50 protein-coding genes and 1 pseudogene (2 of these 51 only partly in view) are annotated in these 57,671 nt (G+C 60.6%); 24 read left to right on the forward strand and 27 right to left on the reverse strand.

The genetic code is table 11. The annotated features are described in order from the left end of the window. Window positions 1–1,756: the 5' portion of an FAD-binding monooxygenase gene (locus tag V1T76_RS18055; RefSeq protein ID WP_330562042.1), read on the reverse strand. 176 nt of this gene lie to the left of the window's left edge; 1,756 of the gene's 1,932 nt are visible here — the first part of the coding sequence; its start codon is at window positions 1,754–1,756; its stop codon lies off the left edge, out of view. A 265-nt stretch (window positions 1,757–2,021) separates the two neighbouring features. Here V1T76_RS18055 and V1T76_RS18060 point away from each other — a divergent pair, with 265 nt between their 5' ends. Continuing rightward, window positions 2,022–2,501, forward strand: a complete 480-nt coding sequence (locus tag V1T76_RS18060; protein WP_330562043.1) for a MarR family winged helix-turn-helix transcriptional regulator — start codon at window positions 2,022–2,024, stop codon at window positions 2,499–2,501. A 43-nt stretch (window positions 2,502–2,544) separates the two neighbouring features. Here the strand turns inward: V1T76_RS18060 and V1T76_RS18065 are convergent, their stop codons facing one another. Then, complete coding sequence (locus V1T76_RS18065; protein WP_330562044.1) at window positions 2,545–3,039, reverse strand: nucleoside deaminase; 495 nt, start codon at window positions 3,037–3,039, stop codon at window positions 2,545–2,547. Between the two features lie 232 nt (window positions 3,040–3,271). Then, entirely contained in the window at window positions 3,272–3,469 is a 198-nt protein-coding gene (locus V1T76_RS18070) for a hypothetical protein (protein ID WP_330562045.1), read from the reverse strand. Here V1T76_RS18070 and V1T76_RS18075 point away from each other — a divergent pair. The 10 genes from V1T76_RS18075 to V1T76_RS18120 all read left to right on the forward strand — a co-directional run bounded on the left by V1T76_RS18075 (window position 3,468) and on the right by V1T76_RS18120 (window position 12,317). Then, window positions 3,468–4,430, forward strand: coding sequence for an ABC transporter substrate-binding protein (locus tag V1T76_RS18075; protein ID WP_330562046.1), 963 nt, complete (start codon window positions 3,468–3,470; stop codon window positions 4,428–4,430). The two genes, V1T76_RS18070 and V1T76_RS18075, sit on opposite strands and share 2 nt — an antisense overlap. A gap of 7 nt (window positions 4,431–4,437) precedes the next feature. Further along, entirely contained in the window at window positions 4,438–5,217 is a 780-nt protein-coding gene (locus tag V1T76_RS18080; RefSeq protein WP_006940274.1) for an ABC transporter ATP-binding protein, read from the forward strand. Continuing rightward, window positions 5,217–6,068, forward strand: coding sequence for an ABC transporter permease (locus tag V1T76_RS18085; protein WP_330562047.1), 852 nt, complete (start codon window positions 5,217–5,219; stop codon window positions 6,066–6,068). Before V1T76_RS18080 ends, V1T76_RS18085 begins: the two co-directional genes overlap by 1 nt. Further along, on the forward strand, window positions 6,065–7,468 hold the full coding sequence (locus V1T76_RS18090; protein WP_330562048.1) for an amidohydrolase family protein: 1,404 nt from the start codon (window positions 6,065–6,067) through the stop codon (window positions 7,466–7,468). The genes V1T76_RS18085 and V1T76_RS18090 overlap by 4 nt, the downstream gene beginning before the upstream one ends. A 110-nt stretch (window positions 7,469–7,578) precedes the next feature. Then, the gene (locus tag V1T76_RS18095; RefSeq protein WP_330562049.1) at window positions 7,579–8,577 is read left to right on the forward strand and encodes an isopenicillin N synthase family dioxygenase; all 999 of its coding nucleotides are present in this window, start codon (window positions 7,579–7,581) and stop codon (window positions 8,575–8,577) included. 235 nt (window positions 8,578–8,812) lie between these two features. Further along, window positions 8,813–9,241: an FKBP-type peptidyl-prolyl cis-trans isomerase gene (locus V1T76_RS18100; protein WP_330562050.1), complete on the forward strand. Its 429-nt coding sequence runs from the start codon at window positions 8,813–8,815 to the stop codon at window positions 9,239–9,241. 420 nt (window positions 9,242–9,661) lie between these two features. After that, on the forward strand, window positions 9,662–10,648 hold the full coding sequence (gene sppA / locus V1T76_RS18105; protein WP_330562051.1) for a signal peptide peptidase SppA: 987 nt from the start codon (window positions 9,662–9,664) through the stop codon (window positions 10,646–10,648). A 15-nt stretch (window positions 10,649–10,663) separates the two neighbouring features. Next, window positions 10,664–10,963 carry an integration host factor subunit beta gene (ihfB, locus tag V1T76_RS18110; protein WP_006940254.1) on the forward strand — a complete coding sequence of 100 codons (300 nt, stop codon included), beginning with the start codon at window positions 10,664–10,666 and terminating at the stop codon, window positions 10,961–10,963. Window positions 10,964–11,027: 64 nt separating this feature from the next. Beyond that, window positions 11,028–11,393, forward strand: a complete 366-nt coding sequence (locus V1T76_RS18115) for a lipopolysaccharide assembly protein LapA domain-containing protein (protein ID WP_330562052.1) — start codon at window positions 11,028–11,030, stop codon at window positions 11,391–11,393. Window positions 11,394–11,408: 15 nt separating this feature from the next. Further along, window positions 11,409–12,317: an ornithine cyclodeaminase gene (locus tag V1T76_RS18120; RefSeq protein ID WP_330562053.1), complete on the forward strand. Its 909-nt coding sequence runs from the start codon at window positions 11,409–11,411 to the stop codon at window positions 12,315–12,317. Between the two features lie 503 nt (window positions 12,318–12,820). Here the strand turns inward: V1T76_RS18120 and V1T76_RS18125 are convergent. The 15 genes from V1T76_RS18125 to V1T76_RS18195 form a co-directional block, all read right to left on the reverse strand. Next, window positions 12,821–13,441, reverse strand: coding sequence for a trimeric intracellular cation channel family protein (locus tag V1T76_RS18125; protein ID WP_330562054.1), 621 nt, complete (start codon window positions 13,439–13,441; stop codon window positions 12,821–12,823). Window positions 13,442–13,686: 245 nt separating this feature from the next. Then, a complete protein-coding gene (gene grpE, locus V1T76_RS18130; RefSeq protein WP_330562056.1) occupies window positions 13,687–14,310 on the reverse strand; it encodes a nucleotide exchange factor GrpE in 624 nt (207 codons plus the stop codon). 145 nt (window positions 14,311–14,455) lie between these two features. Beyond that, the gene (gene trxA / locus V1T76_RS18135; protein WP_330562057.1) at window positions 14,456–14,776 is read right to left on the reverse strand and encodes a thioredoxin; all 321 of its coding nucleotides are present in this window, start codon (window positions 14,774–14,776) and stop codon (window positions 14,456–14,458) included. An 85-nt stretch (window positions 14,777–14,861) separates the two neighbouring features. Further along, window positions 14,862–18,395 carry a double-strand break repair helicase AddA gene (gene addA, locus V1T76_RS18140; protein ID WP_442970143.1) on the reverse strand — a complete coding sequence of 1,178 codons (3,534 nt, stop codon included), beginning with the start codon at window positions 18,393–18,395 and terminating at the stop codon, window positions 14,862–14,864. Beyond that, window positions 18,365–21,511 carry a double-strand break repair protein AddB gene (gene addB, locus V1T76_RS18145; protein WP_330562059.1) on the reverse strand — a complete coding sequence of 1,049 codons (3,147 nt, stop codon included), beginning with the start codon at window positions 21,509–21,511 and terminating at the stop codon, window positions 18,365–18,367. The genes addA and addB overlap by 31 nt, the downstream gene beginning before the upstream one ends. Before the next feature lie 2 nt (window positions 21,512–21,513). Beyond that, the gene (locus V1T76_RS18150; RefSeq protein WP_330562060.1) at window positions 21,514–22,248 is read right to left on the reverse strand and encodes a nucleotidyltransferase family protein; all 735 of its coding nucleotides are present in this window, start codon (window positions 22,246–22,248) and stop codon (window positions 21,514–21,516) included. Window positions 22,249–22,287: 39 nt separating this feature from the next. Continuing rightward, window positions 22,288–23,814, reverse strand: coding sequence for a tRNA (adenosine(37)-N6)-threonylcarbamoyltransferase complex ATPase subunit type 1 TsaE (gene tsaE / locus V1T76_RS18155; RefSeq protein WP_330562061.1), 1,527 nt, complete (start codon window positions 23,812–23,814; stop codon window positions 22,288–22,290). Window positions 23,815–23,822: 8 nt separating this feature from the next. Next, on the reverse strand, window positions 23,823–26,333 hold the full coding sequence (locus V1T76_RS18160; protein ID WP_330562063.1) for a PAS domain-containing sensor histidine kinase: 2,511 nt from the start codon (window positions 26,331–26,333) through the stop codon (window positions 23,823–23,825). 246 nt (window positions 26,334–26,579) lie between these two features. After that, on the reverse strand, window positions 26,580–27,968 hold the full coding sequence (ahcY, locus tag V1T76_RS18165; protein ID WP_006935537.1) for an adenosylhomocysteinase: 1,389 nt from the start codon (window positions 27,966–27,968) through the stop codon (window positions 26,580–26,582). Window positions 27,969–28,175: 207 nt separating this feature from the next. Further along, entirely contained in the window at window positions 28,176–29,483 is a 1,308-nt protein-coding gene (locus tag V1T76_RS18170) for a cyclopropane-fatty-acyl-phospholipid synthase family protein (protein ID WP_330562066.1), read from the reverse strand. Window positions 29,484–29,587: 104 nt separating this feature from the next. Then, window positions 29,588–29,872: an HPr family phosphocarrier protein gene (locus V1T76_RS18175; RefSeq protein ID WP_330562067.1), complete on the reverse strand. Its 285-nt coding sequence runs from the start codon at window positions 29,870–29,872 to the stop codon at window positions 29,588–29,590. 8 nt (window positions 29,873–29,880) lie between these two features. Further along, window positions 29,881–30,285, reverse strand: a complete 405-nt coding sequence (locus tag V1T76_RS18180; protein WP_330562068.1) for a PTS sugar transporter subunit IIA — start codon at window positions 30,283–30,285, stop codon at window positions 29,881–29,883. A gap of 136 nt (window positions 30,286–30,421) precedes the next feature. After that, window positions 30,422–30,889, reverse strand: coding sequence for an HPr kinase/phosphorylase (locus tag V1T76_RS18185; protein WP_330562069.1), 468 nt, complete (start codon window positions 30,887–30,889; stop codon window positions 30,422–30,424). Continuing rightward, window positions 30,886–32,703 (reverse strand): sensor histidine kinase, encoded by a 1,818-nt coding sequence (locus V1T76_RS18190; protein WP_330562070.1) that lies wholly within the window; start codon window positions 32,701–32,703, stop codon window positions 30,886–30,888. Before V1T76_RS18190 ends, V1T76_RS18185 begins: the two co-directional genes overlap by 4 nt. Window positions 32,704–32,806: 103 nt before the next feature. Beyond that, on the reverse strand, window positions 32,807–33,505 hold the full coding sequence (locus V1T76_RS18195; protein ID WP_031268674.1) for a response regulator transcription factor: 699 nt from the start codon (window positions 33,503–33,505) through the stop codon (window positions 32,807–32,809). 501 nt (window positions 33,506–34,006) lie between these two features. On the opposite strand from V1T76_RS18195, the gene V1T76_RS18200 reads away from it, so the two are divergent. From V1T76_RS18200 to V1T76_RS18230, 7 genes are all read left to right on the forward strand, one after another. After that, complete coding sequence (locus tag V1T76_RS18200; RefSeq protein ID WP_330562072.1) at window positions 34,007–35,617, forward strand: phosphoenolpyruvate carboxykinase; 1,611 nt, start codon at window positions 34,007–34,009, stop codon at window positions 35,615–35,617. Between the two features lie 210 nt (window positions 35,618–35,827). Continuing rightward, window positions 35,828–36,163, forward strand: coding sequence for an XdhC family protein (locus V1T76_RS18205; RefSeq protein ID WP_006935528.1), 336 nt, complete (start codon window positions 35,828–35,830; stop codon window positions 36,161–36,163). 16 nt (window positions 36,164–36,179) lie between these two features. Continuing rightward, a complete protein-coding gene (locus V1T76_RS18210) occupies window positions 36,180–36,806 on the forward strand; it encodes a LysE family translocator (protein ID WP_330562073.1) in 627 nt (208 codons plus the stop codon). Between the two features lie 3 nt (window positions 36,807–36,809). Next, window positions 36,810–37,505 carry an XdhC family protein gene (locus V1T76_RS18215; protein WP_330562074.1) on the forward strand — a complete coding sequence of 232 codons (696 nt, stop codon included), beginning with the start codon at window positions 36,810–36,812 and terminating at the stop codon, window positions 37,503–37,505. Continuing rightward, on the forward strand, window positions 37,502–39,124 hold the full coding sequence (locus V1T76_RS18220) for a molybdopterin-binding/glycosyltransferase family 2 protein (RefSeq protein WP_330562075.1): 1,623 nt from the start codon (window positions 37,502–37,504) through the stop codon (window positions 39,122–39,124). Before V1T76_RS18215 ends, V1T76_RS18220 begins: the two co-directional genes overlap by 4 nt. Window positions 39,125–39,415: 291 nt before the next feature. Further along, a complete protein-coding gene (locus tag V1T76_RS18225; RefSeq protein ID WP_006935524.1) occupies window positions 39,416–39,622 on the forward strand; it encodes a hypothetical protein in 207 nt (68 codons plus the stop codon). A gap of 372 nt (window positions 39,623–39,994) precedes the next feature. Next, complete coding sequence (locus tag V1T76_RS18230; protein ID WP_330562337.1) at window positions 39,995–43,369, forward strand: PAS-domain containing protein; 3,375 nt, start codon at window positions 39,995–39,997, stop codon at window positions 43,367–43,369. Window positions 43,370–43,526: 157 nt separating this feature from the next. Here the strand turns inward: V1T76_RS18230 and V1T76_RS18235 are convergent, their stop codons facing one another. From V1T76_RS18235 to V1T76_RS18260, 6 genes are all read right to left on the reverse strand, one after another. Then, the gene (locus tag V1T76_RS18235; RefSeq protein WP_006935522.1) at window positions 43,527–43,934 is read right to left on the reverse strand and encodes a F0F1 ATP synthase subunit epsilon; all 408 of its coding nucleotides are present in this window, start codon (window positions 43,932–43,934) and stop codon (window positions 43,527–43,529) included. Window positions 43,935–44,026: 92 nt separating this feature from the next. Next, window positions 44,027–45,451, reverse strand: coding sequence for a F0F1 ATP synthase subunit beta (atpD, locus tag V1T76_RS18240; RefSeq protein WP_442970144.1), 1,425 nt, complete (start codon window positions 45,449–45,451; stop codon window positions 44,027–44,029). A gap of 25 nt (window positions 45,452–45,476) precedes the next feature. Beyond that, window positions 45,477–46,361, reverse strand: a complete 885-nt coding sequence (locus V1T76_RS18245) for a F0F1 ATP synthase subunit gamma (RefSeq protein WP_330562076.1) — start codon at window positions 46,359–46,361, stop codon at window positions 45,477–45,479. 31 nt (window positions 46,362–46,392) lie between these two features. Continuing rightward, a complete protein-coding gene (gene atpA / locus V1T76_RS18250; protein ID WP_330562077.1) occupies window positions 46,393–47,922 on the reverse strand; it encodes a F0F1 ATP synthase subunit alpha in 1,530 nt (509 codons plus the stop codon). Beyond that, window positions 47,922–48,482 (reverse strand): F0F1 ATP synthase subunit delta, encoded by a 561-nt coding sequence (locus tag V1T76_RS18255; protein ID WP_330562078.1) that lies wholly within the window; start codon window positions 48,480–48,482, stop codon window positions 47,922–47,924. The genes atpA and V1T76_RS18255 overlap by 1 nt, the downstream gene beginning before the upstream one ends. A 464-nt stretch (window positions 48,483–48,946) precedes the next feature. Further along, window positions 48,947–51,142, reverse strand: a complete 2,196-nt coding sequence (locus tag V1T76_RS18260) for a primosomal protein N' (RefSeq protein ID WP_330562079.1) — start codon at window positions 51,140–51,142, stop codon at window positions 48,947–48,949. Window positions 51,143–51,419: 277 nt separating this feature from the next. On the opposite strand from V1T76_RS18260, the gene fsa reads away from it, so the two are divergent. Continuing rightward, window positions 51,420–52,073 (forward strand): fructose-6-phosphate aldolase, encoded by a 654-nt coding sequence (fsa, locus tag V1T76_RS18265; protein ID WP_006935515.1) that lies wholly within the window; start codon window positions 51,420–51,422, stop codon window positions 52,071–52,073. Between the two features lie 294 nt (window positions 52,074–52,367). Beyond that, the gene (locus V1T76_RS18270; protein ID WP_330562080.1) at window positions 52,368–53,327 is read left to right on the forward strand and encodes a tyrosine recombinase XerC; all 960 of its coding nucleotides are present in this window, start codon (window positions 52,368–52,370) and stop codon (window positions 53,325–53,327) included. A 2-nt stretch (window positions 53,328–53,329) separates the two neighbouring features. Here the strand turns inward: V1T76_RS18270 and V1T76_RS18275 are convergent. Further along, window positions 53,330–53,791 (reverse strand): annotated as a pseudogene (locus tag V1T76_RS18275) (GNAT family N-acetyltransferase); the annotation flags it as partial. Between the two features lie 184 nt (window positions 53,792–53,975). Between V1T76_RS18275 and V1T76_RS18280 the strand changes: the two are divergent. The 3 genes from V1T76_RS18280 to V1T76_RS18290 all read left to right on the forward strand — a co-directional run bounded on the left by V1T76_RS18280 (window position 53,976) and on the right by V1T76_RS18290 (window position 55,860). Beyond that, on the forward strand, window positions 53,976–54,380 hold the full coding sequence (locus tag V1T76_RS18280) for a serine/threonine protein kinase (protein WP_330562081.1): 405 nt from the start codon (window positions 53,976–53,978) through the stop codon (window positions 54,378–54,380). A 119-nt stretch (window positions 54,381–54,499) separates the two neighbouring features. After that, window positions 54,500–54,733, forward strand: a complete 234-nt coding sequence (locus tag V1T76_RS18285) for a hypothetical protein (protein WP_330562082.1) — start codon at window positions 54,500–54,502, stop codon at window positions 54,731–54,733. Window positions 54,734–54,906: 173 nt separating this feature from the next. Next, window positions 54,907–55,860 carry a metallophosphoesterase gene (locus V1T76_RS18290; protein ID WP_330562083.1) on the forward strand — a complete coding sequence of 318 codons (954 nt, stop codon included), beginning with the start codon at window positions 54,907–54,909 and terminating at the stop codon, window positions 55,858–55,860. A gap of 23 nt (window positions 55,861–55,883) precedes the next feature. Here V1T76_RS18290 and V1T76_RS18295 read toward each other — a convergent pair whose 3' ends face one another. Continuing rightward, a complete protein-coding gene (locus V1T76_RS18295) occupies window positions 55,884–56,480 on the reverse strand; it encodes a cation transporter (RefSeq protein ID WP_442970145.1) in 597 nt (198 codons plus the stop codon). Between the two features lie 126 nt (window positions 56,481–56,606). On the opposite strand from V1T76_RS18295, the gene V1T76_RS18300 reads away from it, so the two are divergent. Continuing rightward, window positions 56,607–57,026: a MerR family transcriptional regulator gene (locus V1T76_RS18300; RefSeq protein WP_330562085.1), complete on the forward strand. Its 420-nt coding sequence runs from the start codon at window positions 56,607–56,609 to the stop codon at window positions 57,024–57,026. 98 nt (window positions 57,027–57,124) lie between these two features. On the opposite strand, the gene V1T76_RS18305 is transcribed toward V1T76_RS18300, so the two are convergent. Next, window positions 57,125–57,671, reverse strand: partial view of a hypothetical protein gene (locus tag V1T76_RS18305; protein ID WP_330562086.1) — the end only. The gene runs 992 nt beyond the window's last position; 547 of the gene's 1,539 nt are visible here — the last part of the coding sequence; its start codon lies off the right edge, out of view; it ends in the stop codon at window positions 57,125–57,127.

Raw genomic sequence — 57,671 nt, forward strand, 5'->3', positions numbered from 1 at the left:
GTTTCTCGTAATCCCGCAACCCATAACGCCCTTTTGGGGGCTGAAGCAGGGAGGGCATGCCCGCGAGGGCCAGATCGCGGTGGCCTTGCTGGAAGACCACACGAAGATCGATGACCGCATCGATATCCTCGCCTTCCGCCGTGTGGCGCAGCACAGGCGAGGACGCATCCTTTTCAAGAAAATCGCACAAAAGGCGGATGGCTGACGTTCCCGCCACCGGGTCGTCTCTACCGGCAAAGGCGAAGAGCCGCCAGCGGCCGTCGGCCTTGATCACATGACCCAGTTGCAACGGCTTGGCATCAGCTAGACGGACGACCGGGGCTGAATGGAACCGCATGCCGATCTGAAATCCTTCGGCGAGGTGCTGATGCTCACCGCCGCCGGTCAGGACGGATGGCAGGTAACGTGAGGCTGTTCCGGCCGTGTAGCGACCATGCTGCACGAAGTACTTCTGAACTTCAGCCGGATCGACGCCATCCGGATTGCTGTCCGACTTTACCGGTGCGCTGACGAGCTTTGCCCATTCCCGGTCAAAATCGATCAGGTTCTGTGCAATGGCCTGGCGTTCGGCCGAGTAGCTGGCAAGCAGGTCCGGTTTGCTCAGCCCTTTCAGCACATGAGCAAGTTTCCAGCCGAGATTGAATGTATCCTGCATGGAGACATTCATGCCCTGCCCGGCTTTCGGGCTGTGCGTGTGGCAGGCATCCCCCGCAATGAAGACACGGGGCAAGCGGCTCGATGCGTCCTCTGTGGGAACATCGTCGAACTTGTCGCAAAGGCGCTGGCCGATCTCATAGACCGACCACCAGGCGACCTCTTTCACGTCGATGGAATATGGATGAAGAATGCGCCCGGCTGCGGCAATCAGATGTTCGACGGTGATGTTCCGGTTCGCGACCCGCTCGTCCGGCCGCAGCTTGTCGAGTTCGACGTAGATGCGGACCAGATATCCACCTTCCCGTGGAATGATCAGGATGCTGCCTTCCCGTGCCGACTGCACCAATGACTTGAAGCGGATGTCGGGAAAGTCCGTGACCGCCAGAACATCCATGACACCCCACGCCTGATTGGCGCTGTCGCCCTTCAACTCGCGGCCGAGGGCCTTGCGTACCACACTGCGGGCACCGTCGCAGCCAACCACATATTTGGCCCGCACTGTTTCCGTTTCGCCTTCGTGGCCGGGGTCCGTCCGTTCCAGGTGGACCGTCACCGGCCGTTCATGGCCGGGATCATAGTCCACTTCAAGATTGACGAGCCTGCGGGAATAGTTCGGCTCCAACCGATTGGGAGAATTGCGCATGATCTCCAGATAAAAGTCATGAACCCGCGCCTGGTTCAGAATGACATGCGGAAACTCGGACAGCCCGTCCTCGACGTCCTGGACCCTGCCACTGCGGGCGATCTTGTCCGGCGACGCCGGATCCGGTTTCCAGAAGGTCGTCTCGTTGACCCAGTAAGCTTCCTTTTCCAGCCGCTCGGCGAAGCCGAAAGCCTCGAACATTTCCATTGTCCGACAGGCGACCCCGTCTGCCTGGCCAAGCTGCAACGGACCGGCTTTCTGTTCGACGATCCGGGTCCGGATTTCCGGGAAAGCTGCCAGTTGTGCGGCCAGGGTCAGCCCCGCGGGGCCGCAGCCGACAATCAGTACGTCAACGTCTTCCGGCAGACTGTCGGTGTCGGCCAGGAAAGCAGCGTCGGGGTTCGGTTCCTGAACAACCGGGTCACCGGTTTTGAACCCGTTCAGATGAAATTGCATGGGACCGTCTCCTCCGCCCTGTCATGTCTGTTGGGCTACCAGCCCTCCGCCATTGGCAGAACCTTTGCCCGCCTCAATGACGCCACGCGAAAGCTGCCGATGGTCAATCGCGGGTCTGTTGCCGCTTTTGGGGCTTTCGCATTTGACAATCCGGCCGCGATGTCCAAACAAACATCGACAGCGAATTTATAAAGAAGCATACTGATAATCAGTATGCTGTCAAATATAATCAGCATACTCCCTTTTTGTATTTCCGGAGGCAGCCATGCAAGACCTTGAACAGATGCCAGGCCACCTGATCCGGCGGTTGCAGCAGATCGCTGTGGCCGTGTTTCACACCGAGGTGGAAGCCATCGGCTTTGACATCACGCCGGTGCAATTCGCTGCCCTGGTTCGGGTGTCGGAAAACCCGGGCATCGACCAGATAACGCTGGCTGGCCTCATCGCCTATGACCGGACCACCATTGCCGGCGTGGTTGACCGGCTGGTCCAGAAAGGGTTCCTGTCCCGCGCCGTGAGCGATAAGGACAGGCGGGCGAAGGTGCTGCATATGACGGAGGCGGGAACCGAGGCTCTGTCACGGCTCGGCCCTGCCGTTGAAAAAGCGCAACAGGTGATGTTGAGCGGTCTGGACAGCCAGGAAGCTGAAGATTTCATGCGGTTGCTGCACAAGGCGACAGAGGCAGTCAACGGCCTCAGCCGAGCGCCGCTGCGTCCCGTGGCCAGGACCACGGGAAAGGACTGAACCGGCCGTCGTCGGTCATGCGTTACACCGTATCTGACGGCGCCTATTTCTCTGCCCAGAAATCCGCCTGCAGACTGGCGGCCTCATCTTCCAGAAGCGGGCCGACAACCTCAACCTGACGCTGGCCTGCGGCAAACACCGTCCGGCAAGGCAGATCAAGCGTCGGGTTTTCGTCGTGATCGCCGGTCTGTTCCTTGAGGGATTTTTCGGTCTGGCCGAAGACGACCCTGCCAATGCCCGCCCAATAGACAGCACCCGAGCACATGGCACAGGGCTCCGCCGAGGTGTACAGGGTGCAGCCAGCCAGAAAGTCCGGCCGCCAGCGCTTGCTGGCCCGGGTTGCAAGCAGCCTTTCGGCGTGCGCTGTCATGTCCTGCCCTTCGGCCGAATAGCCGTTTCCCTGTTCCATCAGAATGTCGCCGTCAGGCCCCGCCAGCAGGCATCCGAAGGGATGATCGCCCGTTTCTCGCGCCTGACGCGCGATTTCGAAGGCCCGGCGCAACAACGCGATATCTTTGTCGTTTTTAGTATCGGTCACGCACGGCTCCTTTGATTTCTTCCAGCCGATGGGAGCATGAACCCGTTCACACTGCAAGACCCTGAAAGCAGTCAATCGGACTGAACAGAAAACGATCAAAAGACTGGCGATTTAAAAGGCAATTGCTGAAATATTGTACTGGCCGGCACGTTTCTTGTCGTTTCATCTTGGAGCTTTCTTGACAAAAATCGCGCGCGGGTTTCCCGTAAGTGTCGAGTAGAAGCGGTGGAGCTCAGCGGCTCCGACATTGCTCATCTTTCAGGTTTTCGACGATGCTCAGGGCAAAGGCGCCCTGCATCCAGAAGCAGGAGATGACGATGCCGGCCAGAGACAACAAAACGCTCCCGCCACTCAAAAACCTTCCAGAGAAAAAACAGCGAAAGGGTGTGCCGATGCGCATGTTTGACGGTAAGTCGTTGGTTGTTGCCATGGCGGCAATCGTTGGGTCGTTTCCGGCGGCTGCCGCCGATCTCGTGACCTATCAGCTCGACTGGTTGCCCGGCGGTGACAAGGCACCGATCTATGTCTGCATTCAGGAAGGCTTCTGCGAAGAAGCCGGGCTTGAGATCAAGATCGAACCGGGGCGCGGTTCTTCCGAGGCCATCACGAAGATCGCCACGGGCGCATCGGACATCGGCTCCGCCGGCATGGGCGCCCTGATGGCGGCCAAGGCCACCGAGGGTGTGCCGGTGACCGCCGTCATGAGCATCTTCAACATGGGGCCACATGCCTTCTACACGACCAAGGACAGCGGGATCACGTCGATCAAGGATGTCAAAGGCAAGAAGATCGCGACCTCGCCCTTCACTTCCTCCAACGTATTCCTGCCGCTGGTTCTGGCTGACAACGGATTGTCTGAAGACGATATCACCCTGACCAAATCCGACCCTGGCGCCCTGGGGCCATTGCTGATGACCGGCCAGTCGGACGCGATCATCGCCTGGCTGACCGACGTTTCGCGCTATTCCGGACAGGCGGCTGACGCCGGCAAGGAACTGGTCGTGCTGCCGTGGGCTGACGCAGGCCTTGAGCTATATTCCGCATCGCTTGTGGCAGGCGACAAGTTCCTTGAAGAGCGCCCGGACGTTGCCAAGCGTTTCGTTGCGGCCTTCAAGAAGTCCCTCGAATTTGCCTATGCAAACCCGGACAAGGCAGCCGCCGCCGTTTCCGCCCAGGTGCCGGAGCTTTCGGCGGAAGACGTCAAGGGATCCTGGCTGGATGCGTCCAAACTCGCCTTCAACGAGGTCACGGAGAAATTCCCGCTCGGCACCATCGATGCCGACCGGCTGGCGGCGACATGGGCCCGCGTTGCCGCAGCCCAGGATCTGGACCCGGCCTCCCTCAAGCCTGAAGACGCCGTCAACCGCTCGTTCCTGCCGGCTGCGGAGTAACCTTCCAGTGGCGCTCACCAACAACGCGATCAGCTTTTCCTCAGTCGGTCAGACGTTTCTGACCGGCTCGGGGTCCGTCACCGCCCTGGACGGGGTCACCGTTACCATCGCACAGCATGAGTTTGTTGCGGTGCTCGGTCCTTCCGGCTGCGGAAAATCGACCTTGCTGAGACTGACCGCCGGACTGATGAAACCTTCGAAGGGAACGGTGAGCGTCTTCGGCAAGGAGGTGACGATGCCGAGGGACGATGTCGGCATCGTGTTCCAGAAGCCGACATTGCTGCCATGGGCCAACATCGAGGACAACGTCGTCTTCCCGGTGCGCCACAAATACGGCCGGGTGACGGCCGACGACCGCGCCCAGGCGCGGACCATCATCGAGACCGTCGGCCTGAAAGGGTTTGAAAAGCGGCTGCCGTCGGAACTTTCCGGCGGCATGCAGCAGCGGGTCGGCATTGCCCGGGCGCTGTTTCTCAATCCGGACATCCTTCTGATGGACGAGCCGTTTTCGGCGCTTGATGCCCTGACCCGCGATGCCATGGGTTTTGAGCTTCTGCGGCTGTGGCAGGCGAGCCCGAAGACCGTCCTTTTCATCACCCACTCGATCCCGGAAGCCGCTTTGCTGGCAGACAGGATCCTGGTGCTGAGCGAGCGTCCAGGGCGGATCATTGCGGACCTTCAGGTTCCAACCGCCCGCCCACGAGACGAAAGCGCGCTGAGAACGCCCGAGATGCAAGACTTCTCGGCGGAACTCCGCTCGCTGCTGATCCGGAAGGAAGCTGCCTGATGACAGTCAGCGAGACGCAAGGCACCGCCGCGGTCAAGACCGCTTCAACGCAGGACCGTCAGGAGCGACGTTTGCCGATCTCCGAAAAACTGCTCCGCATGCCGATCGTGCTTCCCCTGATCACCTTTGTCCTGATCCTGATTGTCTGGGAGGCCGGGACACGGCTGTTTGCCGTTCCCTCGTTTGTATTGCCGGCCCCGTCCCGCATCCTCGGCGGATTTGAGAGCGTGACGGCGGGGCGCTGGTTCGAGCATATCTGGGCAACACTTCGGGTCGCCCTCGTCGGCTATGCGGTTTCCTTTGTCATTTCGCTGCCGATTGCCGTCGGCCTTGCAAAATCACGGCTGCTCTCCGGGGCGTTCTACCCGTTGCTGGTGGTCATCCAGTCCGTTCCGGTGGTTGCCGTTGCCCCGATCATCATCGTGGTGCTGGGCACCGGTGATGCGCCACGTGTGGTGATCACCTTCATGATCTCCTTCTTTCCGCTGGTCGTTTCCATGACGACGGGTCTGGCCGCCACGCCGCCGGAACTGATCGAACTGTCCAGATCGCTGCGCGCGCCGTCCTTCCGGGAGATCACCCAGATCCGCCTGCCCTATGCGACGCCCTACATCTTCTCCGGCATGAAGATTTCGATCACGCTCTCGGTCATCGGCGCTGTCGTGTCGGAGTTCGTGGCGGCCGAAAAGGGGATCGGCTACTTCATCCAGTTCTCCACGTCGATGTTCAAACTGCCCCAGGCCTGGGCCGGGCTGGTCATCCTCGTGATCATGTCGCTGGTCCTGTTCCAGCTTGTCAGCCTCCTTCAGCGGGTCTTCTTCCCCTGGTCGCTGCCGAAAGGACAGAAATGACCAGCTTCCTGATCACCAACATTGATTATGGCCTGACCGGCAACCAAGAGGGCGACCGCCTCAGCGGCGCAATCCGGGTTCAAGACGGCCGGATAAAGGCCGTCGGCAACCTTCAGCCTCAGGAAGGCGAACGGCTCGTCGACACAAGCGGATGCGTGGTCACGCCGGGTCTGGTGAACACTCATCACCACCTGTTCCAGTCTGTCCTGAAGGCCGTGCCGGAAGGCATGAATGCGCCACTCGACGACTGGCTCATGACCGTTCCCTACAGCTACTGGCCGCTGATCGACGAGGAAACCCTTCGCATATCGGCCCGGATCGGGCTGGCGGAACTGCTTCTGACAGGTACGACGGCAGTCTGCGATCATCACTACGTCTTTTCAGACCGTTACGACTACGACCCGGCGAACGTGCTTTTTGAAGAAGCCGAAGCCCTCGGCATCCGGTTCGTGCTGGCGCGCGGCGGCGGCACCAAGGGCCGGTCCTTTCCCGACCCAAGCCTGCCGCCCTCCCCCAGCGAGACGCTGGATGCGTTTCTGGCAGGCATCGAGAGAACGGCAAACCGTTGGCATGATCCCTCTCCGGTTTCCGTTCGGCGTGTTGCCGTCGCACCGACCACACCGACATTCAACGTCGATGCCGGTGAGCTTGCCGACATCGCCCGCTTCGCCCGCGGCAAGGGCCTGCGGCTGCATTCGCATCTTTCGGAAAACCGGACTTACGTCGACTTTACCCTGGCGAAATACGGCAAGCGGCCGGTCGACTGGCTTGCCGGGCTTGAGTGGCTCGGACCGGACGTCTGGTTCGCCCATCTGGTGGAATGCGACCCGGACGAAGTGCGCCTTCTTGCGGAAACCGGCACCGGCATGGCGCATTGCCCGCAGGCAAATGCGCGGCTCGGATCGGGTATCGCCCCGGCTGACAGCCTTAGTCAGGCAGGCGGCCATGTATCCCTCGCCGTTGATGGCGCAGGCGCGAATGAGGCAGCCGACATGGGCGCTGCGCTTTACAGTGCCTTTTCCCTGCACCGCGCCACCAAGGGTGTGCAAGCGGTGCGCGCCGAAACCCTGCTGAACTGGGCAACCGAAGGCGGCGCAAAGGTGCTCGGCTTTGAGGAGGCCGGTGTGCTTCGCCCCGGCATGATCGCCGACATTGCCATTTTCGACATTTCGTCCCCCCGCAACATGGGCCTTCACGATCCGGCCCTTGCTCCGGTGCTGACAGGCGCCGCAAGCCTGCGCCACAGCTTCGTCGGCGGTCGGCAGATCGTCCGGGACGGTTCCATCCCCGGGCTGGATCTGGCCGGGCTTGGCGCTGGCGCAAGGCGCGTCACCCGGCAACTCATGGAACGCAGAAAGGACATGCTGGCGCCAAACCGGGCCCGCGCCGCCCTGGCCTGATGGCACATCGCCTGCCCTTGGCAGGCGCATTCAAATGTGGAGTAGAAGCTGTCAGTGCCATTCGGCACAGGTCATTGCTCCCGGACCTCTTTCTCAAGGAGAACGGAAATATGAGCACCTCTGCATCCTATGGGCTTGTGGAACTGGAAAAGGAAAAAGGCTTTGGCGGCGTCGGCGAGACAGTCGACCGTGCCATTCCACAGATTGACATGTCGGACTTCTTTTCCCGCAAGGCCGAGATAACCGAGGATCTGTGGGCCGCGGCAACGGAGATCGGCTTTTTTCAGCTCAGCAACCACGGCATTCCGCAGGAACTGGTCGACGAAGCCTTCCGGCTGTCCGCCGGCTTTTTCGATTTGCCTGCAGAAACAAAGGAAAAATACCCCCTTCGGCCCGGCACAAACGCCGGCTGGGAGTTCAAGGCGCAAGTTCGCCCCTCCACCGGCACGGCCGACCAGAAGGAAAGCTACCAGATCACGCTGCCGCGCATGAATGGCCTCTGGCCGACCGGCGAAGAGCTTTCCGGCTTCAAGGCGACCATGCTGGCATTCGAGCGGCACAACTGGGCGCTGGCGATGAAGGTGCTGTCCTGCTTTGCAGACAAGCTGAAGTTTCCGCCGGATTTCTTCACGGAAGGGCACGATCCGCTGACACCGGAATACCAGTCGACCCTGCGGCTGATCCACTATCTGGGCATGGCAGATGCCAAGCCCGAGGATTTCAAGTTCTGGCGGGCCGGTGCCCATACCGATTTCGACTGCCTGACCTTGCTGCACCAGAAGGCGGGACAGGGCGGGCTTCAGCTCTGCCCGGGCAAGGACAGCCAGGGCCGGGCGATTGCCTGGACCGACGTGCCGCCGCTGGAAGGCGTGATCACCTGCAACATCGGCGACATGCTGATGCGCTGGTCGGACGACAAGCTTCTGTCCAACCTGCATCGGGTGCGCATGCCCAAGCCGGACGAATATCTCGGCCCCCGCTATTCGATAGCCTATTTCGCCCAGGCCAACATGGATACTGTGCTTGCCGGCCCGGAAGGCAAATATGATCCGATGACCGCACACGACTACATTCAGATGCGGCTCGGCGCGAATTTCGGCAAGAAATAAGCGCGGCTTCGACCTTTGGCGAAGTAGAACCACGGCACCGGGCCCCTCGTTTAACGCGGCCGGTGCCGTGGTCACATCAATTCCGGCATGATTTGTACGCAAGACTATCCAGAAGCGAACGAACCGTTAGACTTTACTTTTGCCGCCCGTCCTTTAGGCTTGGGACCACGACGAGCACCCGCCAAAGCAACGCGGCCTCAAAACTCACCCAATAGACAGAATTGCGATAAGCATCATGACCGAAGCCAAAAGCGGCGACACGGTTCGTCTTCACTATAAAGGCACATTGGACGACGGCTCCGTCTTCGACAGCTCCGAAGGGCGCGACCCGCTGGAATTCACCGTTGGGTCCGGCCAGATCATCCCCGGTCTCGACGAGGCGATCCCGGGCATGAAGGTTGGCGACGAGAAGACGGTCCGCATCGAACCGGACAACGCCTATGGCGCCCACAATCCGGGGGCACGCCAGGCGGTTCCGCGGACCAACATTCCGGCCAACATCCCACTGGAAGTCGGCCTGCAGCTTCAGGCGCAGACAGAGAACGGCCAGATGATGACCGTGACGGTCGTGGAGATTTCCGAAAACGAGGTCGTTCTGGATGCCAACCACCCGCTGGCCGGCCAGGCACTGACGTTCGAAATCCAGTTGACGGCGATCAACTGAGACCCTGCGGGGTGCAGGACGTCACGTTCCGTTCCAGCACCTGCACCGTAAACCGAATAAAAGCCCCGCGGTTTGCCGTGGGGCTTTCTTGTTTGTGCGGCTGCGGCCGGCGGTAATGGGGGTGGTGCGCACAAGAATCTGGCAGAGAGCGGCACCATCAGCGTTCGGTAGACAAACGCTCCAAGAGGGCGAAGACCAGCCAAACCTGCGCCGGATCCACTCCTCGCTGACTGCGTTTCATAGCCGCACCGGTCCTCAACCACTGGGCGATTGAGGGTCAAGAACACGTGAAACTGCGCCGGCTTGCCAGAATCTGCCGCATTCTGCTGCCAAACTGAGAGAAGCCGATTGCATTTCCTACAACGGTCACCCTATGTATGTTATTGGTTTTCATAAGCTCTTGTCGGGGACATCGTATTCATGTCGGTAGATGTTGACGCGCTGGTGGACAGACGGCGCCTCAGACGCAAAGTGACCTTCTGGCGGATCGCGACCTTTGTCGTCATCGCCGCCGCCCTGATCGGGGGGCTGCTTTATGTCTCCGGTGGCTCGGAACTGTCCAAGCGGACGGCACATATCGCGCGCATTCCGATCGAAGGCGTCATCCTCGAAAGCCGCAAAACCCTGCAGATGATCGACAAGATCGGCAAGTCCGACGCGGTCAAGGGTGTGGTCATCTCGATCAATTCCCCCGGCGGCAGCACGACTGGCGGAGAGGCGCTCTATGAAGCATTGCGCAAGCTTTCCGAGAAGAAACCGGTTGTTGCCGAGATCCGTACGATCGGCACCTCTGCGGGCTACATGATTGCCCTGGCGTCCGATCACATCGTCGCAAGATACAATTCCATCACCGGTTCCATCGGTGTTCTGTTCCAGTTCGGCAACATCAGCAAACTCATGGAAACCGTCGGCGTGGAGATGGATGCGGTCAAGAGCGCCCCGTTGAAGGCGGAGCCTGACTTCTATTCACAGACGAGCCCCGAGGCACGGGCCATGCTGCAAAAGCTGGTCAACGATTCCTATGACTGGTTCGTTTCCCTGGTTGCCGAGCGGCGGTCCCTGGCCCCGCCCAGAGCCAAGGAACTCGCCGATGGCCGTATTCTGACGGGGCATGATGCCCTTACGGAAAAGCTGGTCGATGCCATTGGCGGCGAAGATGTCGCAATCGACTGGCTGGTAAGTGAAAAGGGTGTTGCGAAGGATCTTCCGGTCGTCACCTGGAGCACCAACGATAATCTGGAAGAACTGCCGTTTTCCTCCCGCGTGTCGCGAGAGTTCGGAAAAGGCATCGGCTCGGCTCTTCTGGAGCCGGTTAGTGAAGCTAAGGGGCTGATTCCACGAGGGCTTACGCTTGACGGGCTCGTATCCGTTTGGCAGGCTTCTGGCGCGGCAGACAATAATCCGTAAACGAGGGGGCACTTCATGATCAAATCTGAGCTGGTTCAGCATATCGCCGAACAAAATCCGCATCTCTATCAGCGGGACGTTGAGAACATAGTCAACGCCATCTTGGATGAGGTCACAGAAGCGCTCATGCGTGGCGACCGCGTGGAATTGCGCGGCTTCGGCGCGTTTTCCGTCAAGAACCGCCCCGCCCGCGTCGGCCGCAATCCGCGCACCGGCCAGAAGGTGGAAGTGGATGAAAAGTTCGTACCCTTCTTCAAAACCGGCAAGGAAATGCGTATACGGTTGAATGATGGTGTGGACCACGGCGACGACTGATTGCGCTCGCCACGACACGCCATTTAATATCGACGTCTGATCTGGCCAAAACCGGGAGAACCCAGTGACCCGTTTCCTCAAGAACGTGATCTTGTTCGCAATCGCGGTGGTCCTGATCCCATTGTCAGTGGCAAACCGCCACACGGTTTCTCTGTCGCTCAATCCCCTCGACCCGCAGGATCCACGCCTGACGATCACGGACATTCCGCTGTTCTGGATCATCTTCGCAAGTCTGGGTGTCGGCATTATCATCGGCGGACTTGGCGCATGGGCCAAACAGGGCCGGTGGCGCAAGGAAGCCCGTGTGAAGCGGCGTGAGGCCGCGAAGTGGTATAAGGAAGCCGACCAGTTACGGGAAATGAACACCGTAACCCAGCCGGCAACCGGTATCAAAGGGCTGGCGGGACCGGGCAATCGCAACGCCGCCTGACCGGCCAACACTCTCATGCGTATTATCTCCAGCGACGAGATCGATGCCTGCCTGGAAGACAGGGCCGTTCTTGAAACGCTGCGCCGGGCCTATCGCTCCAGCACCGTCGCGCCTCAGGCCTCTCCCCTGCCAATCGACCGGCTGAACCGGCAGCAAGGTGCGCTCACCGTCCAACCGGCCTGGACCGACTTCGCCGCTCAGGGCGACGTCAAGCGCGGTTACATCGGCTGCTCTCTGGCACTGGATCTTCCCGAACAAGCCGGGCTTTCTTCCAGTCTCTATCTGCTGTTTTCCGGCTCCGGCGGACAACCGATCGCCCTTCTGGACGGAATGCGCCTCACCGTCTGGCGAACCTCCGGTCTCCATGCCCTCGGTGCAAGCTATCTCTCCCGGGAAGACACCTCCCGGCTGCTGGTCATTGGCGACGACCCGAGGCTGCCCCGGCTGCTGAGCAGCTACGCCGCCGTTCGTAATCTGACGTCGATCCTTCTTGCAGGCGTTTCGCCGGAGATCCAGAAGCGCGTGGCTTCCCTGCCTGCCCTGAAGGGGGTTAATGTCGGCGTCACCAGTGAAATCTACGCCGCGCAGGAAGGCGCAGACATGATCTGCATCGCTGGCCCGGAAAAGGATACGGGCACTTATCACGCCCTCACCTATCTGGATCCGCCCGCCGGCTGTCATATCGATGTGCTCGACCCGGAAGCGCAATTGCCGACGGAACTGTTACAGGAAGCCCGGCTGTTCACCACTGACCTGAGCGAACCGCCGCGGCCGGATCTGGAATGGGCTGCCGATCTGAAGGACCTCACACAGGGCAGCAAGGCTGGTCGGCGTTACTATGGACAGCGCACGCTGTTTCTGCCGGCGCGGCGCACAGGCCTCGCCGACTATGCTCTGGCTGCACACGTTTTTTTGAGAACGTGATCACTGGAAGTTGTGTCCTTAGCCACCATATCCACGATCAGCGGTGGGAAACCACCAAAGAGTGTGCCCTTGAGGGTTGCCCAGACAGTGGGCCACCCCCTAAGAGGTCGCTTCCGAATTTGAATTTAAAGGAGCTTAACATGCTGACGACGCTTGCCTATTCGGCGAGCCTTCCGGCAATCGCACTTGGGCTGATCTACTATGTGTCAGCCTGCTCAGGGCTTGTCTATTAAGGCGTGCCGCGTTTAACGGGAAATGGCTTTTTTCGCTTTTGCGATGAAATCTCTGATTTCAGACGGTGAAAAGCGTTTCCGATAAACTGCGACATGCTCAAAGGCCTTGAAGCCATGCTGGCGGCTTGCCCCGGCAGGAAAGTACGGCCCGCTGGAAAGCGGCTGGCATGTTCTTTTGACCGTGCCAAAACAAAAATCAGAAAAACGTAAAGCCGGTTCCTTATGGACCGGCTTTTGTCGTTTCAGCGCACTCGAGTCCCTTCAGGCAGCTTACCGGTCGGCCGAGCCTGTGTCCGCGCGATGTCCGGGCAAGGTCCAGCCACGCTGGATCGCACCTCCACGCAGGATCAGAGCACAGCTCGCAGCAAGGATCGCGGCAAGAAGTTGCGGTGCGCCCAGTTGCACCAGCACAACAAAACCGCCCGCGCCCGCAAAGGCCGCACCGACATAAATCTCCGGCTTCACGATGGAAGAGGGTTCACCGGCAATGGTATCTCGCAGAATGCCGCCGAAGGTTGCCGTCGAGACACCCATGAGGATTGCCACCAGGATCGTATCCCCAACCGTCAAGGCCTTGGCGGCCCCCATGACAGAATAGGCCGCAATGCCGACAGCATCGGCCCACCTCAAAGGCTTGGACAGCTTTTCGATCCACTCGGCGAAGTACCAGACCAGCGCGCTGACAACGAAGCACACCAGCAGGTAGGCTTCGTTCTCCACCCAGAAAACCGGCAGGCCCAGCAGAAGGTCCCGCAAGGTTCCGCCGCCGATGCCCGTCAGTGTGGCAAAGAACAGCAGAGCCACGATATCCAGTTGCTTGCGCGAAGCGACGATACCGCCGGTAATGGCGAAGACTGCCACTCCGAGATAATCCAGCATTTGCAGCAGCATTCCGTCCCCCCGCCCTTCGCGTTCTTGTCGAAGGCATTACCTTAGGTCCGGGTCATTGTCATCCCGTGGGCTGTCGCACCGTTGACCGGCCTGCCTTCAGAAGACCGTCAAGTCTCGCTGAAGACATCCCGGAATTCTGACCGAATCGGTTTTTGAAAACCGTTTGATCTGTCATGGCCCAAAGAAAAAGGGCTGCTCCGCGCCAGGCGGAAGCAGCCCTTTCAAAGCTATAACGCGAGTTGACCTCAGGCGTTCTTGTCGACCGTCTGCCCGGCTTCCGCCGTTGCGGCAACATCCTTCGGACCACCCTTGGAAACGCCAACCATGGCCGGACGCAGAACGCGGTCCCCAATGACATAGCCTGCCTGCATCACCTGCACGACCGTGTTGTTCGGCACTTCGGTGTTCGGGACTTCGAACATGGCCTGGTGGAAGTTCGGATCGAACTTCTGGCCTTCCGGGTCCAGCTTCCTGACGCCGTTCTTTTCAAGCTGGTTGAGCAGATCGCGTTCGATCATCTCAACGCCTTCGATCAGCGAAGCAACACCCGCATCGGCGTTCTTCCGGTCATCTTCCGGCAAGGCCTCAAGCGCGCGGCGCAGATTGTCGGAGACCGTCAGCATGTCGCGGGCAAAGCCGGACACCGCATACTGGCGGGCGTCCTTGATTTCCTTTTCCGTGCGGCGGCGCAGGTTTTCCATTTCCGCCATGACACGAAGCGCGCGATCTTTCAGATCCGCGTTTTCGGCTTTCAGAACTTCGATCGGATCGACACCGGCCGCCTCGACAGCTTCCGGCTGTTCCGCTGCTGCAGTTTCCGGCGTTGCTTCTGCCGACTGCTCTTCCGGTTTTTTGTTTTCGTCGCTCATGAATGATCCGTTTGCTCAGACTGTTTGCGGGTGCTTATACGACCGGTTGCGGTTTTTTCAAAGAGCATCGGCGGATAGGCTTTCGCTTACCCGCCGGATGCGCTCGTATGAACCGCAGCCGGTCAGCCGCAGACTCTTGTCGCGATTAAAGGGCGCTCTTGATCCAATCGGAGAGCTTGCCCTTCGGTGCGGCACCGATCTGGGTTGCCATCGGCTCGCCGTCCTTGAACAGGATCAGCATCGGGATGGACCGGACGCCGTATTTCATGGCCATGTCCTGGTTCTCGTCGATGTTGAGCTTGGTGATCTTCACCTGGCCGTCCATCTCCTCGGAGATTTCTTCAAGAGCCGGGGCGATCATCTTACATGGACCGCACCATTCGGCCCAGAAATCGACCACGACCGGGCCGTCGGATTTCAGAACTTCGGCTTCAAACGAAGAGTCGGTAACTTGTGTGGTAGCCATAACTAGATCTCGTAGGTCTCAGGAGCGCGCCTACCCGATGTAAGCGCGTCAGTTGGCAAGAACGTAGGAAGCCGAGGGCCTGCCGTCAAGCCGATGTGCCGTCAGGACGCAGTCCGGCGAAGGTTTCTTCCAGTACCTTTTCAGGGATTTCCATCAGGCTCGGCACGGCCGTCCACAGAAGCTGGGCGGAAATCTCCCTGTCCGGATAAATCTGCTTCAGCATTTCCCTGTAAACACAAAGCTGTGCGCGGTACTCGAGCGGGATTTCGGCAACTGACGCCGGTGGATTAAAATTGGTTTTGTAATCCACAATCACCACGCGGTCCTCCTCAACCACCAGGCGGTCGATCTGGCCGGAAATCTCGACTTCGGTGCCGTCGCCTGCCCGAATCGTCCCGACCAGCGGAACTTCGGCGCGGGCGTGACCGCAAAACAGGGTCTCGAATTCCGGCATGTCCAGAATCGCCGCTACCTCGCGCAGAAGATGGGGACTTCGGTCGGCGAATTCCGGTTTGAGAGCCTGTCTGAGATAGGCCTCCGATGCTGCCAGGCGCTCGCCTTCGGCAACGTCCGGCAACAGTTCCAGAAGCCGGTGGATCAAACTGCCGCGCTCAAGCGGCCAGGAAGCAAGGTCCCTGCCGGCCTGAAGACGGGAGACCGCGGGCACCGGATCGATGCCTTCCTTTTCCTCCATCGCCTCGAATGCCTTTGAAGGCTGAAGGCGCTTCTTCTTGGGAAGTGGTCGAACAGGGGTGGAGAGCCAGTCCGGCAACGGCGGTTCCTCACTGCGCGGCTCCGCAGACACGTGCGCGGCACCACCTGCCTCCTGCTCGGCAGCGGTTCCTTCCTTCTGCCAGCGCCAGGCAAAAACGGACCCGTCGCCAGCGGTCAGTTCACGTGCCTCGGGCTTCAATGCCCGCGAAACCATGGAATACCAGCAGTTCTCGTGGGCACCGCGTTTCGGTTCCCAGCCACAGACGATCAGCCGGTCCTCGGCACGGGTCAGGGCGACATAGAGCAGGCGCCGGTATTCCTCCTCCTGCGCATCCCGCAGGTCTTCCACAGCAGCGTCGTGCCAGGGTGTCCGGTCTGCCTTGGGCGGCAGCCAGACCAGGGCCGGCGGCAGCAGATCGTTTTCCAGGCGCCTGCGCGGCAGGAAAGCCGGGTCGTGGATGGCGCTAACGGGCGCCGCGCCCGGATCCACCAGGATGACGATACGCGCTTCCAGCCCCTTGGAACCATGCACGGTCATGATGCGGACCATGCCCTTGGTATTGGTCAGCTCGCGCTTGATCTCGGTCGGTGCCGCCGCCATCCAGGCAAGAAAGCCTTCCAGGCCCGGCGTGCCGGATTGCTCATAGGCGATGGTCAGGGCCAGGAACTCGTCCAGAACGTCATCGACTTCCACGCCGAGGCGAGCGCGAAAAGCTTTCCGGCCGCCATCGGCCCCCAGAAGGCGGGCATAGAATTCGTAAGGCGGCACGAAGTCGGCACGTGCGCGCCAGTCTTCCAGCTTTGCGCGGACAGCCTTCCACTTGTCAGACGTGTCGGACCGCTTCACCAGCATCTGCCACAGCGTTCCGGGCCGCACCTTTTCCGGCGTTTCCCGGGCAACCTCCAGCAAGTCGTCGTCCGTCAGGTCGAACAGCGGGCTCTTCAACACGCAGGCAAGCGACAGGTCGTCTTCCGGCAGCAGCAGAAAGCGGCCGAGGGCGGCGAGATCCTGAACCGCGATATGGTCCGTCAGCACAAGGCGGTCGCTGCCGGCCGCCGGGATGTCCAGCTCCTTCAGTTCGCGGTTGAGCGCTTCGACAAAAGGCCCTCGCTTGCGCACGAGGATCATCACGTCGCCGGGATCGGCCGTGCCGTCGCGCATCCACTGCGCGATCTCTGCCGCTATGCGCCTTGCTACCTTCAGCATCGGGCTGCCCGAGCCGACATGATCAATCGGCTGGCGCCAGTCGTCCGGCTCCTCGATCTCTGCTTCGGCCTCCAGAGGCCACAGATCGACGATCCCCGGGTCCCGCCGGATGGCTTCATGAACCGGCGCCTTCACGTCCTGCGACAGGCCCTTGTGGGCGCTTTCGTCGTGAAACACCTTGTCGACCGCCCCCAGCACATCCGGCGTGGAGCGGAAGGAGAGTTGCAGATTGACCGAATGGAACTCCAGCTCGGCCGCCTCAGCCTTGCCGGAGAAGGCCCGGCGCATGGCGTCGAAATAGGCCGGGACGGCCCCCTGGAATGAGTAGATCGACTGTTTTTCGTCGCCCACCGCAAACAACGTGCGCACCCTGTCTCTCGCACCGGTTCCGGCGAAGAATTCCGAGGCCAGCGAGGTCACCACTTCCCATTGGCGCGGGCTGGTGTCCTGGGCTTCGTCGACGAGGATATGATCGAGCCCCTGGTCAAGTTTGTATTGCACCCAGAGCGCTGCGTCCGACTTCTGCAACAGCGTTGCCGTCTTGACGACCAGATCCTCGAAGTCGAGATAGCCACGGGCAATCTTGGCACGTTCGTAGTGACCGATCACGGCATCGGCCAGTCGCAGCAGCGAGGAGGTCCCCTCATAGGTTGCCACCTTGCGGCGCTGGTCCAGCAGCTCCATCAGGCGCTGTTGTTCGGCTTCCAGCGCTTCAAGCATCTGGGGGAACGCCTCGGCGACCTTCTTGGTGGCGAGCGACTTGCGCGGCTCAAGCTTGGCGGTCAGAAAGATCGCCTGCCAGGCTTCTCGAAAAGCGGCACTGCCGGTGAGCTTGGCCGCAGCAACGAGATCGTCCGCGCGCGCCTGATCGGTCTTGGTGCCTGTGCGCAGGGCCTCGGCATAGGCAAGACAGGTATTCAGATCGAGCGGACAAGCGCTTCGGAACTGTTCGTCAAAGTCCGCCAGCCGCAGGTCAGGATCGGTTTCCAGAAGCTCGGCCAGCTCGGCAAGCGCGGTTTCCAGATCGCCGGCATCGACCGTCCAGCGGCGGAAGGCATCGCGGCTCTGGATCAATTCGTCCAGCGCCTTCTGGGCTCCGCCATCGCTCATCAGATCGATGACGGATGCCAGCGCCCTGCCGAAAGTGCTTTCCGGTTCGGTTTCGGCGACATGCAGTACGGTGGCGCGCGAGGCCGCCATGAGTTCGGCCGCCACGCGGTCATCAAGCACGGCAAAATGGCCGGCGACATTCGCTTCCAGCGGAAACTGGTGCAGCAGGGATTCGCAGAAGCCGTGGATGGTCTGGATTTTCAGTCCTCCCGGCGTTTCCAGCGCGTGGGCAAACAGGCGGCGCGCCATAGCCAGGCGCGCCACATCGGGCTTGCGGCCTTCGATGTCCTGCAATTCGGCCGCGAGTGCTTCATCATCCTTGGTGACCCATTCGCCGAGGATCTTGAAGACGCGGGTCGCCATTTCGGCGGCCGCCGCCTTGGTGAAGGTCAGGGCCAGAATGCGGGAAGGATCGGTGCCATCCAGAAGCAACCGCACCACACGACGGGACAGCACGAAGGTCTTGCCTGATCCGGCATTGGCGCTCACCCATGCAGAGGCCCGCGGGCGGGAGGCAAGATCCTGCCGCTGTCTGGTGACTTCAGGGATCTGAAAGCTCATGACGGCTCCTCCGATCCAAGTGCCCATTCCTGCGTTCTGGCAAGATGATCATAGTCACCCCCCATCTGCCGTTCGCGCATCACGCGGGCACGGGAGAGGTAGCCGATGTCTTCCCTGACATAGTGGGCGATCAACTGTTCCAGCCGTTTCCAGGCATCTTCCACCAGATCTTCCAGCGCCGTGTCCTTCGGGTTCCGCGGCGCTTCGATCACCGGTTCGCTACCGCCCTTCAGCTGCAGATACAAAAGCTCGGAAATCGGGGCATCAGCCGGCACATCCTTGAAGCCGAACCGACGGATCATCGCCGCTTCCAGGGGCAATTGCGGCGACAGCAATGCGTCGACCTGCTTTTGCGAAGGCACCTGCCCTGTCTTGTAATCGACCACCGAAAGCCCACCACCCGTCAGTAAGTCGATCCGGTCCGCCCGGCCGCGCAGGCGGAAATCGAAGCCCGGCAGCTTCATCTCCACACCGCCACCGATTTCCAGGAACCGCTGACTGACGTGCTGCGAACGTCTTGCTTCATAGGCAACGAAGCCCGCCGCAATCTTCTGGAAGCGCGGCCACCAGAGGGCCCGGATCGCCGGAAAGGCATCGAGCGGCTCGAACAGCTCTTCACCGATTTCCGTCAGGGCCTTAACGGCGCTGTCGTCAAAAGGGCCGGTCCAGGTCAGCAGGAAGTCGGCGAGCGCGTCGTGAACGAGATTGCCCTTGTCGGCCGCCCCCGGTTCGCCGCCAATCGGATCGACCGGCTGCAACTCAAGGACATGACGGGCGAAAATTGCATAGGGATCACGGATGAGGCGCTCGATTTCCGTGATCGAGAGCGACTTCGGGCGCGCAGCCAGAGGAGGACGCGGATGGGGACGGGACGCAGGCCGTACCGCGCCTTCCGGCCGGTCAAGCTGGGCAGCCAGTGCGGAATAGACCCGACCTTGCGCTTCCAGTTTCTTCGTCAGATCCGGCCCGGCCAGCGTCGTCAGGCGCTGGAGCCAGCGGGATGCGACGGTGGGCGCGCCGTCGGAGCGGGCGGCACGTGAAAGAAGGACACGCCGCGCGCCCATGCCTTGCGCGAAATCATGTGCAGCCGAACCTAGCCGGCGTTCGGGCGGTTCGAGCCCCATGTCGCGCTTCATCGGCCGGTTCAGCCACGGATCGTTTCGGGTGCGCTGCGGCCAGATACCTTCGTTGAGGCCGCCCAGGATGGCGAAATCGAAGGCCTGAAGCCGTGCTTCCATGGGGCCGAGGATCTGTACCCTCTGGTCGCCCGGCAGCCTGCGCCGCACAGCTTGACCGGACATCAGCGCGGGCAGAACGGATGGCCATTCGCCGGGAGGAATTTCCAGACCGCTTGAGCTTGCTTCCAGAAGGCCTGTCAGGAACTGGGCCAAGGCCTCACCCGCCTCGCCGGCATAGAGTTCTGCCACCGAGCCTTCGTGGTCAATCGAGATTGCTTCGATCACCTCGACATGGCGCCGGGCGAGATCGGTCAACAGGATCGTTCCGCTTTCCTCGGCAAGCGCTTCCAGTGGCTTCACCGCAAGCGACAGCCGGTCGACCAGGTTCGCAATCACGTCCCAGTCTTCGTCGTGGATCTTTTTCCAGCGCGGCGTGTGGGCCTTGCCCACGTCTTCCCGGCTAGCCTCGACAGCCAGACGCAAGCCCGCGGTTCCCGTCCGGGCGCGCGGCCCGCGGACGACACCACGCTCAAGCGCACGGGCGGCGGACCGAATGTCCTTCACCGGCAGGCCAAGCCGTGTCAGCGGATGTTTTAAAAGTGCCAGAAGATCGATCGGCTCGCAGCCACCAAGCGCGAGTTTCGCAGCCAGGATCGCAAGGATCGCCGGTGCGGTCTGATCGAGCGGACGGCCGGCACTGTCATCGACCTGGATGTTCCAGCGGGCAAGCTCGGCCGCCACCCGGCGCGTCAGCATGCGGTCCGGGGAAATCAGCGCCGCGCTTTCCTGCCTCTCGATGGCTTCGCGCAAGGCAATGGCCACGCTCAAGGCTTCATCCGCCTCGTTGCGGGCGGTCATGATCGAGACGCCTTCGAGAGCCTTCGCCCTGTCCGTTTCCGAACGGCTATCCAGATAAGTCGTCCAGCCATCGGAGGTGTCGGCCGGGCGGAGCGCTTCGGAGACAAGTTCCTCGCGCAACAGGAGACCCTGGTCCGGGTCTGGCCCAAGCGTTGCGACCTCTTCCCGCGCAGCTCCCAAACGGTCAAGCAACTGCTTCAGCGAATATTGCGGATGGGACGGCAAGGTTGCCGTGCCCGCTGGTGCCACTCCCTTGCGCGTCGATGCCTTGCCGGTCCTCTGTCCGAGCACCGCCCAGGAGCGGTTGTCCAGATGCCGGTCCAGCCCCGGAAGCACGACGACACCGGCTTCCAGCCGGGAAACGACTTTCAGCAGTTCCGCAGTGGCCGGAACGGAGCCGGTGACACCCGCGACAATAACCGGCCCGCGCGGCGGCGTCCTTTCCAGGCGCTCGGCCTCCCGCCGGATCAGGGCGGACCGGCGAGCCTTCGGGTCCATCATCTTCAATTCGGCGAGATGCGCCGGCCAGGCCTCGCGCACGATCTGCAGGAAATCGAGTGTGATCTGCCAGTACCGGGCATGATCCTCCGGCACCAGACCAGACAGCTCCGACCAATCGGCTTCTTCCGTCTCGACCTCGTCCATCAGTGTCAGCAAATCCGCCGCCAGCCAGGCGGCGTCGGCCGTCGAGGCCGGAAGGCCAAGAGGCTCATCGGACCTGAGGCTGAGGGCTTCCCGGCGCAGCATGCCCTTCCAGGCCTTCACCAGCCGCGTCATCGCCAGATGGCGTTCCAGAAGGGGCATCGCCGGCGGCAAGGGTTCCAAATCCGCGTTGGCGGTCAGGCTCTGGGCGTCCTCATCGGCATCGCCCACCGGGCGGATCGCAGGCAGGAGAACCGGCCGGCCACCGAACCGCTGCTGGAACAGCTCCGGCAGCAGGCGCGCGGCGCGGCGTGTCGGCAGATACAGGGTGACCGACGGCAACAGCAGTGGGTCGTCCAGCGGACGAAAGCCCGGGATCAACGTGCCGTCGACCAGCGTGTCGACCAGCGTTTTCAGAAAGGGGACGGACGGCGGGACAGACCAGAGGCGCGCGCTGCGGGCCATCCTCAGGCGGCACTCTCACGAACGGCATATTCGGCGTCGCGGATCGCGTCCGGCGTCCCGATATGCAGCCACAGGCCTTCCATCTGAACGCCGTAAAGACGCCCGGCTTCAATGGCCTTGTCAAAAAGACTGTTCATGGAGAATGGCCCGTCCGGGGCCCCTTCGAACAGGCGCGGATGCAGGATGGTGGCACCTGCATAGGCAAAGGGCGTGACACCCTTTTCCAGCCGCCGCGTCAGGCCACCGTCCTTGGCCATATCGAAATCGCCGCGCCCGGAATAGCCGACCGCTTTCACGGTTTCAGCGACAAGAAGCAACGCATCCATGCGGCTCTCGTCCCAGGCCTCGATCATGTGTTCCAGGTTCGGTTTGACGCCTTCGATCCAGTAGCAGGTGTCGGCATTGAGCTGGAAGAACGGCTCTTCGCCCAGCAGCGGCAGCGCCTTCTTGATACCGCCGCCGGTTTCCAGAAGCTGGTCGCGCTCGTCGGAAATCAGGATGTCCATATCGGGGCGGCGGCGAACATGAACCTCCACCAGATCGGCAAGGTAATGCACATTGACCACGCAGGACTTCACACCCGCAGCGGCGAGCCGGTCCATGCCGTGGTCGATCAGCGCCTGGCCGTTGACCTCGATCAGCGGCTTTGGCGTCGTTGCCGTCAGCGGGCGCATGCGCTTGCCGAGGCCTGCGGCCAGGATCATGGCTTTGGAAGGGCGAAACCGCTTGTCTGTCATCTTCAATCTCAAATGTGCGGCCGGTTGAACGCGGCGCGTTCAGTGCCGGTAGCGTGCGTACCAGTCTTTCAAATCCGACAGGAACGGCCTGTCAAGCGCCCGGTCGAGATAGCCTAGCATGCGCGGCAAATGGCTCAAGTAAGCCGGCTTACCATCACGCTCGGCCAGGCGGACGAAGATGCCGAGGATCTTGGAGACCCGCTGCGCCGCCATGACCGCATAGGCCTTCGAAAAACCGGCTTCGTCAAACTCTGCGGACTGCATTTTTCTTGCCGACACATAGGCATCATAGAGCTCGGTTTCCAGAGCGATGTCGATGTCCGTGCGGGCGTCCAGCAGCAGGGAGGCAACATCATAGGCAACCGGCCCATAGACCGTGTCCTGGAAATCGATCAGGCCAATCCTGTCAGTCCCTTGCGCCCCTTCCTGCCAGAGCAGGTTCGGCGAGTGAAAATCGCGCAGCACCCAACCTGTCTGGGCATCGCCGATGCCTTCCAGCGCGTCGCGCCAAAGCCGTTCAAACTCCGCGCGCGTGGTCTCGTCCGCGGGGCTTCCGGTCACCTTCGGAACATACCAGTCCAGAAACAGCGCCGCTTCGGCAACTAGCGCGTCGGACGAATAATCCGGCACCTGATACTGCCCACCGTCGGCGATCGTCACCGTTTTCGGCCAGGCCTCGCCATGCATCTTTGCCAGAACATCGACGGCGGCCAGGTATCTTTCGCGAACCGGTTTGCCGCCAACCACGATGGTTTCCCGGCCAAGATCGGACGACAGGATCAACCCGTTGTCCAGATCACTTGCCAGCAGGTCCGGTGCGCGCAGGCCACGGCTCCGCAGTTCCGTTCCGACCGCGACAATCGCCCGGCAGTCCCGCGCCAGATGGACTTTTTCCATGTAGGCGCGGACCGCTTCCGGCACTGCGTCTCCGTTGAACGGCCAGCGCATCAAAACGGCGGTCGTAGTTCCCGTCGTCACTGTCTCGAACGTGCGCAGGGACGCATCACCCGCCAGAAAACGCCGCTCGGCCTCCGGCAGGCCTGCCCTGCCCAGAAAGGACCGCGTTGCCAGCGATTGTCCGATGCGATTCGGCCAGAGAGGATTGTCTGAATAAAGGCAGAACCGGCGCTGGTTCTCGTCTTCCGTGGGCTGAGTGATCTGGATCCAGAGGGCATTGCCGGGCAGCAGATCGTCTGCCTTCTCGGGCCATTCGATCAGCGCGGCTCCCGTTTCCAGAAGATCGTCCAGCCCGAGTTCTTCCAGCTCTTCCGGCTCTTCAAGCCGGTAGAGATCGAAGTGGGAAAGATCGAAACGGTCAAATTCATAGGTCTGCACGAGCGTGAAGGTCGGGCTCGGCACTTCCAGGTCCGGCTCGCCGGCAAAGGCGCGGATCAAGGCCCGGGTGAAAGTGGACTTCCCGGCCCCCAGATCACCCGACAGGCAGATGACATCGCCGGGCTTCAGGACCATCGCGATGTCGTTGGCAAGCCGCCGCGTGCCCTGTTCGTCGGCGATGTCGATTGTCTGAAAGGCGCCCGACAGGGGCTGCAGCTGGTGGTCTGCCATCCGGCGTCCTACTCGGCGGCCGCCTGGTCCGCCAGTTCCGGCCGTGCGGGGAAAACGCAGGTCACGGTCGTGCCCTTGCCTTCGGCGGACTGAATGTCGACCGTGCCGCCATGCAGTTCAACAAAGCTCTTGACGATGGCAAGGCCGAGACCTGCGCCCTGACGACGCGAACCGGTGTCATGTCCGACAAAGCGGTTGAAGACCTGGGTGAGGATTTCAGCGGGAATGCCGTAGCCGTGATCCTGAACGACAAAAGTCACCTTGTCGTCTTCGCGGCTGCAGGAAACATCGACCACGCCGTCGGGCTCGGAGTAGCGCACGGCGTTGGAGATGAGGTTGAACAGAACCTGGCGCAGGCGCTTTTCGTCAGCAACCATCATGCCGATATCGCCCGGTACATGGGTGCGCAGGTTGATGCGCGCTTCGGCGATCCGGTCCTTCAGCCCTTCAACGGCTGCTGCCACGGTTGGCGCGACGTCGACCTCGCCGAGGTCCAGTTCCATGATGCCCGCATCCAAGGTTGCCAGATCCAGGATGTCGTTGATGATGGCCAGCAGCGCCGAGGAGGAGGACTGAATGTAGTCCGCATATTCGCTCTGCTTGTCGGAGAGTTCGCCGAACTTCGGATCGGCCAGCAACTGGGCGAAGCCGATGATGTTGGTCAGCGGCGAGCGCAGTTCGTAGGACACGTGCTGGATGAAGGCGTTCTTGATCTGGTCTGCCTGTTCCAGCGCCTCGTTCTTTTCCAGAAGTGCCCGCTCGACGTTGACGCTGTCGGTGACGTCGACAAAGGTCACCAGCGTGCCGCCATCGGGCAGCGGAACGGTGGCATAGTCGACCACATCGCCGTTGTGGCGTTCCAGACGGCTGACTTTCTGTGTGCGGTTGTCGAGAAGCCCCGTGACGTTGCCGGCAAGCTGTTCCCAGGCATCGCGCTCGGTTTCGCTGAGCGTGCAGGCGGAGACGACTTCCTTGACGTGCGGCAGCTCGGACAGCTGATCCTCTTCCAGGCCCCAGATACGGCCGAAAGCGGGGTTCCACAGCCGCAGGCGACCGTCGGACCCGAACACCGCAACGGCTTCGGACAGATTGTCGAGGGTTTCGCCCTGGACTCGGGTCAGCGCGTTGTAGCGGCTTTCCAGATCAAGCTGCTCGGTGACGTTTTCATAGATATAGGTGACGCCGCCTTGCGGGTGCGGGTTGGCGATGACGCGCAGGGTGCGGCCATCGGGAAGATGCCACCAGCTTTCACGCGCTTCCAGCGACTGGTAGCTCTCCATCATCTTGTTGCGCCAGACGCGATAGTCTGCCTGTTCCGGGATCTTGCGCGCTGCGCGCAGGGCATCGAGAACCGCGCTGTCTTCCGGCCGGCTTTCCAGGAATGCAGGATCGAGATCCCAGAGCTGACGGAAGGCTGCGTTATAGAACTGAAGCTTGCGGTCGGCGCTGTAGATGGCAACGGCTGCGGCCAACTGGTCGAGCGTACGGCCATGGAACTCTTCGGCCCGTCCAAGTTCCTTCTGTGCCTGTTCCAGTTCGCTGATATCCACGGCAATGCCGGCTCCGCCGACATTCGCGTTGACATCGGTCACCTCGAACACCCGGCGCTCGCCGGAGGCGACAATCGGAATGCGCGCGTTGAAACAGCCATCCTCGGTACGCTGCACGGCCATTGCTGTGCGTGCGGCGGCATCGAGGAAAGTCGCGCCTTCCTTCACTGCAAGATCGGCGTCGGTCATGTCGACCGCTTCGGCATAGGCCTGGTTGGCCCAGATCAGATTGCCTTCCGCATCCCGCTGCCACGCGGGTGCCGGCATGGCATCCAGAAGCGCGTGCAGCATGTGCAGTTCACCGGAGATCTTGGCATTGCGGGCAGCAAGTTCCGCCTGCATCTGCCGCTCGCCGGTCAGATCGCGCAGACGAAGGACGACAGCGCCGCCGGTGGTGCGGCCGAGTGCCTCCACGTAGGTGCCGGTTCGCGTCTTCAAGGTGGTGGTGAAGGTTTCGCCGGTGCGGAACAGCATGTCCAGATGACGTTCGAGATCACCGGCGCATTTGGCCGTCAGCCAACTGCCGAAGGCCAGCAACTGTGCCGGAGGGCGCGGCACGCCCGATTTTTCAGGAAGAATGCCCCAGATTTGCGGCATGGCACCGTTGCCGGTCCACACGATCACGCGCTGCTCGTCGGTGTTGAGCATCGCCTCCAGGCGATCGACCCGGAATTTCAGGTCGCTCTTTTGCTTTTCCAGCGTGTCCGTCAATTGCGCGGACTGTTTGCGATGCCGCACCAGAGCAACGGATGCGGTGACCGCAAAGGCGCACATTCCGCCTAACGCACCGAAAAGAATCATGTTATCCGGGGAAATAGCAGCAGTCGTGTCGGCGAGCATGTCGGCTGCCGCCGAACCGCACGACAGGCTCCAGCCTGCCAGGGCCGTTCCGCCGAGCTTCACCGATTTCAGACTCCAATCTCGCCACGCCGCGCGTTGCCGCGCGCCGTCCCTGCCGCTTATCGGCATATTGTGATCCCCTTGTGCCGCCTTGCCCTGTTCTTGCGGGCCGCAGCTCCCGGTTTCTGGGAGCAAATCAAAGACATCCGCCTCGTGGCCTTTGATTCGCCTAAACCATAACCTTTTTGAGAATCACGCAGAAGAGTCCGTTATTGAAAAGTTAACAGGACCCTTAAAATTAAAGGGTCCTGCATTTTTTTGTTCACAGATCCGAATCGCGGCGATTACCACATCTAGTGGGCTGCCTCGCCGGAATCAGTATTTGTAGTGTTCCGACTTGAACGGACCAGCCTTATTAATCCCCAGATATTGAGATTGCTCGTCGGACAATTCGGTTAACGTGACACCCAGTTTTTCCAGGTGCAGACGGGCAACCTTCTCGTCCAGATGCTTCGGCAGCACGTAAACTTCGTTCTTGTACTGATCACCCTTGGTGAAGAGTTCGATCTGCGCCAGAACCTGGTTGGTGAAGCTGGCGGACATGACGAAGCTCGGGTGGCCGGTGGCATTGCCGAGGTTCACAAGGCGGCCCTGCGAGAGCAGGATCATGCGCTTGCCATCCGGGAACACATACATGTCGACCTGATCCTTGACCGGGCGGCACTTGGTGTTCTTCAGGGCAGCGACCTGGATCTCGTTATCGAAGTGGCCGATGTTACAGACGATCGCCATGTCCTTCATGCCACGCATGTGGTCGAAGGTGATGATGTCCTTGTTGCCGGTCGCGGTGACGTAGATATCGCCTTCCGGAAGAGCCTGTTCGATGGTCTTGACCTCGAAACCGTCCATGGACGCCTGGAGCGCACAGATCGGGTCGATTTCGGTAACGATCACGCGGGCGCCTGCGCCAGCCAGGGACTGAGCGGAGCCTTTGCCGACGTCGCCGTAACCGCAGACAACGGCAACCTTGCCCGACATCATCACGTCGGTACCGCGGCGGATACCGTCCACCAGGGACTCGCGGCAACCATAACGGTTGTCGAACTTGGACTTGGTGACGCTGTCGTTGACGTTGATCGCCGGGAACGGCAGCTCGCCCTTCTTCTGCATTTCGTAAAGACGCAGCACGCCGGTGGTGGTTTCTTCCGAAACGCCCTGGATCAGCTCTTTCTGCTTGGTGAACCAGCCCGGGTTGGCGGCCATGCGCTTCTTGATCTGCGCGAACAGGCACACTTCCTCATCCGACTTCGGGTTCTCGATCAGACCAGTCTCGCCGGCCTCGACCCGTGCACCGAGCAGGATGTAGAGCGTGGCGTCGCCGCCATCGTCGAGGATCATGTTCGCGCCTTCGGGGAAATCGAAGATCTTGTCGGCATAATCCCAGTATTCTTCCAGGGTTTCGCCCTTGGTGGCGAAAACCGGAATACCGGCGGCTGCGATGGCAGCGGCAGCCTGGTCCTGCGTGGAATAGATGTTGCAGGAAGCCCAGCGGACTTCCGCGCCCAGCGCGACCAGCGTTTCGATCAGAACGGCGGTCTGAATGGTCATGTGCAGGGAACCGGCAATGCGGGCGCCCTTGAGCGGCTTGGAGTCACCGAATTCGGCGCGGCAGGCCATCAGGCCCGGCATTTCGTGTTCGGCGATCTCGATTTCGGTGCGGCCCCAGTCTGCGAGCCCGATGTCTTTAACGATGTAGTCGGTCATGAATATGTCCTGCTGTTTTGAGCCAGCTTCAGGCGCAAGGCCCCTTGAGTGCCGCCGCCTTCTCGTGAACCGGTGCCGAAAATGGCACCAGGGGGCGGGCGGCAACCGAAATCCGGAAAGCTCCGGAAATCGTTGGAAGGGGTTATAGCGTCAGCAGGGTCATCACGCAATAAAGATATAAAGAATTCTTTATATCACACATCCTGATCATGACCGATAGAGGTCCGCGCGCGACGGCGGCATGCCCGAGGGGCCCTTGGTGCGGCGGGTGGCAACCGTCTGGAAGATGCCGATGGTGCCGCGTTCGAAGCCGAGCGACACACCGATGAGATAGGCCACCCACAGGCGATACTTGCGCTCTCCGACCTCCGCTACGGCGGCCTCTTTATGCGCCATGAGATTCTCGGCCCAAAGGCGCGTGGTGCGGGCATAGTGTTCGCGCCAGGCCTCGACGTCATGAACCTCGAAGCCGTGAGCCTCAAGGTTGGTCAGCGTCCAGCCGATGTGGTCCACCTCGCCGCCCGGAAAGATGTAACGCACGAGCGTCTGGTATTCCGCCTTCTTGCGGCGAAACTTTTTTAGATCCTTCTTGCCCCGCCGCGTGATCGCGTGATGAAGGTAGATCCCGCGCGGTTTCAGCAGGCGGCGGACATGACGGTAATAGTCGTCGTGATTGTCGATGCCCACATGCTCGAACATGCCGATGGAGGAGATCTTGTCGAAGTTGCCACCAAGGTCCCGGTAGTCCTTCAGTTCGACGCTCACCCTGTCTTCCAGCCCTCGCTCGCGAATGCGGTCACGGGCAAGCTTCAATTGCTCTTCGGCCAGGGTGACACCAACCGCGGTGACCCCGTAATGCTCGGCGGCGTGGCAAATCAGGGCGCCCCAGCCGCAGCCGATATCCAGAAGCCTGTCGCCCGGTTTCAGCCGCAGCTTGCGGCAGATCATGTCGAGCTTGTCCTTCTGCGCTGTCGCCAGATCGTTCGACCAGTCGGAGAAATAGGCGCAGGTATAGAGCATCTCCGGATCGAGAAAGAGCCGGTAGAAATCGTTGGACACATCGTAATGGAACGCGATGTCATCCTTGCGGCTGCCGGAGCTGCGGTCCGCTGCCTGACCGGCATCAAGCCCATCCGCGTTGGCGGCGGCCTTGCGGCCCGAGCCGCGCCAGAGCGAAAACCCGGTCTTGAGCAGCAACGTCTTGTTGAGCCGCTTGCGCATTTCCCGGGTCTTGAGGGCTGGCCGCCTTTCGGCAAAATCGAAAATGGTGCCGCCGCGTGGGTCGACGTCACCATTGGCATAGAGATCGATCAAAGTCTTGAGACCCGGTCGGCGCAACAGCCGCGTCAGGGCCGTTTCGGACAGCGCAAGCCGCAGACCATCCGCAGGTGCATCGGCAGGCACCCTGGATCCGTCCCACAGTTCGAACGCGAATTGAAGTTCCAGCGCGTCATGGACATGGGTAAGGGCGGTCCGCGCAGCGGAAATCAGTCGGTCCTGAGTGTGGCTCGTCATGTCAGCCCCCGGTTCTGTTTGGAAAAAGATGGCCGATGCCCGGAGTTCACTCGATCGGTCGCAACGGATGTAAGCGCCACTTGATAGCGGCGCGAAAGGTCAGTTCAATCTTCTTCGCCAAAGCCGCTTTCGACGAGTTCGGCAATCGCCGTCATGGCGTCGTCTGCGTCAGCGCCGGTGACACTGACCGTGATGTAGCATCCCGGGCTGGCGGCGAGCATCATCAGACCCATGATGGAGGTCCCGCCAACGGTCTGACCATCCTTGGAAACCTGGACGTCGGCTTCGAACGTTTCCACCAGTTTCACAAGCTTGGCGGAGGCCCGGGCGTGAAGGCCACGCCGGTTGACGATGGTCAGGTCTTTTTCCAACACGGTTTGCGCTGTCATTATTGTTTTTAGTTCTGCCCCGACAAGACCTGGCTAGCGACCGAGATGTATTTCTGGCCGGCTTGGCGGGCTTCGTCTACGGCATCGGCCAATTCGCGGTCGCCGCGCACGCTGGCGAGCTTGATCAGCATCGGCAAGTTGACACCGGCGACCACCTCAACGGACTTGCCGTCCATCACGGAAATCGCGAGGTTGGAAGGCGTCCCACCGAACATGTCCGTCAGAAGCACGACACCCTTGCCGGAATTGGCGGCTTCCACAGCGGCCAGTATGTCCTGACGCCGCTGCTCCATGTCGTCATCCGGGCCAATGGAGATGGTTTCAACCTGTTCCTGTGGACCGACAACATGTTCCAGCGCCGCTTTGAATTCCTCAGCAAGGCGCCCGTGCGTAACAAGTACAAGTCCGATCATGCGTCAGTTAGCCTGATTATCGAGTGCGTTGAGCTCAAGACCCCCAGAGAGGTCCGGGAAGAGCCGGGCGTTTATCAGTCTGATGCACTCTCTTCAACCGCTTCGTCAGTTGCAAGCAAAAAACGCCGCGGCTGCCTCAAATATAATCCGGTGCTTTGGGGAAAAGGCTGCGCAATGCCCAGCGGATCAGCCGCAGACAAAGCGCGGGATCGTTTTGCGGGCAGATAAGCACCGGCACTTGCATGCCATCAAGGCAAATCTGGGCCAGAGGCTGTTCCGGCAAACGCTCGATGGATTCCGCAGGGCTCAGCTCAATGACGAGATGAATTTGCGCGCATCGTGCAAAGGGCGCTTCGACCAAACCGAACCCGCGCACTTCCATGCAGCCTTCAATCGTCTGGGGGGCATGCGCCTCCAGGTGTCCGTCAACCGCAACAACATGCGTGTAATCGTCGGCCACCAGGCATCCGAGATTGCCTTTGGCACGTGCCGCTTCGATCAGACTATCCGCCAGGGAGGTCTTGCCGCTTCCAGCTCCCCCGCGGATCAGCAGGCCCACGGTTCCCACGATCACGCAATTGGCGTGAACGGCCGGAGGGGTCACTTGCTCCGCCCTGCCGGCAGATAGATGGTGAAGCGCGCGCCGGCGATCTTCTGCTTGCCGTTCTTGCCGGGAACCAACCGATTGGTCGCAACGATGGTACCGCCATGGGCCTCGATGATCTGCCGGGAGATGGACAGGCCAAGGCCGGAGTTGTTGCCAAAGCCCTCACCGTCCGGCCGGTCGGTGTAGAAGCGCTCGAAGATGCGTTCGGTATTTTCCGCGCGGATGCCGGGGCCATCGTCATCGACAATGACCTTGATCATGCGACCCTCCCGGCTGAGGTCCACCCGAACTGTGCCGCCGGCCGGAGAGAACGACCTGGCATTGTCGAGAAGATTGCTGACCACCTGGCCGAGGCGAATATCGTGCCCCTGCATCTGATACGGCTTGGTTCCCTGAGCGTCGGCAACAACCAGTTTGACGCTCGCTTCGTCTGCTCCGGACCGCTGATTTGCCGCATCGGCCATGTTGCGCAGCAGTTCGGCAAGATCGATCGGTTCGGCCTGAATGCGGGCCAGTTCCGCGTCGAGACGGGACGCATCCGAAATATCGCTGATCAGGCGGTCGAGACGGCGGACGTCGTGCTGGATCACCTCCATCAACCGGTCCTGGGAATTCTTCGACTTGGCCAGCGGCAGGGTTTCCACCGCGCTGCGCAGCGATGTTAGCGGGTTCTTCAACTCGTGCGCGACATCCGCGGCAAACTGCTCGATGGCATCGATCTTGTTGTAGAGAGCGTGGGTCATTTCCCTGAACGAGCGGGCGAGGTGGCCGATCTCATCCTGGCGGTCCGAGAAATCCGGTATCTCTTCACGGGAAGTCGAGCCCCGCCGCACCCGGTCGGCGGCGGCCGCAAGGCGCCTGACTGGCCCGGCAATCGTTCCAGCCAGAAGGATCGACAGGAGGATGGTCACAGTGGCGGCAAACAGGAACACGCGAATAATGGCGATGCGCTCGGCACGCACGATCGCATCGATGTCGCCGCCCTGGGTCGACAGCAGCAGAGCGCCAAGTACGGCCCGAAACCGCTGGATCGGCACGGCAACGGAGACGATCAATTCCCCCCGCTGGGAGATTCGCGTCACGCTGGCCGGGGAACCTGCAAGCGCTGCCTCCACTTCCGGATAGGCGCGGCCATCACCGCCGCCAACGTCCTGATAGATCGGCAGGTCACCCTGGCGCAGCCAGCGTTTGACCCATTGCCAGGTCGAATCCCAGAACCCTTCCTCCTCCGCCGTGGGAGGCGGCAGATCGAAGCGCAGGATCTGGGCGCTGGTATAAAGGTGGCGGCTGTCGAGGATAAGAATGCCTTCCGGATCATAGATCCGGGCCCGCGTCTTCGTCGGCGAGATCAGACGGCGCAGCACAGGACCGACCCGTTCCGGGTTGATCGGAAAATCGAGACTGTCGAGGTCTTCCTGGGTCGGGGTAATGCTTTCGCCCGCCTGCAACTGCAACAGGCGCTCCGGGTCGACGGTGATCGTGCCCGTGTCGACGGTGGCCGAAGCGGCAATGGCACCGGCAATGATCTCACCCTGGGTCAATAGGCTCTGCACGCGCGCGTCAATCAGACCGGCGCGAAACTGGTTGAGATAGAGAATGCCGATCACCAGCGCCAGCAGACCCACAAGGTTGATGGCAATGATCCGCCGCGTCAGGGACGACAGCACATAGGTGCCGAAAATGCGGCCCAGCTGGTTGAGCAGGCGGCGGCGGATGCGCTTGTTGCCGAGACGACGCAGGCGGGAACGTTCCGAACCGTTCTGAGGTTCAGAGGCACCAATCTCTTCCGCGCTCTCGCTTTCCACCGCCATTCGGGCTCACATTAGATCAAAGGCTGTTCAATCCAAACAGATTGAACAGCCAAAAGCCGATCTTTTCCAGGTTTCACCGGGACTGCCGCTCGACAGGTCTTTTTCAGACTTCCCGGAAACGGTAGCCGACGCCGTAGAGGGTTTCGATCATGTCGAAGTCGTCGTCCACAACCTTGAACTTCTTGCGCAGCCGCTTGATGTGACTGTCGATCGTGCGGTCGTCCACATAGACCTGATCGTCATAGGCGGCATCCATGAGCGCGTTGCGGCTCTTGACGACACCCGGGCGCTGAGCGAGCGCGGACAGGATCAGGAATTCGGTTACCGTCAGCGTGACGGGCTTGCCGTTCCAGGTGCAGGTATGGCGCTCCTGGTCCATCACAAGCTGGCCGCGCTCCAGCAGCTTGTCGGCATCGTCGCGCGGTGTTGAAGCATCACGCGGCTGGGCCCGGCGCAGCACTGCGCGCACACGCTCGACCAGAAGCCGCTGTGAGAAGGGTTTGCGGATGAAATCGTCGGCGCCCATCTTCAGGCCGAACAGCTCGTCGATCTCGTCGTCCTTGGACGTGAGGAAGATCACCGGCAGATCCGAGTTCTGGCGCAGGCGGCGCAACAGTTCCATGCCATCCATGCGAGGCATCTTGATATCGAAAATTGCGAGTTCCGGCGGGTCGCTCTGCAGGCCGTCAAGCGCCGATGTTCCGTCGGTGTAGGTTTGTACGCGATAGCCTTCCGCTTCCAATGCGATAGAGACCGAAGTCAAAATGTTGCGGTCGTCATCGACCAGGGCAATTGTCGGCATGCTTTGTTTTTCCATTTCCGGCAACGCACCGATGGCGCGCATCGGCATTACTGTAACACACAGCCTTTGGCCTGCTAAATGCGCATAAATTAAGGCAATCCGCCCGCAGATAAGCTTGCAAGACACAAAGACCGCCCAGCCGGCTGCATTGGTGGGGATCGGTGCTGAAGATTTCAAGAGACGGGTTTGACGTCAAGTCTCCGATCTCATCGGTGTGGTTCAGCCGTGTCTCAGCGCCGGGCGCGAAACGAACGCACTTTCTTTCGATTCAAACAACAATTCGAACATTCCGAAAGTTTCGAATTTTAGTTCGGTGTCCAAATTAATCATTGGCGATTTATTGATGATTTTTAATCGATTAAACAATTACATAGCACCTTTGGTAGTCTTGCTGCCCTTTGGTCATTCCACTACGTTCGCAGCCCTCACAGCCAGATTCAGCTTTTCTTAACTTTCTCCGGCGGTGACAAAACTAGCCCCCATCACGAGGACTGCGGGAACATGCAAGAAGTAGGTGTCAGGAATCCCTCAATTGGTTGCGAAACTTTCGGCTTCAAAGGCCTGAAAGCGCTCTATTGGAACCAGAACGAGCCTGCTCTTTATGAATATTCCCTGTCGCGCGGAGAGACGCGGCTGGCTGCCGGTGGCGCCATCGTCGCCGAAACCGGGGTCCACACGGGCCGTTCGCCGAAGGACAAATTCGTTGTTCTGGACGAGGAAACCCGCAGCACGGTCTGGTGGGACAACAACGCCCAGATGTCGAAAGACAATTTCGATCTGCTTCTGGCCGATTTCCTGGCCCACGCGGAAGGCATGGAGCTGTTTGCGCAGGATCTTTACGGCGGCGCCGACGCGACCCACCGTCTGCCGGTGCGCGTCTTTACAGAGTATGCCTGGCATTCCCTCTTCATCCGCAACCTTCTGCTGCGGCCCGAAAGCGCCGAGCTGGAAGGCTTTGCGCCGGACATGACGATCATCGATCTGCCGAGCTTCAAGGCGGATCCGGCGCGGCACGGCTGCCGATCGGAAACGGTGATTGCCTGCGATCTGACACGCAAGATCGTCCTGATCGGCGGCACCTCCTACGCGGGTGAGATGAAGAAGTCCGTCTTCACCATGCTCAACCACCTGCTGCCGGCCAAGGGCGTGATGTCCATGCATTGTTCGGCAAACGTCGGCGACGACGGTGATACCGCCGTTTTCTTCGGCCTGTCCGGCACCGGCAAGACCACCCTTTCCGCCGATCCGTCCCGCACGCTGATCGGCGACGACGAGCACGGCTGGAGCGAAAGCGGCGTCTTCAACTTCGAAGGCGGCTGCTACGCCAAGACCATCAAGCTTTCCGCCGAAGCCGAGCCGGAAATCTATTCCACCACCCAGCGCTTCGGCACTGTTCTTGAAAACGTTGTGCTGGATGACAACCGCATGCCGGACTTCGACGATGGTTCGAAGACGGAAAACACTCGCGCGGCCTATCCGATCCACTTCATTTCCAACGCAAGCGACACCGGCTGCGCGCCGATGCCGAAGACGATTATCATGCTGACGGCCGATGCCTTTGGCGTCATGCCTCCGATCGCGCGTCTGACACCGGCCCAGGCGATGTATCACTTCCTGTCCGGCTACACCGCGAAGGTGGCTGGCACCGAAAAGGGTGTGACAGAGCCGCAGGCAACCTTCTCGACCTGCTTCGGTGCCCCGTTCCTGCCGCGGCATCCGTCGGAATACGGCAACCTCCTGAAGGACCTCATCGCCAAGCACAACGTTGATTGCTGGCTGGTCAACACCGGCTGGACCGGCGGTGCGCACGGCACCGGCCACCGCATGCCGATCAAGGCCACCCGCACGCTGCTCACAGCCGCGCTCAACGGCAGCCTGAAGGAAGCCGAGTTCCGGACCGATGCGAATTTCGGCTTCCAGGTTCCGGTTTCCGTTGAAGGCGTCGACGATACCATCCTGACCCCGCGCGAAACCTGGGCCGACAAGGATGCCTATGACGTTCAGGCCGCCAAGCTGGTGGAAATGTTCGTCAGCAACTTCGCGACCTTTGAAGACCATGTCGACGGTGCGGTGCGGAATGCCGCTCCCGCCGTTCGCCTGGCAGCCGAATAAGCCCGAAAAAAATACCCCCGCACAACCTGAACGGCCCCTCCTTTCGAGGGGCCGTATTTTCTTGGTTGGCGATCTGCCTGCGTGCAGATGACGCCGACTGCGGGCCATCCGCCGCGAAAACAAACGAGGCCCTTGCTTTCCCCTGACTGCTCTCTTTCATCAAATTCAGAAAGATCTATATTGGAGGTCCTACCTTCAAGGGGCGACGTCATGACGGCCACAGAGACGACTTCCATTCCCGACGTGTTGAAAACCGCCGAAAGCTGGCGCGGCGCCGGGCGTTCCGTTGCACTGGCGACGGTAGTTGAAACCTGGGGCTCCGCGCCGCGACCGGTGGGGTCCCACCTGGTCATCGATGCGGAAGGCAATTTCGAAGGCTCCGTTTCCGGAGGCTGTGTCGAAGGCGCGGTGGTGTCCGAGGCAATCGACGTGATCGAAACGGGCAAACCGACGACGCTGGAGTTTGGCGTTGCCGACGAGACCGCCTGGCGTGTCGGCCTTTCCTGTGGCGGACGCATTCGCGTTTACGTCGAACCTGTCAGTTGAGCCCGGACCCCATGCAATGACCACGGAAAGCCTGCTCGCCTTCACTGCCGCAACGGCACTGTTTGCCTATATGCCCGGCCCCGCGCTGCTCTACACCGCCGCGCAGACGATTGCCCGCGGGCAACGGGCCGGCTTCATGGCGGCCGCCGGCATTCACATTGGGTGTTATGCTCACGTCTTTGCCGCGACCTTCGGCTTGTCGGCTGTCTTTAGCGCGGTGCCGACGCTCTATCTCGCGCTGAAGCTGGTCGGCGGCATCTATCTGGTCTTCCTCGGCATCCAGATGATCCGCACCCGCGTGGCCGCAGGTCCGGTCCCCAACCTGCCGCAAAAATCCGCAAAGCGGGCCTTTGTCGACAGCATCCTTGTGGAAATTCTCAATCCCAAGGTCGCCGTTTTCTTCATCGCTTTCCTGCCGCAGTTCGTCACCCCCGAGGCTGGACTGCCGATCTGGGCCCAGTTCCTGATCCTCGGCACCATCGTCAACTGCGCCTTCACCTCGGCGGATATCGTCACTGTGCTGTTCGCCAGCGAGGTGAAAAAACGCCTGACCAGGGCTTCCAGATTCCAGAGCCTCACACGCTGGCTTGGCGGATCGCTTCTGGTGGGACTTGGACTGAAACTGGCAACGGACCGCGCATAAGCCATGGACTTTTCCCTGCTCAGCGACCTCAACAAGGACCGCGCCGCACGCCGTGCGGCAATCCTGGTGACGGACATGACGGACGGACGGCAACGCCTTGTCCGCAAATCCGACGATTTTTCCGCCGATCCCCTGGCGGAGGAACTTGCAAAGCGGTTTCGCTCCGGCAAATCCGGCATGATCACCACTGAAAGCGGCGAGGTGTTCCTGAACGTATCCCTGCCGGCACCGCGGCTGGTCATCATCGGCGCCGTCCATATCAGTCAGGCCCTCGTGCCGATGGCCGAGATTGCCGGGCTTGATGTAACCGTTATCGATCCGCGCACCGCCTTTGCCACCGAGGACCGTTTTCCCGGCAGCACGCTCAAGGCGGACTGGCCGGAGGAGGTCTTGAAGGAAACACCGCTCGACGCCTTCACAGCCGTGGCTGCCGTCACGCATGATCCGAAGATCGACGATTTCCCCTTGATGGAAGCACTGAAGACCGGCTGCTTCTATGTCGGGGCGCTTGGCAGCCGCAAGACCCACGCCAAGCGACTGGAACGGTTTACCGACGCAGGCCTTGCAGCGGACCTGTTTGACAGGATCGACGCGCCTATTGGTCTCGACATCGGCGCAGCGTCGCCGGAGGAAATCGCAGTCGCCGTTCTGGGAGCCATCATCAAGGCGCTTCGAACGGCCCCGGGAGCTGCCGCATGAAATTCGGCCCCTGTCCGCCGGAAGATGCCGAAGGCTGTATTCTCGCGCACCGAACGGCGCTGCCGAACCGTGTGCTGAAAAAAGGCCACCTTCTGACAGGACAGGACTGCGCTGACATTACCGCCGCCGGTATCGACAGCCTTATGGTTGCCCGGATAGAGCCCGGCGACACCGGCGAGGACGCGGCGGCCGAACGGCTTGCCACGGCTGCCGCCGGAACGGGGCTTGAAACCGACACCGCCTTTACGGGACGCATGAACCTTTATGCTGCCACCAACGGCGTTCTTATGGTCGATGCGGATGCGGTGACCGCGGCCAACCGGATCGACCCCGCCATCACTTTCGCGACGCTGCCGAACTACACAAAGGTCCTTGCCGGGCGTATGGTCGCGACGGCAAAGATCATCTCTTTCGCCGTGGTGCAGGAGAAGCTTGAGGCAGCCGAAAGCGCTCTCACAGGCGCTGTCCGTGTTGCAGGTTTCACTCCGCGCAAGGTGGGCCTTGTGGCCACGCAGTTGCCGCATCTCAAGCCGTCGACCATGGACAAGACCCGCAGGGTGCTGGAAGAGCGGCTTTTGCCGAGCGGGTCAACGGTGCTGAGCGAGCACCGGGTTGCCCATACCAAGGACGCCGTTGCCGATGCCCTGCTGGCGTTAAAGGCAGAAGGCGCAGATCTTCTGATCCTGTTCGGCGCTTCTGCGGTCGTTGATCGGCAGGACGTCCTGCCTGCGGGCCTGGACCTTGCCGGAGGAATCGTCCACCACCTGGGCATGCCGGTCGATCCGGGCAACCTCCTGATGCTTGGCAGCCTGGATGGCATTCCCGTTCTGGGCGCGCCAGGCTGTGCCCGCAGCCCGAAGGAAAACGGCTTCGACTGGGTTCTCGACCGTCTGCTGGCCGGACTGGACGTTCGCCCTGACGACATCACCGCCATGGGTGTCGGAGGTCTGTTGATGGAGATCGGGACAAGGCCGCAGCCACGCGAAAGCAAGCGCAAGCGCAAAGACAAAGCCGCCAAAATCGCCGCGCTGATCCTCGGCGCCGGCAAATCCTCCCGCATGGGTGGGCCGAACAAGCTGCTGGCGACACTGGACGGGAAAACGCTGATCCGGCATGCGGCAGAAGCTGCAACCAGCGCCGGACTCGCGCAGACCATTATGGTCACCGGCCATCTCGCCGAAGAGGTCGGGGCCGAGGTGGAGGATCTGGAAATAACGCTGGTGCACAATCCGGATTTTGCCGATGGCATGGCCGGGTCCATTCGTGCTGGCATGAATGCTCTTGCAGCGGACACTGATGCGGTGATCATCCTTTTGGGAGATATGCCGCGCATCGGCAGTGACGTTCTCAAAAAACTGATCAGTGCCTACCGCGAAAACGACAGCCGTCTGATCGTCACGGCGACGGCGGACGGCAAGCGGGGCAATCCTGTCCTGTGGGACCGGCGGTTCTTCGACGCCCTCAAATCGCTGCGCGGAGACGTCGGCGCGCGCCATATCATTGGCGAAAATTCAGGGTTTGTGGCCGAAGTCGAAATTGGCGCTGCGGCAAGACTGGATCTCGATACGCCTGATGCGCTGCAGCGGGCCGGAGGCAAGTTGCCTGGGGCAGAAGGCTAAAGATCTGACGTTGCGAAGTAAGCTCAAGCAATAAAACCAAACGATAACATTACATTAACCCGGTATGCACTGAGCGCAGGCCGGAATTGCCAGCTATTCTATTGCAATTTTGTGACACGCCGCTTATGTAATGCCTGCGCTTGCTGAAGGGCACCCAATTGGGTTGGACAACGGATGACGTCCCGGGCGCCGCTTACATCCGATTTCTGTCGAAAGCTGTTCGGATCCTCCCTCCCGAGGATGCTCGAGCGCTTTTGTCGCTTTGTTAGAAGAAGAACGAAGGAAAACGTCATGGCTGACTTGTCTCTCCCGCGCCCGGGCTGCTGCAAATGGGCAGAAGGCGATGCTGGTAACTACATCTTCCCGTGCACCACGCGCGTTGAAGCAGGTGTCTCTTATTGCACCGAACACAGTGCCATCGTCTACATCCCGCCGGAAGAGCGCCGCCGTAACCGTTCCGGTGGTGGCATGAGCCTGTCTTTCCGCCGCGCGGCGTAACGCTTCAAAGCTGCTTTCACTGAAAAGCAGACATTCCGTGGAAAAACACCACGTACCTTCAAACCCGGTCGTCAGGCCGGGTTTTTTGTTGTCTGGAAGCCTTCAGCGACCCTTGCTCGACCCTGCTGCAGCCCAACCGACTGAAGCTACCTCAAGATGAAATAACAAATTACATAATCCAAATAATACCTAGGGATCTTGTCTAATAATCTTCGTTATAAATACGACTGCCTTCACCAGATAGAACAACCTTTCCTATACAGAGACTTTAATTCAATCTTGAAAAATTAATACTTTGTTTTGGTTCTCTATCGTAGCGTAATTTACCTAGAGCCTGGATAGTGACGCGGTCGACAAAGAGGCACAGTGAAAATGAACCCTGTGCAGGGACATAGCGAACAGGATCGTCTGGATGCACTCGCGTCGCTCGCAATCCTCAATTCCGAACGCTTGCCGGAATACAACGATCTCGTAGACACACTTGCCGCGATCTTTGAAGCGCCAATCGCCTTCATTTCCATCGTTGGAAAGGATGACCTCTGGTTCAAGGCCAGAACCGGCATCGCTCTTGATGACACCCCCAGAAGCGGCACTTTTTGCGATCAGGCAATCCTTTCGCGCGATGTGATGGTCGTACCGGATGCCCTGGAAGACGCGCGTTTCAAAAACAGCTCTCTCGTCTGCGGACCACCTCACATACGCTTTTACGCAGGCTATCCGCTGTCACTCGATGGGACGCATATTCTCGGTGCCCTGTGCGTTGTCGATACCAAGCCTCGCCAACCAAGCGACCTTCAGCTCCGGCAATTGCGGCGGATGGGCACGATTGTGCTTGGCCTGATGAAATCCCACAGCGCCCAGAAAGAGACGCAGGCCGCCCTTGGAGAAGCCAGGGAACAGCAGCGCCGGGCCCTACGGAAAAAGGACCTCCTGGAGGAGATCACGACGGTTTCCGGTGTCGGAGGCTGGGAGGTCGATCTCGACACAGACACGTTGACCTGGACAGACAAAACGCGGGAAATTCATGAAGTCGGCGGCGACTTCAAGCCGACCGTCGATATGGCACTTTCCTTCTACGCACCGGATTGCCGCCGGCAGATTTCGGATGCCGTCATCAAAAGCATCAAGGAAGGCGTCACCTGGGACCTGGAACTTCCCTTCATCACTGCCAAAGGGCGCAAGATATGGGTACGGACCGCTGGCAGGCCCGTAATCGAAAACGGCTGCACGACTCGTCTGGTTGGCGCATTCCAGGACATTACCGAGCGCAAACGCTTCGAACAGGCCATTTCGCATTCCGAGACCGTTCATCGAACCACCCTGGAGACCTTGAGCGAGGGCATTCTTCTCCTGAACAAAGACGGCCACATCCAGTCATCCAACCCTGCCGCTGCCGCATTGCTTGGCTATCCGGGCGAGGAGATGAAAGACAAAAAACTTCAGGATCTCGAGCTGGACATCCTTTGCGAAAAAGAAACCGACATTGCCGGCGGCACACTTTTGCAAATGGTGGCGGAAGATCCGGAGAGGGTGCGCAATGTGGTCGCAAATGTGACCCGTCGCGGCACTGGTCAGTCTTTCTGGCTCAGCCTGAATGCGAAGTCGATCGGCGACCGAAATGCTTATGGTCTTGATGGCGTCGTTCTTTCCCTGACCGACGTGAACGCAGCCAAACGGCAGCTTATCGCGCTTCAGGCCATCTTCGACAATCTGCCGGGCGGCCTTGTCTACTACGACCCGGAGAGACGGCTGGCTGTTTGCAACAAGGATTTTCAGCGGCTGCTTCAACTGCCGCAAGTGTTCATCGATCGCAAGGCCACCCTTGTCGAGGTGGCGACCTATCTGGCTGAGCGGGGAGATTACGGTCCGGGTGACCCTCGCGAACTTCTCGAGCAAAGGTTCAGGCATTTCGACGATCCCAAACCGCATATCTACGAACACATCAGCCCAGACGGGACCCATCTGGAGGTGCGCGGAATCCCGTTGCCTAGCGGGGGCCTTATCAGCAGTTTCTTCGATATTTCGGAACGCAAGCAGGCAGAGCACATTCTCCGTCATTCCGAGGCCGTCCATCGGACAACGCTCGAAACGCTCAGCGAAGGCATTCTGCTGCTGACCCATTCCGGCGAAATTCAATCGGCCAATCCTGCCGCTGTTGAATTGCTTGGCTTTAGGCACGCGAACCTGGTTGGGCTGAATGTTGCCGACATTGATTTCGGTCTCCGGTGCAGCCTGAAAGGCAAGCGTGAATGCCAGGCCCCGCTGGAACTGGCAGCCCGCGACCCCGGGGCCGTGCGCGATGTCATTGCCCATCTGCAACCAGCCAACGGGCGCCCCCGGCGATGGCTGCGTTTGAGTGCAAGACCCGTCAACGAGGATCAGGACTTTGATCTCGACGGTGTGGTGGTCTCCCTGACCGACATCACGGAGACGAAGCAGCAGTCTGATACATTGCAGAGCATCTTCGACAATTTTCCAGGAGGCATCGTTCATTATGATGACTCGCTGCGGCTGGCTTCGAGCAACGAACAGTTCCGCGTCCTTCTGGATTTTCCCGAGGATCTTATCAAGCGCAGGCCGCATCTCTACGACTTCTTTCACTACAACGCCCAACGCGGGGATTACGGCCCTGGTGATCCGGAGACGCTTGCTCTGGAGAGGTACCGTCAATACGACTTGCGCAAGCCGCAGGTTTTCGAACGGAGAGCCGCGAACGGAACCTACATCGAGACCCGGAGTACCCCCCTGCCGTCCGGCGGCGTGATCCATAATTTCTATGACATCACCGACCGCAAGAACATGGAAGAGCAACTGGCCTCGAACGAACGCCTCGCCCGACACCGCACCGAGGAACTCGAGGCTATTCTGGCCAATATGCGACAGGGCGTCAGTGTCTTTGACGCGCGCGGTCGTCTGACGTTGTGGAACCGGCAGTACATCGAGATCTTCAGGAAACCCGAGGGCGATGTGCGCGAAGGTGTCAGCCTGATCGAGTTGATACAGGCGGAAAAGAAGCGCGGCGAATTCGAGGGTGACGTTCAGGAACACGTCATGGATCTGATGATCCGCCTTTCAGCGGGTGAAGTCGTCCGATCCAAGTTCCGGCATCCAAACGGCAAGATCATCAGCGCGGTACATGCCCCTCTGCCCGGCGGCGGGTGGATCGGAACCCATGAAGACATCACCTCGCGCGAACTGGCGGCAGAAAAGATTCAATTCGCGGCGCACCATGACACGCTGACCGGACTGGCCAACCGGACGCTTTTCAATGCCAAACTGGACGAAGCCCTCACGGCCGCGTCGCAAAACGGCATTGCCGGCGACCTGATGCTTCTCGACCTCGACAAATTCAAGCCGGTGAACGACTGCTTCGGCCACGATGCAGGCGACGAATTGCTGAAACTGGTTGCGCAGCGGCTCCGGGAGTGCGTCCGCTCTTCAGACCTCATCGCCCGGCTAGGCGGCGATGAATTCGGGATCATCCTGACGGGAACCGGCTCAGGCAATGCCGGCACAGCAGAGATAGCCGACCGTATCGTCAAGAAGATCGGCACACCGTTCACCGTGCACGACAACATCATCTCTGTCGGGATCAGTGTCGGCATTTCTCCGATCACTGGTAGCGAACTCGATCCCAGTCCGGTAATAAAGCGCGCGGATCTTGCGCTTTACGAGGTCAAGAAAAACGGCCGGAACGGCTTCAAGTTCTTCGAAGAGGAAGACAAGGTCCGCTTCGCCCGAGCCTGAGCCGTTCTCCATCTTTGGCCTTAATCGCCCCACAGGCCAGTTGGCCAGTTGGCCAGAGGGAACCTTAATGGCCAAAGGCGTGCGGATGCCCCTCACCCAAAACAAAAACGCGGCCCGTTTCCGGACCGCGCAATTGACTTGAGCTTGAGATGTCGGATCAGGCCTTTTTGAGAGCCTCTACAACATCCTTGAGCTGAGCCAGTGTCATTTCGGCCTTCTGGCGCGAGGCGTCGTCCTTGGCGTCAGCCACATCTTCCTGCGCGTCCTGGATTGCCTTATCAAGCTGCTCACGGCTGATCTCGCCGACCGGTACGGCCTGTTCGGCCAGAACGGTGAGACCGCCTGCGGCGACGTCAGCAAAACCACCGCGGACGAAATATTCGTCCCAGCCACCAGCTTCACCGCGCACCTTCAGGATACCCGGCAGAATGGTGGAGATGAACGGGGCATGGTTCTTCAGAACGCCAAACTCGCCTTCGGCGCCCGGTACTACAACCTCGGCGACCTGTTCGGAGAGGAGCTGGCGCTCCGGCGAGACCAACTCAAACTGGAAAAGTTCAGCCATTTGGCGTCTTCCTTGTCAGTCTAATTCTGATGGCAAGCCATCAAACATGAAGAAGACGGACGCCCGAGTCGGGCGTCCGGTCAATTCGCCTATCAGGCAGCTTCAGCAGCCAGGCGCTGTGCTTTCTCGATGGCTTCATCAATGGAGCCGACCATGTAGAAAGCTGCTTCCGGCAGGTGGTCGTATTCACCTTCGACCAGACCCTTGAAGCCCTTGATGGTGTCTTCGAGAGCAACCAGCTTGCCCGGAGAACCGGTGAAGACTTCAGCCACGAAGAACGGCTGGGACAGGAAGCGCTCGATCTTACGGGCGCGGGCAACGGTGAGCTTGTCTTCTTCAGACAGTTCGTCCATGCCCAGGATGGCGATGATGTCCTGCAGAGCCTTGTAGCGCTGCAGCGTAACCTGAACCGCACGAGCCGTTTCGTAGTGCTCTTCACCGATGATGCGGGCATCCAGCATACGAGACGTGGAGTCCAGCGGATCCACAGCCGGGTAGATGCCTTTTTCAGCGATCGAACGGTTAAGAACCGTCGTAGCGTCCAGGTGAGCAAAGGTCGATGCCGGTGCCGGGTCGGTCAAGTCATCGGCCGGAACGTACACGGCCTGCACGGACGTGATCGAGCCCTTGTTGGTGGTCGTGATGCGCTCCTGCATGCCGCCCATGTCGGTGGCCAGCGTCGGCTGGTAGCCCACAGCGGACGGGATACGGCCGAGAAGTGCGGACACTTCGGAACCTGCCTGGGTGAAGCGGAAGATGTTGTCCACGAAGAACAGCACGTCCTGGCCCTGGTCACGGAAGTGTTCTGCAACGGTCAGACCGGTCAGAGCAACACGTGCACGGGCTCCCGGGGGCTCGTTCATCTGGCCGTAAACCAGGGCAGCCTTGGAGCCTTCTCCGCCGCCTTCCTTGTTCACGCCGGATTCGATCATTTCCCAGTAAAGGTCGTTGCCTTCACGGGTACGCTCACCAACACCGGCGAACACGGAGTAACCGCCGTGCGCCTTGGCGACGTTGTTGATCAGTTCCATGATGAGAACGGTCTTGCCGACGCCGGCGCCGCCGAACAGGCCGATCTTACCACCCTTTGCGTACGGTGCGAGAAGGTCAACGACCTTGATGCCCGTTACAAGGATTTCAGCTTCGGTGGACTGTTCGATGAACTCCGGAGCTTCCTGGTGGATCGCACGCTTGTTTTCGTGCGGGATCTCACCGGCTTCGTCGACCGGCTCGCCGATCACGTTCATGATACGGCCCAGGGTGCCGTCGCCAACCGGCACCACGATCGGTGCATCGGTGTCGACCACTTCCTGACCGCGCACCAGACCCTCGGTGGAGTCCATCGCGATGGTACGTACCGTGTTTTCGCCAAGGTGCTGAGCAACTTCGAGCACAAGACGCGTGCCCTGGTTGTCAACTTCAAGAGCGTTCAGGATCAGCGGCAGGTGGTCATCGAACTTGACGTCGACAACGGCGCCGATGACCTGGGTGATCCGTCCGACCTTTTTGTCAGCCATATCCCTAATCCTCGTCTCGATCCCGTTAGAGCGCTTCCGCGCCCGAGATAATTTCAATCAGTTCCGTCGTAATCTGAGCCTGACGCTGGCGGTTGTAGCTGATCGTCAGTTTGTCGATCATCTCGCCGGCGTTACGGGTCGCGTTGTCCATTGCGGACATACGTGCCCCCTGTTCAGACGCAGCATTTTCCAGAAGTGCCCGGAAAATCTGAACGGAGATGTTGCGCGGCAGCAGATCCGCAAGGATCTCTGTCTCTTCCGGTTCATATTCGTAAACCGCGTTGGCACCCAAACCTTCATCAGAGCTGCCAGCCTCGAAGTGGGCCGGGATCAACTGCTGAGCGGTCGGCTCCTGTGCGATCACGGATTTGAAAGTCGAATAGAACAGCGTGCAAACGTCGAACTCGCCATCGTCGTACATGGAGAGAACTTCGCGGCCGATTTCAGCCGCGTCGTTGAAGCCGACGTGCTTCACGCTGCGCAGGTCGATGGTCTTGATGATATGCTGGCCGAGTTCGCGCTTCAGGGCGTCGTAGCCCTTTTTGCCGACACAGATAATCTTGACCGTCTTGCCCTGCTTCAACAGGCTGCGCGCCTTTTCGCGCGCGAGCTTGGCAATGTTGGTGTTGAAGCCCCCACAAAGCCCGCGTTCGGCAGTCGCAACGACCAGGAGATGAACCTGGTCATTGCCTGTGCCGGACATGAGCTTCGGAGCGTCGTCGCGCCCCTCGAAGGCCACCGCGAGGTTGGCCAGCACCGCACCCATGCGTTCCGCATAGGGGCGCGCGGCCTCCGCAGCTTCCTGAGCACGACGCAGTTTCGCCGCGGCCACCATCTGCATGGCCTTGGTGATTTTCTGCGTCGCCTTAACGGAAGCGATGCGGTTTCGTAAGTCCTTCAGGCTCGGCATGGCCGCCCCTGCTCCTTATCCCGGCGTGGTCTTAAGCGAAGTTCTTGGCGAACGCGTCGATGGCAGCTTTCAGCTTGCCGGTCAGCTCGTCGTCGAGTGCCTTCTTTTCCCAAATGGCGTCAAGCAAAGCCTTGTGATCGCCACGAAGGAACAGAAGCAGGCCTTCTTCGAAGTCCCGAACGCGGTTGACCGGGATCGCATCCAGATAGCCGTTCACGCCGGCATAGATGACTGCGACCTGTTCTTCGGTCTTCAGCGGCGAGAACTGCGGCTGCTTCAGAAGTTCGGTCAGACGTGCACCGCGGTTCAGCAAGCGCTGGGTGGTGGCGTCGAGGTCGGAGCCGAACTGGGCAAAGGCCGCCATTTCGCGGTACTGAGCCAGTTCACCCTTAATCGGGCCGGCAACCTGTTTCATCGCCTTGATCTGAGCGGAAGAGCCCACGCGGGACACCGACAGACCGACGTTCACAGCCGGGCGGATCCCCTGGTAGAACAGGTCCGTTTCCAGGAAGATCTGACCGTCGGTGATCGAGATCACGTTGGTCGGAATGAACGCGGACACGTCGTTGCCCTGGGTTTCGATCACCGGCAGAGCGGTCAGAGAGCCCTTGCCATGTTCGTCGTTCAGCTTCGCCGCACGTTCCAGCAGACGGGAGTGCAGGTAGAAAACGTCGCCCGGGAAAGCTTCACGTCCCGGCGGACGACGGAGCAGCAGGGACATCTGACGGTAGGCCACGGCCTGCTTGGTCAGATCGTCATAGCCGATCACGGCGTGCATGGAGTTGTCACGGAAGAACTCGCCCATCGCGCAGCCGGCGAACGGTGCCAGGTACTGCAGCGGAGCAGCGTCGGAAGCGGTCGCAGCGACAACGATGGAATATTCCAGCGCACCGGCGTCTTCCAGGGTCTTCACGAACTGAGCAACGGTGGAGCGCTTCTGGCCGATTGCAACGTAGATGCAGTACAGCTTTGCGTCTTCGTCGTCGGTAGCGTGCAGCGGCTTCTGGTTCAGGAAGGTGTCGAGAATGATCGCGGTTTTACCGGTCTGCCGGTCACCGATAACCAGTTCGCGCTGACCGCGGCCAACCGGGATCAGGGCGTCAATGGCTTTCAGGCCGGTAGCCATCGGCTCATGCACGGACTTACGCGGCAGAATGCCAGGTGCCTTGACGTCCACGCGGCGCTTTTCGGTCGCCTCGATCGGGCCCTTGCCGTCGATCGGGTTGCCGAGCGGGTCGACGACGCGGCCCAGAAGGCCCTTGCCGACCGGCACTTCCACGATGGCGCCGGTCCGCTTGACGGTGTCGCCTTCTTTAATGCTACGGTCAGAGCCGAAGATAACGACACCGACGTTGTCGGTTTCCAGGTTCAGGGCCATGCCCTTGATACCACCCGGGAATTCGACCATTTCACCAGCCTGGACCTTGTCCAGACCATAAACACGGGCGATACCGTCACCGACGGAGAGCACCTGACCGACTTCAGAAACTTCGGCTTCCTGGCCAAAGCTCTTGATCTGGTCCTTGAGGATTGCGGAGATTTCCGCGGCCCGAATATCCATCAGCCGACCTCTTTCATCGCGAACTTGAGTGAATTGAGCTTGGTACGCAGCGATGTGTCGATCATGCGGGAGCCGACCTTGACCACGAGGCCACCGATCAGGGCAGGATCAACCTTTGCCACGATGTTTACGGATTTGCCCGTGGAAGCCGAAAGGGCTTCTTTCAGGGCGGCGACATGCTCGTCGGACAGAGCGGCTGCGGAGGTTACCTCAGCCGTTTCCTCACCCCGCTGCTGTGCCAGCAGAGAGCGGAATGCCTTGATCATGTCGGGAAGAACGAAGAGGCGCCGGTTACGGGCTGCCAGCTTCACGAAATTAGCAGCCAGGCCTTTGATGCCTGCCTTGTCGAGAAGTGCGGTAAGCGCTGCAAGCTGCTCCTCCACACTGAATACCGGGCTTTTCACGAGACGGACGAGATCTTCGCTTTCGGCAATCATGCCTTCGAAAGCTGTCAGATCCCGCTCCACGTCAGCCGTTACGCCATCGCCTTCGGCGAGGTCGAGAAGGGCGGACGCATAACGCTGTGCCACGCCGGATACGAGAGATACGTTGTCAGTCACCAGGTCCGTGCTCTCTGACGTTTTTCATGCCCGCGAAACGGCTAGCGCCCGCAAAGCATTGAAAAAATGAATGATTTCAAGGTCAGAAGGTATGACGGTTAAACCGCTGCCCCCAAAGCCGCGCCTCAATTAGCACAGGGTTTCCCAGTGTGCAACTTCGCCTAAAGACTGTTATTGCCGATTCCTAGGTGTTTTTTGCCAAAGGCCGATAAAAAGCCTTTCGGATCAACGCCTCTGCACCGTCATAAACCTTTAGACGGTTTTCCGCGGAACGGCCGAAAAGGCCTTTCCGGGCGGTTTGACAGAGCGGTGGCCGGGAGCGTTTTTGCCGCAGCCGCGCAGACTCCCGGTTTATCGCCAGCCCCAGCTTCCCTTGAACCGCAAACGATGGCCATCGGGCCGCAACCGATTCTTCCCCCCGAAGGCCATTCCCGGCGGTCCGTTCGGAAGGAGGCACCGGCCCCCTAGAGAAAATGCTGCGGGTCGATATCGACCTGCAGGCGCAAGCCCTTGGTAGGTTTGGGGCCTGTGCTCAACCAGTGCCGTAGATAGGCCTGCAGATCATATTGGCGCGGTGCCATTGCCAGAAGGCGGAAACGATAGCGCCCGCGCACCATGGCAAGGGCGGCTTCCGCGGGCCCCAGCAGCGTGACGGCCTGATCGGGTGGTGCTGCCCGGGCAAGCGCACGGGAGAAGCCTTCCGCAAAGGTTCTGTCGGGGCCGGAGACGATGACGGCGGCAAGGCGACCGAACGGCGGCAGGCCCGCGGCCCGCCGCGCCTCGATTTCCGCCTGATAAAAAGCCTTCTTGTCGCTGGAAAGCAAAGCCCTGATGACAGGATGATCCGCATTGTAGGTCTGCAGGAAGCCCTTGCCGCCACCGGTCACACGGCCCGCACGGCCTGTCACCTGGGCCAGAAGCTGAAAAGTTTTTTCCGCAGCCCTCGGATCGCCATGGGCAAGGCCCAGGTCCGCATCTACCACGCCGACCAGCTTCATCAGCGGGAAGTTATGCCCCTTTGCGACGAGCTGCGTGCCGATGACGATATCGGCGCCGCCTTCCTCGACAATCTTCATTTCCCGCTTCAAGCGGTCCGGCCCACCGGCAATGTCGGACGAGAGCACCAGCACACGCGCCTGCGGAAAACGCTCAGAGACTTCTTCAGCGATTCTCTCCACCCCGGGACCGCAGGCAACGAGACTGTCTACCGATTGGCAAGACGGGCAGGCCTTGGGCACCGGCTCCTGATGGCCGCAGTGGTGGCAAACGAGTTTTTTCTGAAACCGATGCTCCACTAGCCAGGCGCTGCAATGAGCACACTGGAACCGGTGACCGCAGGTGCGGCACAGCGTCAGCGGCGCATAGCCGCGCCGATTGAGAAACAGCAGGGACTGGCCGCCCTCGGCAAAGGTATCGGCAATGCCATGCACAAGTGCAGGCGCCAGCCAGCGGCCCCGCTCCGGCCCGTCCTGGCGCATATCTATCGCCGTCAGATCGGGCAAGGCAGCACCGGATGCCCGCTCCGGCAACTCGAACAGTTTGTAGCGGCCGACCTCTGCATTGACGATGCTTTCCACCGACGGCGTCGCCGAGGCCAGAACGACCGGAAAGCCGGAGAGATGACCCCGAACCACGGCCATGTCACGGGCACTGTAGGGCACGCGGTCGTCCTGCTTGAAGGCCGCGTCATGCTCTTCGTCGACGATGATCAGGCCAAGTTCCCTGAACGGCAGGAACAGAGCGGAGCGTGCGCCAATGACCACCCGGACATCGCCGGAGGCAACGCCGCGCCAGACCCGTGACCGGTTCTTGACCGTGATCTGTGAGTGCCACTCGGCCGGATAGACGCCGAAGCGTTGTTCGAAGCGCCGCAGGAACTGCTCCGTGAGAGCGATTTCCGGCAGCAGCACCAGGGTCTGCTTGCCCCGGCGCAGCGCTTCGGCAATGGCCTCGAAATAAACTTCGGTCTTGCCCGACCCGGTAACACCGTCGATCAGGGCAACGGTCCCGCCTTTGCCAAAGCAGTCCATCAGCCCGTCTGCCGCTGCCTGCTGCGCCGGGGTCAATGGCTTTTGCGCAAAGTCCAGTTGCGGTTTCGGCGGTGGAGGTGCCGCCGGCATCATTACCGTTTCCAGGACATTCTGTTGCAGCAGGCCGTCGATGACGGACGAAGACACACCGGCTGCGTGGGCAAGGCCGCTCTTCGTCCAGGCGAAACCATCTTCCATGGTTGCCAGGACACGTCCGCGCGCCGGCGTCATACGGTCCGGTTCCGCCCCCTCGATACGGCGGACACCAGGAACGGGGGCTTCCGGTTCCAGCGCTTCTTCGGAGCGCAGCACCATTCGCAACACCATGCCCGGCGCGCCAAGCGTCCAGTTCGCCACCCAGTCGACGAACCGGCGCAGATCGGCATCGAGCGGCGCCGTGGTGTCATAGACGTGGGAAATGGTCTTCAGTTTCTTCGGATTGATGGCGGCATCCGGTTCAATGTCCCAGACAGCCCCGATCACCTCACGCGGGCCAAGCGGCACCTTGACGATGGTGCCCGGAACCACGGCCTTTCCGGGAGGCACCTTGTAGGTATAAGCCCCCGCCACCGCGACCGGCACCAGCACGCTGGCAATGGTTTCCTGGAATTCTGGATCGTCGAACAGCACTGAACGTCAGGTCCTCATCGCTCCGGAAAAAGGCACGCGACCATGTGCCGAGCACGGTCCGACCCCTGGCGAGACATTGCCCGTCCGGTCCCCGGGATCAAGCCTCGCCATTCTTGAGGTACGTACCGCAAAAATTTCGTCCACCGGAGAATCAGGGGTTCTTCTTGTCATCATCCTAGGGTAAAGAGGGCCCAGCTGACCACGCAATCGTTTTGTCCCGCACGGCGGGACCAGGTTTCCGGCGCTGCTCCGGTAGCCCTACAGGGAGTAAAGACAGATGAAATTCTTCGTCGATACGGCCGACACGGCTGAAATCAAGGAACTGGAAGCAACCGGTCTCCTTGATGGCGTGACCACCAACCCGTCTCTGATCGCAAAGTCCGGCCGGGACTTCAAGGAAGTCATCGCCGAGATCTGCGCCATCACCGAAGGCGATGTGTCGGCTGAAGTGGCCGCGACCGATTTCGACACGATGATCAAGGAAGCGCACGTACTGGGCGCCATCGCGAACAACGTCGTCATCAAGCTGCCGCTGACCTTCGATGGACTGAAGGCCTGCAAGCAGCTGACCGAAGAAGGCACCAAGACCAACGTCACCCTGTGCTTCTCGGCCAACCAGGCCCTGCTCGCCGCGAAGGCGGGGGCAACCTACATTTCGCCGTTCATCGGCCGTCTGGACGATATCCATGCCGACGGGCTGGAGCTGATCCGCGAAATCCGCGTAATCTACGACAACTACGGTTTCGACACGGAAATCCTGGCTGCTTCCATCCGCACGCCGAACCACGTCAAGGATTGCGCCATCATCGGTGCTGACGTGGCAACCGTTCCGCCGGCAACATTGAAGGCGCTGATCAAGCATCCTTTGACCGATAAGGGCCTGGACGCGTTCCTGGCAGACTGGGCGAAGACCGGCCAGAGCATTCTCTGAACCCCTTCCCTTCAAGAACAAGCGCGGCCCGGAACATCCGGGCCGCCAGACTACCGTCTTTCCAAATTCCGGACCGCTTCGATTGCCGGCAAGCGCCGAGGGGAAAGAATGAACAACAGCCATTCAAACAGGCGACCCATCGGCAATCCTCCTAATTCGCTGCGCTTGTCACGATAACTCGGTCAGCAAGACTGCCGGAACAGCGTGCGGAAATCCGCGCGAGCGATCCCAAAAACACTGAAAAAGCGGCATGGCGTTAACCGATCCGTTGGGATCAAGCGCCAAAGTGAAGCCATGTGTGCCGCATCCTCCACGTCCGAATCGTTGCTCGTCTGTGCCCGGCCGGAGCTCAACCGTCGCGTCGACCAATGGCTCGACCATCTTTCCGACGAGCGTCGCCTTTCCGACAAGACGCTGCTTGCCTACGAGCGGGACCTTCGGCAGTTCCTGCGATTTTTGACCAACCATCTGGGCGGGGCTCCGGACCTCAAGGAGATTGCCACTCTGCGGCCGTCTGATTTCCGCGGCTTCCTGGCAAGCCGTCGCCGGGATGGCGTGCAGAGCCGCTCTCTTGCCCGGGGACTTGCCGGGATCCGCTCCTTTCTCAGATTTCTTGAGCGGCGCGGAGAAGTGAATGCGGCGGCCTCTGCCGCCGTGCGTCCTCCACGCCAGGCCCGCTCCCTGCCAAAACCCGTCTCTTCCAGGGATGCCATTGACGTGATCAGCGGCGAGCTGGCGATGGAAAGCGAACCCTGGCTGGAAGCCCGCAATGCAGCCGTCCTGACCCTGCTTTACGGCTGCGGCCTGCGCATTTCCGAAGCGCTGTCGCTGACCGGCGCCATGGCCCCCAGGACCGGCACAAAAACGCTTCGCGTCGTCGGCAAGGGCGGCAAGGAGCGGATCGTGCCGATCCTGCCTGCTGTCTGCCAGGCCGTGGAGCATTATCTGAAACTCTGCCCCTTTGCGATCTCGCCCGAAGGGCCGCTGTTTCTCGGTGCGCGCGGCGGGCCACTCAATCCGCGCATGATCCAGTTGGCGATGGCGCGCCTGCGCGGTGCGCTCGGCCTGCCGGACAGCGCGACCCCGCATGCCCTGCGCCACTCCTTCGCCACGCATCTGCTGGCTGGCGGTGGCGACCTCAGAACCATCCAGGAACTGCTCGGCCACGCCAGCCTTGCGTCAACGCAGATCTATACCGAAATCGACAGCGCCCACCTGCTGGCCGCCTATGACAAGGCGCACCCGCGCCGGTAAGGTCAGCCGGCTTTCGGAAATCCATAGACCGTGCGCTCCAGACCGTCCGGAAACAGGTCGCGCGCAATCGGTTCGCCGCCAAGTTTGAACACCAGCCCCTTCGCTGCCTCGTTGTCATCCTTCATATGCGTGACGACCAATGGCCAGCCGTACACCTGGTAAGCGTGGCCGATTGCCGCCTCGGAGACTTCCACCGCCGCACCGGTGCCGCGGGCCTGCGGCATCAGCCACCAGGTCAGTTCCCGCCTTGGCCAGCCTTCCGGCCAGACAAACCCGCAACCGCCGATGATCTCCCCTCCCGCTTTCGGTTCGATACCCCAGACGCCGTAGCCGCGCAGTTGCCAGTGGCCGCGGTGGCCGAGGGGGCCGAGGTGGTCCGCCAGCACTCGCCAGGCCATGTCATCGCGCAAGGGGCCACCATAAAAATGTGACGCTTCGGCATCCGCAAAAAAGGCCCTATAGACGGGAAAATCTCTTTGTTACGGCAGACGCAGGCGAAACCGAAGTGTTTCAAGTGATTGCATGGCAAGTCTCTGTCTGTTTGCCGAGAAAGTCATTCAAATCCGGTGACGCCCCAACTCCGTTGTAGCCGGTCAGGCCGCAAACGGTTAGGTTGCCGAAAGAGCTTTTTTCACCGGGAGATAACGAATGCGTCTGTTCCTGCTCGCAGCCGGTCTTCTTCTGATGTCAGCCGCGCCCTCGCTGGCAGAGCGGGTCTATTGCCCGCTTCCCGAAGATGGCGTCTGGGTCTATCCGGATGCCAAGCCGAAGGAAATCTCGCGCGTCGAAGTGGACAGCCGATGCGAGAACGAGGCGGTGCATGTGCGTGTGCGTGCCTTCACATCCTGCATTCCGCGCGATTGCAAGTGGGGCTGGACAGACGCGGAGATGCGCTCGGACGGCGCCATCCAGGTGTTGCTGATCGGCTTCCTCAGCAGCAAGCAGCTGACTTTGCGCGCTTTTGGGGATCTTCTGGACGTTCACGTGATCAATGTTGTCAACGATCTGTCTGAACCACGCACGGAAAACACCTATAATCTCCGGCGCCAATAGCGCATGTGGCTCCGTGCGACAACAATCGTGTTCCGCTTTTTCCTTGTCAGTCCGTCGATTTTCCTTACCTTACGTAAGACTGCGCGACTGTGGCGCAGGCCAACGCGAGGAGAGGTAACATGCGCTTATTGAGTACCGGTATCGCGGCCCTTGCCGTAACCGCGTTTGCAATTGCACCGGCTGCCGCATGCAGTTGGAACAAGACAGCCAAGGCCAAGCAGATGACCGTGGCCGAAACGCCCGTCCTGCCGGACACCGGCTCGGATGTGGCCATTGCCACCAACGATCTCAGCGATGCCATCGTGAACGAGTCCGTGATCCAGCCGACCATGGGCGAGACCGCATCGGACTGACGCTGCCGAAAAGACAAGCTCCAGACCAAGTCCCGCTGCGCCGCAGCGGGATTTTTTTGGCCAGGTAGCTCTCTGCACGAAATCTGCTGAAACCCGCCTCGGTCAAGCCGCATCCCTGCCCCACAACTCCGGTTCACTTACGATTATTCAAAAGAACCGGTCGATAACGTCTCATGATTTCCAGACGCCTCTTCCTGCAAACCTGTGGTATCGCCATGCTGGGCGCCGTTTCAGCGCCCGCCTATGCAATCGGCGTTGAGCCGTTCCGCCTCAACCTGAAGCATTATCATCTGACGCCTCCAAGATGGCCGGGCGGCCTCAAGCTGACAGCCGCCGTGATCGCCGATCCGCATATCTGCGATCCCTGGATGGGGCTGGAGCGGGTGCGCTCCATCGTTCGGCAGACGAACGCGCTGAAGCCGGACATCATCCTGATGCTGGGCGATTATGTCGCCAGCCACAAATGGCAATATGATCCGATCCCGCCACAGGCCTGGGCGGATCTTTTCGGCGACCTCTCGGCCCCGCTCGGAACCCATGCCGTTCTCGGAAATCACGACTGGTGGGACGACGCGGACGCACAGCTTACCGGCGGCGGGCCGACCAGATACGGGCAGGCGCTGCTGAATGCCGGCATTCCGCTTTACCAGAACAGGGCGCAGCGGATCGAGAAGGACGGCTACGCTTTCTGGCTTGCCGGCCTCGATGATCAGCTTGCTCTGAGGCCGCGCAGCAAGGTGAAACGGTACCATTGGAAAGGCCTTGATGATCTGAGCGGAACACTTGCGCAGGTGACGGACGATGCGCCCGTGCTGCTGATGGCGCATGAGCCTGACATCATCCGCGAGGTGCCGGGCCGCGTCAGCCTGACGCTGAGCGGACACACCCACGGCGGTCAGGTCAATTGTTTCGGTTACAAACCGGCCTTTCCCAAGCAGCATGCCAAAAGCTATGTCTATGGCCACATTGTTGAAACGGAAGGAACACGGATTGCAAGGCACCTGAACCTTCTGACAGAGCCCCGTCACCTGATCGTTTCCGGCGGTCTCGGCTGCTCGATCCTGCCGGTCCGCTTCGGCGTTCCCCCGGAAATAACGGTGGTGCATCTGGGAGGCGCCACCGTTTGAAGCTGGTTTTCTGAAAGGCCAGACTATTCCGCTGCCACCTCGTGCTCCGTCTTGTGCCGGTATTCCCGGATGGCCTGGCTCAGGATCTGGACCGACGAACTGACAAAGAGAGCTGCCATAAGACCGGCGACAATCAGGTCCGGCCAGGCGCTTGCGGTGCCCCAGACGCCTGCCGCTGCCAGCATGACGGCCAGGTTGCCGATGGCATCGTTGCGCGAGCACAGCCAGACGGAGCGCACATTGGCGTCCCCATCCTTGTAGCGGACCAGAAGCAGGACGCTTGAAAGGTTCACGGCCAGCGCCAGAAAGCCGATGGAGCCCATCACCGACGCCTCCGGCACGCCGAGCACGAACACCTGATAAAGGGTGGTTGCTGCGACCCAGACGCCCATCAGAAACAGGCTGGTGCCCTTCGCAAGCGCTGCCAGCGCCCGCGTTTTCAGCGATGCGCCGATCACCGCCAGCGATATGCCATAGGTAACGGCATCGCCGAAGAAATCGAGAGCGTCGGCCTGCAGGGCCTTGGAGCCGGCCGCCTGACCGGCGATCATCTCGACGATGAACATGCCGCCATTCAACGCAATCACCAGCCACAGACGGCGGCGATAGTCCGCTGACATTCCGTCAAATGTTCCGTGGGAATGTCCGCAACAGGCACCCATGATCCACTCCTTGTTCGAGTCGCTTGATTTTCGGTTCCCGTCCCTTGTAATTGCTATAGCGACTAGAGCTTCAAGAGGCTTTTTATGGATTTTTCAATTGGCGATCTTTCAAGGCGGACCGGCGTAAAGGTGCCGACCATCCGCTATTATGAAAAAGAAGGCCTGCTGGAGGCACCACTGCGCAGCGAGGGCAACCAGAGACGCTACCGATCCAGCGACCTGGAAAGACTGGGCTTCATCAAGCACTGCCGTGACCTCGGCCTGCCGATGCCGGCGATCAGGGATCTGATCGACCTCAGCCAGCATCCGGACAAGCCCTGCGAGACGGCAAACCGCATCGCCGAGGATCAACTGAAGGCGGTGCGCCAGAGGATCGCCCACCTGCGCAAGCTGGAAGCTGAACTGAAACGCATCGCCACAAGCTGCGAAGGCGATCACACTGTGACCGAATGCAACGTTCTGAAGGCATTCGGCGACCACGGGCTTTGCCTGCAGGAGCACTGACCGGCCTTCACATCCGCCTTCAGTCGCGCGGGGAGCCATCGCTTTTCGGGATGCAGTGGAGGCTTTCGGGCCAACCGGGTCAGCCAGCAGGCGTGCTGCTATTTTTCGTCGACTGGTCTTGGTGCCGTGCCGGCACCAATTTCCGTTGCCAGCACGGTGCCCTCAAGCCTTTCAAGGCGCATCATTGTCCAGCGTTTGGCCGGCAGATTGCAAGAATGACGGCCCAGACTGCAGGAGAAGTGCAGAACGTGGTCGTAGTCGTATTCCGGCCAGACCTTCTGGGCAACGTCGTGCCTGCCCTTCAGGTAGCCGAGCAGCGTGTATTCGCTGACATACCAGACATCGCCTTCCTTCAGATCCGCCAGGCTGGTCGGCCGTCCCTTCGGGAACGTGCCGCCCCAGGTCCACGACAGGGCACCAGACGTCTGCTGATCCAGGAAATGATGGGCCATTGTCTCGTCGATAAAGACCCTCTTGTCGTCCGCCAGATCCTGCCGATACGCCTCGACCACCGCCTGCCTGTTGGGCAGAGGTTTCGAGACCAGGTAGAAAACGATGAAGTTGGCGGACAGAACCAGCACCAGCGCGGCACAAAGGCCCAGCTTGACCTTGTGCCAGCGGGCACCCAGAACCGTGTCAACGGCC

This window comes from Roseibium sp. FZY0029, from assembly GCF_036350355.1.
Classification (GTDB): Bacteria; Pseudomonadota; Alphaproteobacteria; order Rhizobiales; family Stappiaceae; genus Roseibium.

Excerpts from the sequence above, each read along its gene's own strand:
- V1T76_RS18180 (WP_330562068.1), bottom strand. The coding sequence starts at position 30,285 with ATGATCGGACTTGTACTTGTTACGCACGGGCGCCTTGCTGAGGAATTC.
- V1T76_RS18060 (WP_330562043.1), top strand. The coding sequence starts at position 2,022 with ATGCAAGACCTTGAACAGATGCCAGGCCACCTGATCCGGCGGTTGCAG.
- V1T76_RS18230 (WP_330562337.1), top strand. The coding sequence starts at position 39,995 with ATGAACCCTGTGCAGGGACATAGCGAACAGGATCGTCTGGATGCACTC.
- tsaE (WP_330562061.1), bottom strand. The coding sequence starts at position 23,814 with ATGGCAGACCACCAGCTGCAGCCCCTGTCGGGCGCCTTTCAGACAATC.
- trxA (WP_330562057.1), bottom strand. The coding sequence starts at position 14,776 with ATGGCTACCACACAAGTTACCGACTCTTCGTTTGAAGCCGAAGTTCTG.
- V1T76_RS18280 (WP_330562081.1), top strand. The coding sequence starts at position 53,976 with ATGCGTCTGTTCCTGCTCGCAGCCGGTCTTCTTCTGATGTCAGCCGCG.
- V1T76_RS18215 (WP_330562074.1), top strand. The coding sequence starts at position 36,810 with ATGGACTTTTCCCTGCTCAGCGACCTCAACAAGGACCGCGCCGCACGC.
- atpD (WP_442970144.1), bottom strand. The coding sequence starts at position 45,451 with ATGGCTGACAAAAAGGTCGGACGGATCACCCAGGTCATCGGCGCCGTT.
- V1T76_RS18245 (WP_330562076.1), bottom strand. The coding sequence starts at position 46,361 with ATGCCGAGCCTGAAGGACTTACGAAACCGCATCGCTTCCGTTAAGGCG.
- V1T76_RS18290 (WP_330562083.1), top strand. The coding sequence starts at position 54,907 with ATGATTTCCAGACGCCTCTTCCTGCAAACCTGTGGTATCGCCATGCTG.
- V1T76_RS18225 (WP_006935524.1), top strand. The coding sequence starts at position 39,416 with ATGGCTGACTTGTCTCTCCCGCGCCCGGGCTGCTGCAAATGGGCAGAA.
- V1T76_RS18125 (WP_330562054.1), bottom strand. The coding sequence starts at position 13,441 with ATGCTGCTGCAAATGCTGGATTATCTCGGAGTGGCAGTCTTCGCCATT.
- V1T76_RS18085 (WP_330562047.1), top strand. The coding sequence starts at position 5,217 with ATGACAGTCAGCGAGACGCAAGGCACCGCCGCGGTCAAGACCGCTTCA.
- V1T76_RS18170 (WP_330562066.1), bottom strand. The coding sequence starts at position 29,483 with ATGACGAGCCACACTCAGGACCGACTGATTTCCGCTGCGCGGACCGCC.
- V1T76_RS18070 (WP_330562045.1), bottom strand. The coding sequence starts at position 3,469 with ATGGCAACAACCAACGACTTACCGTCAAACATGCGCATCGGCACACCC.
- V1T76_RS18300 (WP_330562085.1), top strand. The coding sequence starts at position 56,607 with ATGGATTTTTCAATTGGCGATCTTTCAAGGCGGACCGGCGTAAAGGTG.
- V1T76_RS18200 (WP_330562072.1), top strand. The coding sequence starts at position 34,007 with ATGCAAGAAGTAGGTGTCAGGAATCCCTCAATTGGTTGCGAAACTTTC.
- addB (WP_330562059.1), bottom strand. The coding sequence starts at position 21,511 with ATGGCCCGCAGCGCGCGCCTCTGGTCTGTCCCGCCGTCCGTCCCCTTT.
- V1T76_RS18220 (WP_330562075.1), top strand. The coding sequence starts at position 37,502 with ATGAAATTCGGCCCCTGTCCGCCGGAAGATGCCGAAGGCTGTATTCTC.
- V1T76_RS18120 (WP_330562053.1), top strand. The coding sequence starts at position 11,409 with ATGCGTATTATCTCCAGCGACGAGATCGATGCCTGCCTGGAAGACAGG.
- V1T76_RS18205 (WP_006935528.1), top strand. The coding sequence starts at position 35,828 with ATGACGGCCACAGAGACGACTTCCATTCCCGACGTGTTGAAAACCGCC.
- grpE (WP_330562056.1), bottom strand. The coding sequence starts at position 14,310 with ATGAGCGACGAAAACAAAAAACCGGAAGAGCAGTCGGCAGAAGCAACG.
- V1T76_RS18285 (WP_330562082.1), top strand. The coding sequence starts at position 54,500 with ATGCGCTTATTGAGTACCGGTATCGCGGCCCTTGCCGTAACCGCGTTT.
- ahcY (WP_006935537.1), bottom strand. The coding sequence starts at position 27,968 with ATGACCGACTACATCGTTAAAGACATCGGGCTCGCAGACTGGGGCCGC.
- V1T76_RS18210 (WP_330562073.1), top strand. The coding sequence starts at position 36,180 with ATGACCACGGAAAGCCTGCTCGCCTTCACTGCCGCAACGGCACTGTTT.
- V1T76_RS18100 (WP_330562050.1), top strand. The coding sequence starts at position 8,813 with ATGACCGAAGCCAAAAGCGGCGACACGGTTCGTCTTCACTATAAAGGC.
- V1T76_RS18075 (WP_330562046.1), top strand. The coding sequence starts at position 3,468 with ATGGCGGCAATCGTTGGGTCGTTTCCGGCGGCTGCCGCCGATCTCGTG.
- fsa (WP_006935515.1), top strand. The coding sequence starts at position 51,420 with ATGAAATTCTTCGTCGATACGGCCGACACGGCTGAAATCAAGGAACTG.
- V1T76_RS18160 (WP_330562063.1), bottom strand. The coding sequence starts at position 26,333 with ATGCCGATAAGCGGCAGGGACGGCGCGCGGCAACGCGCGGCGTGGCGA.
- V1T76_RS18295 (WP_442970145.1), bottom strand. The coding sequence starts at position 56,480 with ATGTCAGCGGACTATCGCCGCCGTCTGTGGCTGGTGATTGCGTTGAAT.
- addA (WP_442970143.1), bottom strand. The coding sequence starts at position 18,395 with ATGGGCACTTGGATCGGAGGAGCCGTCATGAGCTTTCAGATCCCTGAA.
- V1T76_RS18195 (WP_031268674.1), bottom strand. The coding sequence starts at position 33,505 with ATGCCGACAATTGCCCTGGTCGATGACGACCGCAACATTTTGACTTCG.
- sppA (WP_330562051.1), top strand. The coding sequence starts at position 9,662 with ATGTCGGTAGATGTTGACGCGCTGGTGGACAGACGGCGCCTCAGACGC.
- V1T76_RS18090 (WP_330562048.1), top strand. The coding sequence starts at position 6,065 with ATGACCAGCTTCCTGATCACCAACATTGATTATGGCCTGACCGGCAAC.
- V1T76_RS18095 (WP_330562049.1), top strand. The coding sequence starts at position 7,579 with ATGAGCACCTCTGCATCCTATGGGCTTGTGGAACTGGAAAAGGAAAAA.
- V1T76_RS18270 (WP_330562080.1), top strand. The coding sequence starts at position 52,368 with ATGTGTGCCGCATCCTCCACGTCCGAATCGTTGCTCGTCTGTGCCCGG.
- atpA (WP_330562077.1), bottom strand. The coding sequence starts at position 47,922 with ATGGATATTCGGGCCGCGGAAATCTCCGCAATCCTCAAGGACCAGATC.
- V1T76_RS18235 (WP_006935522.1), bottom strand. The coding sequence starts at position 43,934 with ATGGCTGAACTTTTCCAGTTTGAGTTGGTCTCGCCGGAGCGCCAGCTC.
- V1T76_RS18190 (WP_330562070.1), bottom strand. The coding sequence starts at position 32,703 with ATGGCGGTGGAAAGCGAGAGCGCGGAAGAGATTGGTGCCTCTGAACCT.
- V1T76_RS18175 (WP_330562067.1), bottom strand. The coding sequence starts at position 29,872 with ATGACAGCGCAAACCGTGTTGGAAAAAGACCTGACCATCGTCAACCGG.
- V1T76_RS18150 (WP_330562060.1), bottom strand. The coding sequence starts at position 22,248 with ATGACAGACAAGCGGTTTCGCCCTTCCAAAGCCATGATCCTGGCCGCA.
- ihfB (WP_006940254.1), top strand. The coding sequence starts at position 10,664 with ATGATCAAATCTGAGCTGGTTCAGCATATCGCCGAACAAAATCCGCAT.